This is a genomic window from Polymorphospora sp. NPDC050346, assembly GCF_040655695.1.
GTDB classification, from domain to species: domain Bacteria; phylum Actinomycetota; class Actinomycetes; order Mycobacteriales; family Micromonosporaceae; genus Polymorphospora; species Polymorphospora lycopeni.
The window spans coordinates 133,899-191,157 of the sequence record NZ_JBFAKM010000006.1; the positions used below are offsets into that span (position 1 = coordinate 133,899).

The following is a 57,259-nucleotide window of genomic DNA, read 5'->3' on the forward strand; positions in this document are numbered from 1 at the left end:
GCCAGCGGGCGCCCCCGGGCCCGGGGGGCCCGCCGGTCCCTCACTGCGCGGCCCGGCGGGGCGGGTGCCGGCGCGCCCGGCGGCCCCGGCGCCGGGTCAGCGGGCCGAGTGCTTGTCGGCGTAATTGGCCAGCCAGGCGACCTGGACCGGATCGAGCGAGGGGCGTACCCGTTTGCGGGCCGCGGCGACGTGCGCGGCGGTGACCGTCGACGCCTCCAGTGACTCGCGCATCGCCGCCAGCGCCGCCTCGCGGACCAGGGCCGCGCAGTCGGCGGCCGAGAACCCGTCGAGTTCGGTGCCGAGTTCGGCCAGGTCGACGTCGTCGGCGAGCGGCACCGTCCGGGCCGACGCCCGCAGGATCTCGGCCCGGGCGTCGGCGTCCGGCGGCGGGACGTACACCAGGCGTTCCAGCCGGCCGGGGCGCAGCAGGGCGGGGTCGATCAGGTCGGGCCGGTTGGTCGCCCCGATCACCACCACGTTGCGCAGGGCCTCGACCCCGTCGAGTTCGGTGAGCAGGGCGGCGACGACCCGGTCGGTGGTGCCGCCGTCGGTGGCCTGACCGCGTACGGGGGCCAGCGCGTCAACCTCGTCGAGGAAGACCAGCGTCGGGGCGGCCTCCCGGGCCCGGCGGAACAGTTCCCGGACGGCCCGCTCGCTCTCGCCGACCCACTTGGAGAGCACCTCGGCGCCCTTGACCGACAGCACGTTGGCCTTGCCGGTCCCGGCGAGCGCGGTCACCAGGAAGGTCTTGCCGCAGCCGGGCGGCCCGTAGAGGAGCACTCCGCGCGGCGGCCGGACACCGAGCCGGGCGAACGTGTCGGGATAGGTCAGCGGCCACAGCACCGACTCGGTGAGCGTCTCCTTGACCTCGACCATGTCGCCGACGTCGTCCAGCGTGACGGTCGCTATGTCCAGGGTGGACGAACCCATCGACGTCGGCCGGACCACCTCCAGGGCGGCCTCGAAGTCGGCCATCGCCACCGCCGGGGAGGGCGCCTCCTTCTGGCGCAGCGCCGCCCGCACGCCGGCCTCGCGGGCCAGCGCGGCCAGGTCGGCCGCGACGAACCCGGGCGTACGGCCGGCGACGTCGTCCAGCCGTACGTCGTCGGCGAGCGGCATGCCCCGGGTCAGTACGGTCAGCTGCTCGCGCCGCAGCGCGTTGTCCGGCAGCGCCACGGTGATCTGCACGGCGAGCAGGTCGGGGGAGCGCAGCCCGACGTCGACCGACTCCGGGTGACTGGTGGTGCAGACGACGGCCGCCCCGGCGGCGACCGTCTCGGCGAGAAGTTGCCGGAACACGGTCGCCAGCGGGCCGGGCTGGTCGCGGGGGACCAGCGCGTCCACGTCGGAGACCAGCAGCACCGCCGGGCCGCCGGAGCGGACCGAGGCGGCAGCCTCCCGCAGCCGACGGGCGGCGGCGTCGTTGGTCAGCGCGGCGATCTCGGGCGCCCACAACGCCACCAGCCGGGCGCCGACGGCGGCGCTCACGGCCCGTACGAGGGCGGTCTTGCCCGAACCGGCGGGGCCGCTGACCAGCACGCCGAGCGACACGGTGGTGCCGAGCCGGCCGAGCACCTCCCGGTGGTGGAACCCGAGGTCGAGCAGTTCGGTGAGTTCGTGCGCCTGGGCGCGCAGGCCGGGCAGGTCGTCGACGCTGGGCGCCTCGACCTCGTCGACGGCGGCCGGCGCCGGGGCACCGCCGCCGGTGGGCGTCGTGGCGTACGGCGAACCGCCGGTGCCCCGGCCGGCACCGGCCACCGGTCCGCCACCGGCGGCCAGCCGGCCCGCGGCCGCGGCGCCGGGCATGTTGCCGTGGGTGACCTGGCCGCCCTGCCAGCCGACGCTGGTGTCCATGGTGACCAGTGCGGCCTGCGCCGGCTCGGCGGCGGCGACGTTGAGCAGGGTGCTGGTCCAGGCGTACCCGACGGTGTTGGCCAGGCTGCGGCGGGCGGCCTCGACCAGGGCGCGGGCCGTGGCGTCGGGCAGCACGTCCTGGGGCAGCAGCGACACGTCGTCGCCCTCGGTGACGACCTTGCCGAGCAGGGCGAGGCGGAGCATCTCCGGGCTGACCGCGGCGACGATCTCCGGCGGGCCGGCGAGCGTCACCCGCCGGGCCGGCACGACCGGGGTGGGCGCGACGGTGACCTGGCCGCCGTCGCGCAGCCCGAGGTTGCCGAGGATGAGGTCGTCGGCGTAGAGCAGGGCGCGGCTGGCGGTGTGCTCGGCGCGGGCGGCGATCCCGGCGGTCACCCGGCGGCCGGACAGCCGCACCGGATCGCCCGGGTGCAGGCCGAGAGCGGTGAGCACCTCCGGGTGCAGGCGGACGATGCCGCGGCGGGCGTCGAGCGCGGCCGGCCGTAGGCTCGCGGTGAGGGTGAGGTCGTGATCCGCCACCCGCCGAGACTATCCGGCCCGGGGTGACCCCGGGCCGTACGGCGGCCGGTGTGCCGTACGGCCGGGTCGCCGCCCCGCCGTCCGGACGCGGCGGGATGGTGCCCGAACAGGCGCTGGTGCCCGACTGGCCGGGGGCTCACACTCGCGGAGGACTTTCGTGAGATCGCCGGGAGGCTCGAAGATGATGCAGCGTCGCGCGCTGGTGGCCCTGGCCGTCGTGGGCGGGCTGGCCCTCGCCGGGTGCACCGGCGACGACGAGCCGGGCCCGACGATCGGGTCGGCGGCGCCGGATGCCGCGGCGGGCCCGACCCGGCCGGCCGTCGACAGCGACATCAGCCCGAAGGGGATGGGGCCCTACCTGGTCGGCGTCAAGCTCGCCGACCTGCAGACCGCCGGCCTGGTCGGTGACACCGAGAAGGCCGAGGGCTGCCCCGACCTGGCCCTCGGCAAGGGGCTGCCGGACTACGCGGTGCCGGCGCTGGCCTTCGACGACGGCCAGTTGGTGCACCTGACCGTGAGCACCCCGGCGGTGCGTACGACCGAGGGTGGCCGGGTGGCGATGACCCGCGCCGAGGTCGAGGCCAACCACCCGGACGGCCGGCAGGTGGCCGGCCGGGCCGGGGCGTCCGGATGGCTGGTGACCGAGGACGCCAACGGCCTGCTCTTCCGGTTCGACGGCGAGAACCGGGTGGAGTCGATCGAGGCGGGCGACTCGGCGGCGCTCCAGCGGCGGTTCACCAGCGGCCGGGAGTGCTGACCGGCGCCGGTGAACCCGCCGGTCACCGTTCGTTCTCGTAGCCGTCCAGCAGCGACGGGTCGCTGCGGATGAGTTCGGCCAGCCGGGCGGCCGACCGGCCGGTCGCGGCGCTGTCGGCCGGTCCGGTCCACGGCTGCCCGGTGCCGGCCGGCCAGGCCGGTGGCGCGGCCGTCGCGGCGCCGGGTGCGTGCGTGGCCGCCGGCGCACGGACGTCCGTGGTGGCCGGCCCGACGGTGACGGTCACCTCGCCGGCGGTCCACTGCACGCGCAGCAGGGCGGCGGACGCGCCGGTGTGCACCGACAGGGTGACGGCCATGTCCGGGTGCCGGGAGACGACCTCCCGTACGGCCGCGGTCACCTCGTCCGCGGGCGTGGGCCCGGCGGGCGGCGGCGGCTCGGGGGCGGGCGGCGCTTCGGCCGCCAGCCGGCGCTTCAGTTCGTCGCGCCGCGCCAACCGGGCGAGCGCGTCGTCCAGTTCACCCCTCATCCGGTGTCACCTTTCTCGTCCGCGTCCCGACCACCTCGTCAGGACTTCCCTTCCTGGACCGCCCGGTCCAGGGCGCGGTCCAGGACAACCAGCAGAGCGTCGCGTACGGACAGCCGGTCCCGTGCGTCGAACGTCAGCAGCGGGACGTGGCGTCCGATCGCGAGCGCCCATCTCACCTGTTCGAGATCATGCGCCACGCGTCCGTCGAACGCGTTGACGGCCACCACGAACGGCAGCCGGGCGCGTTCGAAATAATCGACGGCCGGGTAGCAGTCGTCCAGCCGGGAGCTGTCGACGACCACCAGCGCCCCGAGCGCGCCGCGGACCAGGTCGTCCCACATGAAGCCGAAGCGGGCCTGACCCGGGGTGCCGAAGAGATAGAGCTTCAGGCTGTGGTCGATCGTGACGCAGCCGAAGTCCATGGCGACGGTGGTGGTCGTCTTCGCCGAGCGGCTGCCCGGATCGTCGACGCCGATGCCGGCCGAGGTCATCTCCGCCTCGGTGGTCAGCGGGTCGATCTCGGAGATCGCGCCGACGGTCGTGGTCTTGCCGACCCCGAACCCGCCCGCGATGATGATCTTGACTGGGATGGGTGGGCTGGCCCGGTGGCCGCCGGCCGGTGGTGCCGCCGTCCCGATCCGGGGTGTCGGCCGGTCGGCGGGTGTGCCGTGACGCGGCGGCCCGCCCGGCCGGGGCGCGGCCGGGTCGGCGTCGCCGGCCGCTTCGAGCCGCCCGGTCGAACCGTCCTGGATCGCCGGGCCGTAGCCGGTGGTGTGCCCACGTGGCGTGCCGTAGATGGTGGAGCCGGCCCGTGGCCGGTCAGGAGATCGCACGGAGTCCATGGATCACTCGCAGAATCGTCTCGGGATCGTATGGGTCCGCCACGTCGGCGGTGTGTACGTCGAGATGGCCGGCCGCGCTCAGGTCGCCGACCAGAACCCGGGTGACGCCCAGGTGCAGCCGCAGCCGGGCCGAGATCTCGGCGACCGACAGCGGCACGGCGCACAGGTCGACGATCGCCTGAAGCTCCGGGGCCAGACTCGCCAGCGGCGGGGCGGTCCAGGCCACCCCGCCGAGCCGGGCGGTCACCTGCGTCTCCAGGCCGATCGCCGGATCGGTGCTGTTCACCCGGCCGGCGGTCAGCACGAACGGGCGCAGCCCGCCCGGCACGACCGGGGCAGTCTCGGCCCGGCCGGTCGTGGCCTCCGGATCCGGCGCGGGTTCCGGTGCCGACCCGCGCAGGTACGGACGTACCCGGAAGGGCGGCTCCGGCACCTCGTCGCCGGCGGACGGGGTCATGACTGGACGGAGTTCTTCAGTTCGACGATCAGTCGCGGTGTCAGGGCGCTGCCGGCCCGGCTGGCGAAGAGGGTCATCTCGTACGCCACCGTGCCCAGGTTGGCCGACCGGTCGGCGATGACGCCGAGCACCGAGCCGCTGCTGATCGACGCGACCAGCAGGTAGCCGTCGGCCATGTCGACGATCACCCGGTTGAGCGGCCCCAGGGAGTACCAGCTCGCTGCCCCGCCGGCCAGGCTGGTCATGCCGGAGACGACGGCGGCCAGCCGCTCCGCGTTCGACCGGTCCTTGATCGCCGACATCGCCATCAGCAGGCCGTCGGACGACACCGCGATGGCCTCCAGCACCCCGGCGGTGGTCGACGTGAACGAGTCGAGTAGCCAGTTGAACGTCTTCGCCTCGGGACTCAGCTGTCCGGCCGTACCCGGCCGGGAATCCTGGCGTTCCACGCTCTCGTGGATGAAGGGGCTGCTCATCGTGGTGATCCCTCTTCGCTGCGGTGTTCTGAACTGACCTCACGCAGTGCGCGTTCCACGCCGGACTCGAACTGCGTGACGAGATGACGTACTTCTTCCGGGTCGAGCGGCCGGTGCGCCTGCGGGGCCCGGTGCCGGACCGCCACCGGCGGCAGGCGCAGGCTCGCCCCGGGGATCCGCTGGGTCAGGACGGTCGTACCCGGTCCCTGCTGCTGGGCCCGCCGTACGCCGGACTCGAACTCCTCGACCAGGGCCCGCACGGTCAGCGGGTCGGCCGGCGCGGGCGGTGCCGCGGGCGGGCCGCCGACCGAGATGGGCAGTTGCGCGCCGGGCACCCGCTGCCGCAGCACCTGACCGGCCGGGGTGGTGGCCGGTGGCCGGGCGGGCGGCTCGTCCGCCGTCGACGCCGCGGCGGACCGGCCGGCCACGGCGGGTGCCAGCCCGGTGAGCGGTGCGGGCCCGGCCGGCGGTGCGGGCCCGGCCGGCGATGCGGGCCCGGCCGGCGATGCGGGCCCGGCCGGCGATGCGGGCCCGGCCGGCGATGCGGGTTCGTCGACGGCGGGCACCGGGGCGGCGAACGCGTTCCACGGCTGCCCGGACTCCAGCGAACGGCTGGCCCGGGTCAGCGCGGCCGGGTCGAACAGCCCCGCGCCGGCCGGGACACGTCCGGCCCGGTCCGGCCGGCGGCTGGAGGTCCGGGCGGGCAGCCCGTCGGACGTCAGCGCGGGCGCCGCCGGCAGCGCGCCGGCCGGCCGCAGCTGTGCGGCGGGCAGCGCCCTGGCGCCCGCCGTGCCGGGGCGGGCCGCCACGACCAGCGGCGGTTCCGGCCGGGCGACGCGGGTCGGCACCGGACGGCCGGTCACCAGCAGCCGGGCGGCGACGTCGACGTCGGCCGTGACACCGCCGCCGGGGGTGGGGCTCAGCGCGACGCCCAGCCCGTGCCGGCGGGCCAGCCGGCCGACCACGAAGAGACCGAGGAGTTCGGTCGGCACCAGGTCGAGCCGTTCGCGCCGGGTGATCCGGGCGTTCTCCTCCGCCATCCGCTCCGGCGACATGCCGATCCCGTGGTCGATGACGGTGACCCGTACGCCGTCGTGGCGCGGTTGCGCGGTGACGCTGACCCGGGTGTGCGGGGGCGAGAACGACGTGGCGTTCTCCATCAGTTCGGCGAGTGCCAGCACGAGGTCGCCGATGGCACCGGGCGCCACCGTGATGTCCGGCGGCACCCGTACGTCGACCCGTGGGTAGTCCTCGATCTCGCCGAGCGCCAGCCGTACGACGTTCGCGAGCGGCAGCGGGGCGACGAACGCGTCGGCGCCGGTCGAGCCGGAGAGCACGACCAGGCTGCTGGCGCTGCGGCGCAGCCGGCTGGAGACGTGGTCGAGCCGGTAGAGGTGTTGCAGCCGGGTCGGGTCGGTCTCGTCGTGTTCGAGCCGGTCGATCAGCGCGATCTGCCGGCCGACCAGGTTCTGGGTACGCCGTCCGACGTGCCCGAACATCTGCGCCACGTTGCGCCGGCTGGCCACCTGCCGTTCGACCAGCCGGGTGGCGGTGCCCTGGACCCGCTCGAAGGCCCGCGCCAGGTCGCCGATCTCGTCGCGGGCGTCGACGTCGACGGGGTCGAGGCGCACCTGCTCCACGACCTCGCTCTCCTCGTCGGAGATCCGGACGAGTTCGGCCTCGGCGACCCGGGCGACGCGGTCGGCGGACTGGGTGAGCCGGGTCAGCGGTCGGGCCACCGCCCGGGCGACGGCGGTGCTGAGCAGCACCACCGCGGCGAGCACCAGCAGGGCGAGGGCGCCGATGCCGTACGCGAGGAGGAGTTCGGTCTGCTGGCGTGCGGTGACCTCGCCGAGCACGTCGGTGATGATCTTCTGTTCGACGAACTGGCCGAGGGTGATCAGCGACTCGACGGCCGGGAAGAGCGTGGCGAGTTCGAGGCCGGCGATGGCGCCCTGCGGGTCGGCGCCGAAGGTGTCGAGGAAGTCGGGGCTGGTCCGGGCCCCGGCCGCGACCTCGACCAGTTGGTACAGCTCGTTCTGCTCGGCGCTGGCGTAGAGGCCGAACCGGCCGATCGAGACCTGGAGGGCGGCCATGTTGGCGATGTAGGCCGTGATCGCGCCGGCGTTCTTCGTGCCGACCACGACCACGAGCCAGCTCGCGCCCGCGCTGATGCCCTCGTCGGCGCGCAGTACGGCGTCGAGCGCGACCACCTGCCGGCCCTCGTCGGCGGCGGTGTCGATTCCGTCGAGCAGCCGCAGCGAGTCGACGAGCCGCTGGTTGAGCGCCGAGTAGCCGGCCATGATCGCATCCGGGCTGGCGGTGCGGTCGAGCACGTTGGCGCGCAGGTCGGCGAGGTACTGGACCCCGTCGACCGCCTCGGCGACCCGTTCGGGTGGCGTGCCCTCGTAGTCCGCGGCCAGGTCGGCGACCCGGTCGCCGACCTGTGCCGTCTGCAGTAGCAGGCGGGACCGGTCGACGACGCCGAGCAGATACCCGATCGACAGCAGTCGTTCCCGCTGCAGATCCTGCACCAGGGTGCCGATGTGACCGGCGAGGCGCACCGAGCGGGCGGTGTCGGCGGCCCGGCCGGCCTGGGTCACCTGGTCGACGACCATCGGTACGGCGAGACCGGCGAGGCTGAGCAGCGGAATGATCAGCAGCAGGGCCAGCTTGCCCCGGATGCGCAGCCTACCGAGCAGCACCGCTGTGCTCCCACTGCTTCGGTGCCGGGGTGGTGTTGGCCGGGGTCGGGTGGCCGGGACCCGGGGGTTCCGGCGTGCCGCCGGGCCAGTGCCTCGCCACCGCACCCGCCCGGCCGGCGGGTGCCGGGTCGCCGGCCGCACCGGACGGCCCGGCACCGGGCGCGGGCGGGGCGGCGCTGCCGCGGCGGCGGCCGGCGGCGACCAGGAAGACCAGGAGCGGAGCGTGGCCGATCAGGAAGAGGGCCACGCCGGCCGCGACCGTCACCAGGCGGGCGGTGCCGAGGCCGTCGACACGGGCTTCGAGCAACTGGTCGATCTCGGTGAGCACGGTCGCCGACAGCGCCGCCGCGGCGGTGTGCACGACCACCCGGGCGGCGGCGACGGCCGCCGGGTCGGGCAGCGCGTCGTCGGTGGTCGGGTTGCCGGTGCCCAGGGTGGCGGCGGCGCCGAGCGCCTCCACCGCCTGCTGGTAGGCGTCGAGTTCGCCGAGCAGGTTGCCGCCGAGGGTGCCGCTGTCGGTGCTGTCGACCGCCAGCTGGAGGTTGGTGACCAGGTCGTGGGCGGGGTCGAGGACCTCGGCCCGGGCGTTGCTCAGCTCGCCCGCGGTGCGGACCAGTTCGGCCCGTGGCCGGGCGGGGGCGAGCACCGCCAGGTCGGCGAGCCGGCCGGCGGCGACGATCGACTCGGGCAACTCCTCGCCGGCGCTGTCCTGGAGTTGGTAGCTGTCCGGGTCGGGGTCGCGGACCAGACCGGAGGTGTCCCGAACCTTGGCGTACAGGGCGAGCAGCAGGTCGGTGGCCTCGGTGTACGCCGTGTACGTGGCCTCCGGGTAGGTGTGGCTCCGGTCGGACAGCGATTCGATCTTGGCTCGTACGCCGGCCCACCGTTCGTGGGTGCGCAGTTCGGTGCCGAGCCGGGCGTCGACCGTGCCGCCCTCGGCGACGGCCCGGTTGAGCGCGTCGCGGGGCACCGGCTGGCCGGCCACCGCGGCCGACTGGGCGTCGACGAGCGCGAGGGTGATCTGTCCGAGCGCCCGCAGGTATTCGACCCCGGCGCGTTCCCGTTCGGCGAACGCCGCCTTCTCGTCGGTCCCGCGCCACGCCTGTACGGAGAGGACGAGGGTGGGCACCAGCAGCGTCACCGCGAGTAGCAGGCGCGGGAGCAGTCCCGACATCCGCCGGTCGGGCGACCGCTCTGCTGGAAGTGTCATCGTCTTCCCCCCTCGGGCGACGTGAAAGGCGCAGGCGGGGGTACGTGTCGCACGATGTCGGTCCCGTCCGCCGGACCGGAAACCTAATGGACATCTGCGGCGGTGCAATCCACACCGAACAGCTATTTCTTGCCCACCGGCAAGTAACGTGCCGCTGCGTCGGAGTGCTGACTACGTTGCGTGCCAACGTTGGCGTGCCCTGCATCGATTGCAGTGATATGTGACTGAAGATCGGAATTCACGGGATGCTGCACTTGTCCTGCCCGTCCTTCGGGTATGTCCGGTCGAGTCACCGCCTGGGCCCGACGTTCGGAGCCTGGTCCGGGCCATACGGACGATCTCAGGTGGCGCTCAGGAACGGGGCCGTACGGTGTCCCCATGCCTTCACCGCTGTCGGCGCGGCTCCGTCGTGCCCTGCCGCGGATGACCCGGCGCCGGGTCGTCACCGCCACCGTGCTGATCGCCGTCCTCGCCGGCGCGATCGCCTGGGCGGTCTGGCCGGAACGGCGCGACTTCACCGCCACCGACAGCATGATCAGCGTCCGGTCCGGGCCGACCGGTGACGAGCCGGTGACCCTGGACACCCGGTACTACCTGCCCGACGGCGCCTCCGCCGACGCTCCGGTGCCGGCGGTGCTGCTCGCCCACGGCTTCGGCGGGACCAAGGACACCGTGCGCGCCGACGCCGAGGACCTGGCCGGGCTCGGGTACGCCGTACTGACCTTCACCGCCCGCGGGTTCGGCCGCAGCGGTGGCGAGATCCACCTCGACAGCCCCGACTACGAGGTGCGCGACGCGCAACGGCTCCTCGACTGGCTGGCCGCCCGGCCGGAGGTCCGTACGGACAGCCCCGGCGACCCACGGGTCGGGGTGGTCGGCGGCTCGTACGGCGGCGCCCTCGCCCTGCTGCTCGCCGCCCAGGACCCCCGCGTCGACGCGATCGTCCCGATGATCACCTGGAACGACCTGTCCCGTTCCTTCCTGCCCGAGTCGACCGGCCGGGAGCCGGTCGACGGGGTCTTCAAGAAGGGCTGGGCCGGCCTGTTCTTCGGCAGCGGCACCGGCGGCGGGCTCGGCGGCGCCGGGCTGCCCGGCGGTGCGGGACAGCCCGGTGGCCCGGCCACCGGACCCGGCTCCGACGACACCGGGGGCCTCCCCGCCGGGGTGCCGACCGCCGGCGGCGGGCTGGGCCCGGGCGCCCCGTTTGGCGACCCGTCCTGTGGCCGCTTCGCCCGCGACGTCTGCGCCGCCTACCAGCAGATCGCCACCACCGGCCGGGGTACGCCGGAGGCGGTGGAGTTGCTGCGCCGGTCCAGCCCGGCCACCGTGCTCGACCGGATCAAGGCGCCGACCCTGCTCATCCAGGGCGAGGCCGACACGCTCTTCCCGCTGGCCGAGGCAGACCTCAACGCGCGCGGCATCGCGGCCAACGGCACCCCGGTGCGGGTCGCCTGGTTCACCGGCGGCCACGACGGCGGCACCGGTCCGCAGACCGACCGCGACCGGCTCAAGTTCCTCACCGCGCAGTGGCTCGGCCACTACGTCAAGGGCGAGGGGGAGCCGCCGGCGGACAGCTTCACCTGGTCGCGGATCGCCGGCTTCGACGCCATGGACCGGGGACTGGTGGCGACCGGCTACAGCACCGCCGACTATCCCGGCGTCGGCGGCGCCACCACCTCCGCGGTGGCCGTCGCCGGGCCACCACAGGCCATCGCCAACCCGCCGGCCGGCAACCCGGCCGCGATCTCCTCCCTGCCGTTCGCCGGCGGCCTGTCGTCCGTACTCGGCGGGGTCGCCGGAGACCTGCCCGGACAGCACGCCCGGTTCGAGTCCGCGCCGCTCGACGAGGCGGTCGACGTGGTCGGCTCACCGACCGTGTCGGTCCGGGCGGCGTCCCCGACCGGCGAGGCGGTGCTCTTCGTCAAGCTCTACGACGTCGACCCGAAGGGTGCGGCCACCCTGCCCAGCGGCCTGGTCGCCCCGGTACGGCTCACCGGCCTGCCGGCCGACATCGGACAGGCGCAACCGGTGACCGTGACGCTGCCGGCGATCGTCCACCGGGTCGAGGCCGGCCACCACCTGCGGCTCGTGCTCGCCACCGCCGACCAGGCGTACACCACCCCGGTCGAGCCGACCGTCTACACCGTCGGCCTCGGCGCCGGCAGCACCGGCCCGGTGACGCTGCCGACCGTGACCGGCGAGCCGATCGCCACCTCGGAGCTGGTCTGGCGCTGGGTGCTCGCCGGCCTGCTCGCCGCGATCGTCGTCGGTCTCGTCGTGGTCGTGGCGGTGGTCCGGCACCGGCACCGCCGGCACGACACGTCGGTCGTCGCCGAACACGCCGACACCCCGCTCGTCGTACGCGACCTGCGCAAGGAGTACGCCGACTTCGTCGCCGTCGCCAAGGTCGGCTTCGAGGTACGACGCGGCCAGGTGGTCGGCCTGCTCGGGCCGAACGGCGCCGGCAAGACCACCACGCTACGGGTGCTGATGGGGCTGACCCAGCCGACCGCCGGCGAGATCTACGTCTTCGGCCACCGGCTGGTTCCCGGTTCGCCGGTGCTCTCCCGGATCGGGTCGCTGGTCGAGGGGCCGGGCTTCCTGCCCCACCTGAGCGGGCGCGACAACCTGAAGTCGTACTGGCGGGCCACCGGGCGGCCGTGGGCCGAGGCCCGGTTCGAGGAGGCGCTGGAGATCGCCGGCCTCGGGACCTCGGTCGACCGGCGGGTCCGCACCTACAGCCACGGCATGCGGCAGCGGCTGGCCATCGCCCAGGCCATGCTCGGCCTGCCCGAGCTGCTGGTGCTTGACGAACCGACCGACGGGCTCGACCCGCCGCAGATCGCCGAGATGCGCCGGGTGCTCAAGCGGTACGCCACCGACGGCCGGGCCGTGCTGGTCTCCAGCCACCTGCTGGCCGAGGTCGAGCAGACCTGCACCCACGCGATCGTGGTCAACAAGGGCGCGGTCGTGGCGGCGGGGCCGGTCGCCGACATCGTGGGCGAGTCGCCGATGGTGCAGCTCGACGTCAGCGACGCCGGTGCCGCCCGGGCCGTGCTCGACGGGCTGGAGGGCGTGCGTACGGTCGGCGGCGACGGCAACGGCGGCCTGGTGGTCGACATCGACGGCACCGCCCGCAGCGAGGTGGTCGCCGAACTCGTCCGGGCCGGGGTGGGGGTGGACCGGGTGGTGCCCCGGCGCCGCCTGGAGGACGCCTTCCTCGCCCTGGTCGGGGAGAACTCTCGGGGAAGCGGGGACCGGTGATGGCAGACGTCGAGCAGGCGGAGCGGCCGGCGGCCGACGGTTCCGGAGCCGCCCCCGGCTACCGGCCGCGCGCCACCCTCCCGATGGCCGCGGAGTTCCGGCGCCAGGCGTCCCGCCGGCGTACGCAGCTCGCGCTCGGGTTCATGGTGCTGCTGCCGCTGATCATCCTGATCGCGTTCCAGTTCGAGAGCGGTGACGACGACAACGGCGGCGGCGAGTTCGCCAGCCTGATCGAGTTCGCGACCGCGAACGGTCTCAACTTCACCCTCTTCACGCTCTTCGTGTCGGCCTCGTTCCTGCTGGTCGTGGTGGTCGCGCTCTTCTGCGGCGACACGGTGGCCAGCGAGGCGAGCTGGGGCAGCCTGCGCTACCTGCTGGCGATCCCGGTGCCGAGGTCGCGGCTGCTGGCGGTGAAGCTGGTGGTCGCGCTCGCCTACTCCGCGCTGGCCCTGCTCCTGCTCGCCGGCACCGCCCTGCTGATCGGCACCCTGCGCTACGGCTGGGGGCCGTTGCAGAGCGCGGTCGCCGCCGAGATCCCGGCCGGTGAGGGCCTGTTGCGGCTGCTCGGCATCCTCGGCTACCTGGCCGTGGTGCTGCTGGTGGTGGCCGGGCTGGCGTTCCTGCTCTCGGTGACGACCGACGCGGCGCTGGGTGCGGTCGGCGGGGCGGTGCTGCTGTGGATCCTGTCGAGCATCCTCGACCAGATCACCGCGCTGGGCGTGCTGCGTGACTTCCTGCCGACCCACTACAGCAGCGCCTGGCTCGGGCTGCTGTCGACGCCGGTGCAGACCGACGACATCGTCCGTGGCTCGATCTCCGCGATCAGCTACGCCACCATCTTCTGGGGGCTGGCCTTCTGGCGCTTCACCCGCAAGGACGTCGTCTCCTGAGACCCGCGCGACGGGGGCGGGCGGGCCGGTACGGGGCCGCCCGGCCCACGTCAAGATCCCGAGGTGTGGCTCACAACCTGGGAATCAGCGGTGGTCAACCGCGATCACGCCCGTAGACTCGGGTGCACAACTGAATACCTCATCCAGAGGGGCTGAGGGATACGGCCCGTTGACGCCCCGGCAACCACCCCGCACGACCGACTCATCGCCGAGTCGCGGGGGGCAGGTGCCAAATCCGTCCCCGCCGCGCGGTGCGGTGCAGGGGAAAGATGAGAGGACCCTCAGATGACGTCGATCATCGACGAAACCGCTGGCGCCGCCACCTCTACCTCCAGCCCGGCCCGGTCCCTGGTCTGTCGCGGCTGCGGTGCCGGATACCCGCTGGCCGCCCAGCACGCCTGCTTCGCCTGTTTCGGCCCGCTGGAGGTCGCCTACGACCAGGCCGCGCTGGCCCGGGTCACCCGGGCCGACATCGAGGCCGGCCCGAACAACATGTGGCGGTACGCCGCCCTGCTGCCGGCCGGCCAGGACCCGGCCACCCGGGTGACGCTCGACCCCGGCATGACCCCGCTGGTCGCCGCCCCCGGCCTCGCCGCCGAGCTGGGCATCAGCGCACCGCTGTGGGTCAAGGACGACAGCGGCAACCCGACCCACTCGTTCAAGGACCGGGTGGTGTCGGTGGCCCTGACCGCCGCCCGCGAACTCGGCTTCACCCGCTTCGCCTGCGCCTCCACCGGCAACCTCGCCAACTCGGTCGCCGCGCACGCCGCCCGCGCCGGCGTACCGTCGATCGTCTTCATCCCCGGTGACCTGGAGCCAGGCAAGATCATCACAACCGCCGTGTACGGCGGCGACCTGGTCGCCATCGACGGGTCGTACGACGACGTCAACCGGCTCTGTGGCGAACTGGTCGAGACCGACGAGTTCGAGGACACCGCCTTCGTCAACGTCAACGTCCGGCCCTACTACGCCGAGGGCTCCAAGACCCTCGGCTACGAGGTGGCCGAGCAGCTCGGCTGGCGCATCCCGGCCCAGGTGGTCATCCCGATGGCCAGCGGCGAACTGCTCACCAAGGTCGACAAGGCGTTCAGCGAACTGGTCGAGATCGGGCTCGTCGAGGCGCCGGCCGGCGGCTGGCGGGTCTTCGGCGCCCAGTCGACCGGCTGCAACCCGATCGCCACCGCCCTGCACGCCGGCACCGACACGATCAGCCCGGTCAAGCCGACCGGCATCGCCAAGTCGCTCAACATCGGCGACCCGGCCGCCGGGGCGTACGCGATCGAGGCGGTACGGCGTACCGGCGGCTGGATGGACCACGCCGACGACGACGAGATCCGCGACGGGATCCGGCTGCTGGCCCGCACGACCGGCGTCTTCGCCGAGACGGCCGGCGGCACCACGGTGGCCGTGCTGAAGAAGCTGGTCGACAGCGGCCGGCTCGACCCCGCGGCGGAGACGGTCGTCTACAACACCGGCGAGGGTCTCAAGACCCTCGACGCGATCGCCGGGCTGGTCGGCCCGACGCACCGGGTCAAGCCGTCGCTGCGGGCGGCCCGGGAGGCCGGCCTGCTCGGCTGAGCGCCCGCTGTCAGGCCGGTCACCCGCCGGGGTGACCGGCCTGCGCGGCCGGTAACCGGGGTTTTGCCGTCCGTGGAGAAAACCTGGCCCGACAGACTTGACGACCGCCTCGCGAAGACGCAAGATGCTCCGTGCGGGAGGGCGTAGCGCCGTAGACTTTTGAAGCTCTAACGACCCAGCGCCGGAGGCGTTGTGCGCACGTCCTCCCGACCAAAGAAGAAATTCGGTCGCGGGCACCCCGACCAGGCGGCACTCTCGGTCCCATGGACATCGCCGTCACCGCCTTCACCCCCGCCGACAGCGCCGCCGTGGAGCGAGCCTTCGAAATCCAGACGGCGGTCGTCACCGCCGACATCCCGGGTTTTCCGACACCCGTTCAACGCGACTTCTACGTCGGGATGAAACATCCGCGGACCGGGTACACCTTCGAGCGCTATCTCGCGCACGTCGACGGCAACCCGGTCGGCTATCTCGAGATGACGATGCCGCAGCTCGACAACACCGACAACGTCACGGTCGAGTTGCAGGTGCTGCCCGACTACCGGCGGCGTGGGGTGGGCCGGGCCCTGCATGCCCGGGCCGTCGAGCGGGCCCGGGCGCTCGGCCGTAAGCGGCTGATGACCATGGCCGTCGCCACGCTGCCCGGCGGCCCGGTGCGCGACGAGGCCGGCAACCGGTTCGCCGCCGCGATGGGCGCCGAGTCGGTGCTCGTCGAGGTGCGCCGGCGGCTCGACGTGACCTCGGTCGACCAGCCCCGGCTGGACGCGATGCTGACCGAGGCGTGGAAACACGCCGACGGCTACGAGCCCGTCCGCTGGGTGGGGGCCACCCCGGAGGACCTCATCGACGACGTCGCCTACCTCGACGGTCGGCTGGTCGAGGACGCGCCGATGGGCGACCTGGAATGGGAGCCGGAGAAGGTCGACGCGGACCGGATCCGCAAGGTGGACCAGAACCACGAGTTGCGTGGCCGGCGCATGTACCACTCCGGTCTGCGGCACGTGGCGAGCGGTCGGCTGGCGGCCTGGACCGAGATCACGCTCGCCGACGGCAACGAGTGGCACGCCTTCCAGCAGATCACCATCGTTGAGCCGGCCCACCGGGGCCACCGGCTCGGCACCATCGTCAAGATCGACAATCTGCGTCAGGTCCTGGCGAACGAACCCGACCTGAAGGTCATCGACACCTGGAACGCGGCGGCCAACGACCACATGATCTCGATCAACGAGGCGATCGGGTTCCGCGCCGTCGACACCTGGAACAACTGGCAGCAGGCGGTCTGACCCGGCCATCCACCGGCGGGTACGGGTGCACGCGTACCCGCCGGTCAGCGCGGCGGGCGGCGGGTGAACGTCGTGTGGACCCGGACCGCCCACGGCCGCAGCGGCAACTCCCGGTAGCCGCCCGCCGAAAGCCCGGCCCGCCGCTCGAAGACGTTGCGGCAGCCGTACGAACCGGTCAGCGTGTACGACCATCCGCACGCCACCAGGTAGGCCGGCAGGAACAACGGGCCGAGCAGCGCGTACTGCCCGACGTGCCGGACCTCGTGCGCGAACAGTTCGGCCCGGCGCGGATCGAGCAGCCACCCGGCCGGCCGCCGCGTCACGACCACCGACCCGACCGTGAAGCACGGCTGCGCCGGCACCGGCAGCCGGTAGCCGCCGGCGACGAACACCCCGTCCGGCCCGCGCTCGCGGGTGGCCCCGCCCAGCGCGGCCACCACCAGCCCGGCCAGCGTCGAGCCGTTCAGCCAGTTGACGGCCGTACGCAACGACGACCAGCGCCCGCCCATGACAAGAGGATGCGCCGGAATCACGCCCTACGACACCCACGGTCGGCTACGGCATGATGGCTGACATGACGGAGACCCCGCATCCCATGTACACCGCGCACGCCGACACCCTCGCCCGCGCGCTCACCGCGATCGCCGAGCGCGGCTACTGGTCGGCCTATCCCGAGTCACCCAGCCCCCGGGTGTACGGCGAGAACGCCGCCGCGCAGGGTGAGGCGGCGTTCCGGGCCCTGCTCGGCAACCGGTACCCGCTCGACCAGCCCGGCACCGTCGACTGGGTGGCCACCGAGGCCAGCCCGTTCGGTGTCGACCTCGGCGTCAGCTATCCGCACGGCGACGTCGACACTCTGGTCGCCGCCGCGCGGGCCGCGCTGCCGGCCTGGCGCGACGCCGGAGCGCAGACCCGGGTCGGCGTCTGTGCCGAGATCCTCGCCCGGCTGCACGCCAACGTCTTCGAACTCGCCAACGCGGTCCAGTTCACCAGCGGCCAGGCGTTCGTGATGGCGTTCCAGGCCGGCGGCGCGCACGCCCTCGACCGTGCCCTCGAAGCGCTCGCCTACGCGTACGCCGAGATGACCCGGCACCCGGGCACCGCGGAGTGGGAGAAGCCCGCCGGCAAGGGCGACCCGCTGCGGATGAGCAAGACCTTCCACGTCGTACCCCGCGGGGTGGCGCTGGTCATCGGCTGCAACACCTTCCCGACCTGGAACTCGTACCCCGGGCTCTTCGCCTCGCTGGCCACCGGCAACCCGGTGATCGTCAAGCCGCACCCGGGCGCGGTGCTGCCGCTGGCCATCACCGTCCGGATCGCCCGCGAGGTGCTCGCCGAGGCCGGCTTCGACCCCAACCTGGTGCTGCTCGCCGTCGAGGCCCCCGGCGAGAGGATCGCGTCCACGCTGGCGCTGCGCCCGGAGGTCCGGATCGTCGACTTCACCGGCTCCACCGAGTACGGCGACTGGCTGGAGGCCAACGCCCGGCAGGCGACCGTCTACACCGAGAAGGCCGGCGTCAACACCGTCGTGGTCGACTCGACCGACGACTTCGCCGGGCTGTGCCGCAACCTCGGGTTCTCGCTGACCCTCTACAGCGGACAGATGTGCACCACCCCGCAGAACATCCTGGTGCCGGCCGGCGGCATCAGCACCGACCAGGGCCACAAGACCTTCGACGAGGTCGCCGCCGGGATCGCCGGAGCGGTCGGCAAGCTCACCGCCGACCCGGCCCGCGCCGTCGAGTTCACCGGCGCCATCGTCAACGCCGGGGTGCTGGCCCGGCTCGCCGAGGTCAGCGGTGACGTCGTACTGGAGTCGCGGACGGTCGACCACCCGACGCACCCCGACGCGGTGGTCCGTACGCCGACGATCGTGAAGCTGCCGGCCGACGCCGTCGACACGTACGGCCGGGAGTGGTTCGGGCCGATCTCGTTCGTCATCGCCACCGACTCGACCGCGCAGAGCCTCGACATCTTCCGCGAGACGGTCGGCCGCAACGGCGCGCTGACGGCGGCGGTCTACTCGTCCGACGAGAAGGTGCTCGACGCGGCCGAGGAGGCGGCGGTGGAGGCCGGCGTGCACCTGTCGTGCAACCTGACCGGTCAGGTCTTCGTCAACCAGTCCGCGGCGTTCTCCGACTTCCACGCCAGCGGGGCCAACCCGGCGGCGAACGCGGCCCTCACCGACGGGGCGTACGTCGCCGGCCGGTTCCGCATCGTCCAGTCGCGCCGCCACCTCCCCGCCTGACACCTCTCGTGATCCCCGTGATCAGGGACCAGGACGCGCGTGTCGTCGGCGTGCCGAGGCGCGTACTCCCTGATCACGGGGATCATGGGCGGACGCCTAGGCGGAGCGGCGCATCTGCAGTTCGGTGAGCACCGGGATGGTCGGGTGCGGCACCCGAACCCCGGTGTCGACGAAGCCCAGCCGCTCGTACGCGCGTACCGCCCGGTCGTTGCCGACCACGACCTCGAGCATCAACTCGGGCCGGCCGGCCATCCGCGACCACCGCGCGACGCTGTCCAGCAGCGCCCCCAGTACCCCGCTGCCCCGGTGTTCCGGCGTGACGTAGACCGCGTAGACGACGGTGAGGGTCGGCTCGTCCGGCGAGACGACGCCGCCGGCGTGCGCCACGAAACGCCCGTCCACCTCGGCGACGAACTGGGCGACGTCGTCGCCGGCCGAGACCCGGGCGACCCGGGCGGCGAACTCGGCGTGCGGCCGCGCCGCCGCCTCGGCCAGCGTCTCCAGGAAGGCCAGGGGCGTGTCGGCCAGCATCTCGAGCCGCATCGCCCGCATCCGCGCCGTGTCGGACGGGCGGAGCCGGCGTACGGCGGTCGGTGGGGCGGTCACGTCGGTCATGGTGGCATGCTCGGCGCCGGTACGGCCCGGCGGCAACCCGATTCGCCCCGGTCAGGGCGCGTTGGGGGGCGGGGCCGCCCGGACCCGCCCGACCAGCAGTTGCCCGCCGACGTCGCGGCACAGTCCGGTGCCGTACTCGAAACCCAGCCGGCCGGGATAGCGGGCGAGGGCGGCCACGACCCAGTCCGGGCCGATCGCGAGGCAGGCGATGTGCCACAGGCCGTCCTCGTCGCGCAGCAGCCAGCCGTTCTTGATCGCGACCTGCGGGGCGAGGTCGGCGGGCAGCGCGGCCCGGATCCCGAAGTCACCCACCCCGCGTACCCGCCGCATCTCGTCGAGCAGCCACGGCGTCCACCGGTCGCCGGCCGCGCGGCCGTCGGCGAGGCAGAGCCCGATCCGTACGGTGTCCCGCGCCGAGACGACCGTGTTGCTCCAGGCGTCGTGGTAGGGCGCCGAGTCGGTCAGCCCACAGGTCTCCACCAGCCGCTCGATCGACCGGCGGCGCCCGAGGACCGCGAAGAGGTCCTGTGCCGCCGCGTTGTCGCTGTCGCGGATCATCCGGGTCAGCGCGTCCAGCCGGGCCTCCGTCGGGGTCTCGCCGGGCGGTATCCGCCGCAGGTAGTCGGCGGCGAGCCAGGCTTTCACCATCGACATCGTGTCGCTTGGCGCGGTGTGGTTGGCGGACCCGGTGATCCGGCCGGAGCGGCGGTCGAGGAAGGCCCAGGACAGGAACCCTTCGACGGGCACCCGCACCGCGTCCGGGGACGGCGGGCCGGGGTCGGGGGTGGCGGTCGCGCCGGCCGCGGGTTCGTCGCCCGCGGCGGGGTCCGGGCCGCGTACGAGGGCGGCCGGGGCGGGGTCGGCCGCACCGTGCCGGATCACCTCGTGGACCACCTCCGCCCCGATGAGCCCGGCGGCGAGCAGGAGTACGACGAACAGGTGGTACCGCCGGCGCCGCCGGTGCCGACGTAGCCGGTGACGTGCCATCGGTTGGCTGGTTTCGGGGTGACCCACGTTGGTTAAACGAGCAACCCATTCCAGCGACGCCGTCGTGCATAAGATCGCATTCACCGTGTCCTTTTTGGGGTAGTGCACGGCAGAGATACCTCGTGTAGCGTGCGATTTCGGCCGCCATGTTCGACGGGACCGACATGGATCACGATTCCAGGTCCTCTCCGGGCGTACGTCCCGGGCCGGGAGGAGTGAAAGGCCAGGCAGCATCGAAGTGAGGAAGTGCACCGTGGCACAGGGCACCGTGAAGTGGTTCAACAGCGAAAAGGGCTACGGCTTCATCGCGGTCGACGGGGGGCAGGACGTGTTCGTCCACTTCTCGGCGATCCAGATGGACGGCTACAAGGCACTTGACGACGGGCAGCGGGTGGAGTTCGAGATCGCCCAAGGTCAAAAGGGGCCGCAGGCCGAAAAAGTGCACCTCATCGCCTGACGGCAGAGATCGACCAAGGCGACCGGGAGGGGCCTCGGAAGAAACGTTCGGCGCCGGTTCTCCACAGCAGAGGGCCGGCGTCTTCGTTGTTCCCGAGGACGTCCTTTTCCTAACCGCTTCCCGGTGGGCAGGCACATGACGTGCCTCAATCGGTGTACGGCTCTCCGGCAGCTCCGGCTCGCCGGTTCGTTCTCGGCTTCCGGTGCCGGTCCCTCGAATGAGGGAGCCCTGTCCCTTGAATAGGGGAAAACATCCGACGTTCGCCGCCCGGGCGGGGTTTCCGGGCCCTGATCTGCGGGATCCGGGACGGGCTGTCGTCGCGCCGGGGTGTCGCGACGCCCGCTCCCGAGATCGATCGTTGAGTGTCTATCTGTCGCGGGCTGCCTGGTCGGCCTCGCGCGACGTGTGACGGGGCTGTCGCGGGCGGTCCCGGAAAAGCTCAACGAGCTTGCACTCGGCAGGGGGGAGTGCTAAACAGGTCATTGGCACTCGCGGACCGTGAGTGCCAATGGTCGGGGCGGTGGGGCCACCGGTGCGGACCCGGGAGACGGGGCTGTGGCGATGGCCGGTCGTCGCGGGCTATCCGGCCCGGCCAACGGACGTCACTGTCGCCAGGTAGTGACGTCCGAGGCTGCGTAGTCAGGCGGCACACCCGGGCCAACCGGCCCAGGTGGCCGTGAGTGTCCAGGAGGACAACGCCGTATGGCCAAGATCATTGCGTTCGACGAGGAGGCGCGCCGCGGCCTCGAGCGGGGCATGAACACCCTCGCCGACGCCGTAAAGGTGACGCTCGGCCCCAAGGGCCGCAACGTCGTGCTCGAGAAGAAGTGGGGCGCCCCCACCATCACCAACGATGGTGTGAGCATCGCCAAGGAGATCGAGCTCGAGGACCCGTACGAGAAGATCGGCGCCGAGCTGGTCAAGGAGGTCGCGAAGAAGACCGACGACGTGGCCGGCGACGGCACGACGACGGCGACCGTCCTGGCCCAGGCGCTGGTCCGCGAGGGCCTGCGTAACGTCGCGGCCGGCGCGAACCCGATCGCCCTCAAGCGGGGCATCGAGTCCGCGGTCGCCGCCGTGGCGGAGGAGCTGGCCAAGCTCGCCAAGGACGTCGAGACCAAGGAGCAGATCGCCTCCACCGCGTCGATCTCCGCCGGTGACAACACCGTCGGCGAGATCATCGCCGAGGCGATGGACAAGGTCGGCAAGGAAGGCGTCATCACCGTCGAGGAGAGCAACACCTTCGGGCTCGAGCTCGAGCTCACCGAGGGTATGCGCTTCGACAAGGGCTACATCTCGCCCTACTTCTGGACCGACCCGGAGCGTATGGAGGCCGTCCTCGACGACCCGTACATCCTGATCGTCGACGGCAAGATCTCGGCGGTGAAGGACCTGCTCCCGATCCTCGAGAAGATCATGCAGTCGGGCAAGCCGCTGCTGATCATCGCCGAGGACATCGAGGGCGAGGCCCTGGCCACCCTGATCGTCAACAAGGTGCGCGGCACCTTCAAGTCCGTCGCCGTCAAGGCCCCGGGCTTCGGCGACCGCCGCAAGGCGATGCTGAACGACATCGCGATCCTGACCGGTGGTCGGGTCATCAGCGAAGAGGTCGGCCTCAAGCTCGACGCCGTCACCATCGACCTGCTGGGCCACGCCCGCAAGGTGCAGGTGACCAAGGACGAGACCACCATCGTCGACGGTGCCGGTGACGCCGACCAGATCCAGGGCCGGGTCAACCAGATCCGCGCCGAGATCGAGAAGAGCGACTCCGACTACGACCGCGAGAAGCTGCAGGAGCGGCTGGCCAAGCTGGCCGGTGGCGTTGCGGTGATCAAGGTCGGCGCGGCCACCGAGGTCGAGCTGAAGGAGCGCAAGCACCGCATCGAGGACGCGGTCCGCAACGCGAAGGCCGCCGTCGAAGAGGGCATCGTCCCCGGTGGTGGCGTCGCGCTGGTCCAGGCCGGCAAGACCGCCTTCGACAAGCTGGACCTCGTCGGCGACGAGGCGACCGGTGCGCAGATCGTCAAGGTCGCGCTGGACGCCCCGCTGCGCCAGATCGCGGTCAACGCCGGCCTCGAGGGCGGCGTCGTGGTCGAGCGGGTCCGCAACATCGAGGCCGGCCACGGCCTCAACGCGGCCAGCGGCGAATACGTCGACCTGCTCAAGGCCGGCATCATCGACCCGGCCAAGGTGACCCGGTCGGCGCTGCAGAACGCCGCCTCGATCGCGGCGCTGTTCCTCACCACCGAGGCCGTGGTGGCGGACAAGCCGGAGAAGACCCCGGCCCCGGCGGGCGCGCCGGGCGGCGGGGAGATGGACTTCTGAGTCCGGACTCCACGTGACGAAGGGCGGGCCGCTCGCGCGGCCCGCCCTTCGGCGTCTGCGGCACCCGGCCGCTGACGGCGCCTAGCGCCGCTGGTTGCGTTGCTTCTGGCGCCGGGACGTGGGTTCCGGCGCCATCTGTCGGGGCGCGTCGACCAGCGCCAGCGGCTCGTCCGCCGGCGGATCGTCGTACTCCGCCAGTTCGGCCAGGTCACCGAAGTCGAGCCGGTCGACGGGCAGGTCCGGGGACCGGTCCGCCATCCGCGCCGAGGCCGGAACGTGGAGATCGTCCGTCGGGTCGTCGTCCTTGGTCATGACCTCCTCCTTCCCGGTCACCGTAAGGCGCGGCGGCCGGTGGCCGGGGACGAACGGCGCTACACCCGATACCTCCCATTTCGCTGGTCAGGTAGGGGGCGCGCCGTACGGCGACCGTCAGAGCTGCTTGCGGAAGAGGAAGAAGACCCGTTCGATCCAGGCCCCGGCGCTGCCGGCGTAGAACGGCACCGGGCCGACCCAGCCGATCTGGACCCGATCGTGTCCGGCCGCCCGCTGGTCGCGCAGGCAGCGGCGCAGCAGCACACCGCCGATGCCGAGCCCCTGCGTGTCCGGCGCGGTCCCCATCGGGCCGAACCAGGACGGCCGCGACGACCCGTACGCGGCGAAGCCGAGCAGTTCGCCGCTGTCGCGTACGGCGAGATGGCAGCCGCCGTCCGGGCGGTCGACCGAGTGGGCGAGTTCGCCGCCCCACGACCCGCCGAAGGTGGCCCGGGCGAAGGCGACCAGCGCCGGCACGTCGTCCTCGGTCGCCCGCCGTACCCGGATCCCGCGCTCGGCGAGGCGGGCCTCGGCCGGCCCGGTGTCCCGCAGCGCCGGCGAGCCGTCGTAGGACAGGTCGGCGGTCATGTTCCAGGCCGTCCGGTCCTGCTCGTAGCCGAGCGCCATCGCCGCGCAGATCGCCGGCGTGTACCGTACGTCGATTCCCGGCCAGGCGTAGTACGGCGGGTTGCCGGCCAGCAGGACCTCACCGGCGCCCAGTCCGGCGAGCGCGCCCTCGACCCGTGACAGCAGGGTGCGGCCGATGCCCCGGCGGCGGTCGGCGGGGTGGACCGCGATCAGGTCGACGTGGCCGACGGCGGGGTCGCGGTGGGCGATGGAGCCGAGCACGACGCCGACCGGTTCGCCGCCGGCGACCGCGACGAACCCGACGAGCTGCCGGCGGCCGTCCGTCCAGGTCGCGTCGCCGGGGGCGGTGGTCTCGCGGAGCCGGGTGACGATCTCGTTCGCCTCGGCCGAGTCCTCCGGCAGATCGAGCGCTTCGCCACAGAGTGCCACCACCTGGGGCAGATCGGTATCGGTCAGTTCGGCGACGGAGAACTCGAGATCCACGAGCGCCGAACCTACCGTGTCTGGCGGGCCCGCTCCACCGCGGCGTACGCGTCGACCAGACCGGCACCCTCGACGTTGGCGAGCTGCCCGCAGTCGCCCTCGCGCTGGCTCGCCGTCGGGGGCACGACCCCGGTGGCGGTGTCCAGCATGATCTGCCGGGTGGTGGCCAGGTCACCGATCAGGGCCGGGTTCGCCGACCACATCAGCGCCGCCACGCCGGCGACCTGCGGGGTGGCCATCGACGTGCCGGAGTTGCTGGTGTAGCCACCGCCGGGCATCGCCGACAGCACGTCGGCGCCCGGCGCCACCAGGTCGGGTTTCGCCGAACCGTCCGGGGCGGGGCCACGGCTGGAGAACTCGGTCACCCCGCGGTTCTTGTTCACCGCGCCGACGGTCAGCACGTCGGCGTACGGCGCGGGCGGATCGTCGATCGAGCCGCAGAACGGGCCGGTGTTGCCGGCGGCGGCGACGAAGAGGATGCCGGCGGCGGCGAAGGCGGCCGTCGCCTCCGCCAGGGCCGCGGTGTCGCACCCCTCCAGCGCCGGGCAGCCCCAGGAGTTGGTGAGGATGTGCGGCGCGCGGTCCGGCCGGCCGTCGGTGAACGGGTCGCCGCCGGCCGCGAACGGCGCCAGCATGAACTGCAGGCAGTCGAGGTAGCGGGCCGGGTTGCCCAGGTTGCGGTCGAGGTTGACGCAGCCGACCCACTGGGCGCCGGGGGCGACGCCGATGTTGTCGTGCCCGACGGCCGAACCGGCGGTGTGGGTGCCGTGCCCGCCCCGGTCGGTCGGGGTGCGGGTGTCGTTCCAGGGGTCGTACCAGGAGTCGTCGCCACCACGGAAGCCCGCGGCCAGCGCCGGGTGGCTGCCGTCCACACCGGAGTCGGACGAGCCGACGACGATGCCGGCCCCGTCGGTGTCCAGCTGCGACCAGACCCGGTCGGCACCGATCATCGTCAGGTGCCACGGCGGGGCCTGCGGTGCGGGCTCGGAGCCCCGGCCGGGTGGCGGCGCCGCCGGCAGCGGCCGGATCTCCTGGCTGAGCAGCACCCGGTCGACGTCGGCACGGCGCGAAAGCCAGGCCCGCACCGCCGGCCCGCCGTCCACCTCGATCGCGTTGACCAGGTAGTACGGCCGGTGCCACAGGCGGAACCGGTCGAGTTCCCGGCGCAGGTCACCCTGCGACCGGGTGGCGGTGTCGACGAGCCTCCGGTGCACCTCGCGCACCTTCGCGTCCCGCCCGGCCTGGCCGGGCCCGCCGGTGATGCCGGTCAGGTCGGCCTGCTCCTTCATCACCACGAAGAGGCGCTCGCCGTGCAGGCCCGGTTGGCCGAGGCCGACGTGGACGGCCGCGCCGGCGAGCACGACCGCGGTGGCGGTGACCACGCCGACCCACCGGTGCGGGGTCGCGGCGCGGGTACGGCCGAACGCGACCGCGTACGCGATCCCGACGACGAGCGCGAGAGCGGCCGAACTGCCGGCGGCCACCATGGTCCAGAACGGCACGTCCCGGTCGATCAGGACCAGCGAGATCTCCTCGGGGTCGACCAGGGCCAGTGGTCCGAGGACGGCGACGGCGACCAGCCAGCCGACCGGCGGACGGGGGCCGGCGTCGTCCGCCGGTCCGTAGCCGGCGGTCCCGCGCTCCGGCGTCGCCGCGACGGGACGCAGCGCGGCGAGGGCGAACCCGGTCGCCGGCAGCAGGAACAGGGCGGCGAGCTGGCTGCCGCTGTGCCCGACGGCGGCCCCGACCAGCAGCAGCGTCACACCGGCCACCAGCCCGCCCAGCAGGACCGGCCGTACGCCCCGGCCGGTCGGCCCACCGTACGTGGACCAGAAGCCGGCGTCGAGGATCGCGGCGGCCAGCCAGCCGGTCGCGGCGGCGGCGGTGACGGCGAGCAGCGTCTCGGTGAGCCCGCCGAGCGCCCCGACCCAGAGCCAGGGCAGCAGTACGGCGGCTCCGGCGGCGACCGCGAGCAGCACCGCCACCCCGGTCGGCCGTGATCGGCGTACCCGGCCCCGCGTGCTCCGGATCGCGACGGCGAGCAGGACCGCGCCGACGGTCAGCAGGGCCAGGTAGAGCTCGTTCTGCGCCTGCGGTACGGCCCGCAGCAGGCCGAGTACGGCCAGGACGATCGCGCCGCACAGCCAGGCCCGGCCGGCGGCCCGGACCGCCGCCGAGCGGGGTACGACCGCCAGCGGCGCCGCCACCGCGGAGATCAGTGCCGCGTCGACAAGGCTGGTCAGCGGCCACACCCAGACCGGTGCGGTCAGGCCGGCGACGATCGCCACCTGGTCGACCAGCCACCCGCTCACCTGCGCGACGGTGGTGATGCCGACCGCCCACAGCCCCACCGCGACCGCCGCGACGACCGCCCCGATCCCCGGGCCGGGCGGCGGGGGCGGTGGCGGGTACCCGGGCACCCATCCGGTCGACGGCGGTTCTCCAGAAGGCGGCGGACCCGGCTGCATGCCCAGACAGTACGTTGTCGCTGCATGCGGTTAACGTGGACACGTGCGTGACCCAGCCGTGTCCCGATACGCCGCCGGCCAACTGTCCGCGTCCCGCCGGGCGGCCGACCTGCGCCGCCTGCGCGGCGAGCGATTCGACGTGCTCGTCATCGGGGGTGGTGTCACCGGTGTCGGTGCCGCTCTCGACGCCGCGTCGCGCGGGCTCAAGGTGGCGCTGGTCGAAGCCCGTGACTACGCCGCCGGCACCTCCAGCCGGTCCAGCAAGCTGATCCACGGCGGCCTGCGCTATCTCGAACAGTTGGAGTTCGGGCTCGTGCACGAGGCCCTGACCGAGCGCGGGCTGCTCGCCACCCGGCTCGCCCCGCACCTCGTCCGGCCGGTGCCGATCCTCGTGCCGCTGCCGTCCGGTGCCGGCCCGCGCGCCCTGCCCGGCCGGGCCTTCCGGCGCGCCTACTACGGCCTCGGCGTGGCGGCGTACGACGCCTTCGCCGGGGCTTTCGGCGGCGGGCGCGGCATGCCGCTGCACCGCCACCTGTCCCGCGAGGGCGCCCGCCGGATCTTCCCGAGCCTGCGCGCCGACGCGATCGGTGGCGCGATCCGCTACTACGACGGCCAGATGGACGACGCCCGCCTGGTGGTCAACCTGGCCCGCACCGCGGCCAGCCTGGGCGCCGCCGTGGTGACCAGCGCGCGGGCGGTCGCCCTGGTGCGGCAGGCCCGCGAGGTCACCGGGGTCCGGGTCCGTGACATGGAGGCGCCCGCCGGGTCGCCCGACGCCGAGTTCGAGGTACGGGCCCGCACCGTCGTCGCCGCCACCGGGGTCTGGACCGACGACATGTCCCGGATGCTCGGCGACGTGGGTTTGCGGCCCAGCTTCCGGGTACGCGCCTCGAAGGGTGTGCACCTCGTCGTGCCCCGCTCGGCGATCACCGGCGACGCCGGTCTGATCCTGCGTACCGCGACCTCGGTGCTCTTCGTCCTGCCCTGGGGCGGCCACTGGATCATCGGTACGACCGACACCGACTGGCAGCTCGACCGGGCCCATCCGGCGGCGTCGGCCAGCGACATCGACTATCTGCTCGACCAGGTCAACACGGTGCTGGACCGGCCGCTGACGACCGCCGACATCGAGGGCGTCTACGCCGGGCTGCGCCCGCTGCTGTCCGGCGAGGCCGAGTCGACGTCGAAGCTGTCCCGCGAGCACGCGGTCATCGAGCCGATGCTCGGCCTGCTGCTGGTCGCCGGCGGCAAATACACCACCTACCGGGTGATGGCGCAGGACGTGGTCGACCGGGCTGCCCGCCGGCTCGGCGGCGCCCGCCCGTCACGCACCGCCGACCTGCCGCTGCTCGGCGCCGACGGCTACGCCGCGATGTGGCGCGACCGCGCCGACCTCGCCCGCCGGCACGGGATGCCGGGCGGTGTCGTCGAGCACCTGCTGGAGCGCTACGGCACCCTGACCACGCACCTGCTCGCCCTGATCCAGGCCGATCCGCTGCTGGCGACACCGCTGGCCGGGGCACCCGAATACCTGGCGGCCGAGGTGGCCTACGCCGCCCATGCCGAGGGTGCGCTGCACCTGGACGACGTGCTGACCAGGCGCACCCGGATCTCGTTCGAGACCCCGCACCGGGGCAGCGAGTCGGCCGAGCAGGCCGCCGAGATCATGGGCAAGGTGCTGGGCTGGGACGCGACCGTACGGGCCCGTGAGGTCGAGCACTACCTGGCCCGGGTCGAGGCGGAGCGGCAGTCGCAGCGGATGCCCGACGACGCGACCGCCGACGCGGCGCGGATGGGGGCACCCGACGTACGCGGCTTCGCCGCCGACCGGGGCATCGACCTGACCCCGCCTCCGGAGGCCCGCCTCCTGCCCGGCTGACCGCCGGCCGAGACGTATCGGCTGCCCGCCAGGCGAGGCGCATCGGCTGCCCGTCGGGCGAGGCACCGGTTGACCGCCGGCCGAGGCGTATCGGCTCGGCCGCGTCGAGGCCGGGAAAGCGAGCTTGACCCCGCCGTAGCGTCATGGTTTTTGCTCGGACCATGAAGCGGATAACCGTCACCTTCCTGGCCAGCGACTTCCTGTCGCTGTTCGGCAACGCGATCGCGGGCGTGGCCCTGCCGCTGATCGTGTTGCAGACGACCGGCAGCGTCCTGGGGGCCGGGATCGTCGCGGCGGCCACCGCGATCCCGGCGATGCTCGGCGGTCTGCTGACCGGTGTGGTGATCGACCGGATCAACCGGCGTACGGCCTCGATCGCCACCGACCTGATCTCGGCCGGTGCGGTGGCCGCGCTGCCGGTCGTCGACCTGCTGGTCGGCCTCGAACTGGGCTGGTTCATCCTGTTCGGGATCCTCGGGTCGTTCGGGGACGTACCCGGGATGACCGCGCGGGAGGCGCTGCTGCCGGCGATCGTGCGGCACGGCGGGATCGCCGCGGAGCGGCTGATCGGCGTACGGGAGAGCCTGGGTGCCCTGGCGATCCTGGTCGGACCGGCGGCGGCCGGCGGCCTGATGCTCCTGTTCGACGGCTCGACGGTGCTGTGGATCACGGCGGCGACGTCCCTCGGCGCGGCGCTGGTGACCCTGACCCTGCCGCGCCGGGTCGGTGAACTCGAAGCCGCCCCGGTCCCGGCCCCAGCCGCCGCCGGCGCCGGGAGCGCGGCAGACGGCGCCGGGAGCGCGGCAGACGGCGCCGGGAGCGCGGCAGACGGCACCGGGAGCGCAGCTGCCGGCATCGGGAGCGCGGCCACGGCGGAGCCGGGTGGTGGCGACGTGGGGGTGGGGCTGCGACCTGAGCCGGTCACCGGCTGGGCGCAGTTGCGGGAGGGCTGGCGCCTGCTCTTCCGGGGCAGCCCGTTCCTGCTGGCGGTGACCCTGCTCAACCTGGTGCTGGCGACCGTACTCGCCGCCCTGCAGGGCCTGGTCCTGCCGGTGCACTTCACCCTGCTCGACCAGCCGGGCCGGCTCGGCCTGGTGCTCAGCTCGATCGCGCTCGGCACCCTGGTCGGCGGTGCCGCCTACGCGGTCGCCGGCAGCCGGGGACCGCGCCGAGTGTGGCTGGTGGCCGGTTTCGCCGCGAGCGTGGTCGGGATCGCGGTCATCGGCGCGCTGCCGGCCGCCGGCCTCGTGTTCGCCGGCGCCTTCGTGGTCGGCGGATCGATGGGAATGCTCAGCGGACTGCTCGGCGTGCTCATGCTGGAGCGGATCCCGGACCGGATGCGGGGCCGGATCCTCGGGACCCAGAACGCGATCCTGACCGGCGCGGCCCCGCTCGGCATCGTGCTGGCGGCGGTCGCCGTCGAGTACGCCGGACTCGGCGTGACCGCGGTCGCCCTCGCGGCCGTGTGGGCGGTCGCGGCCGTGGCCGCCGTGAGCAGCCGGGCGCTGCGTAACCTGGACGGGGTGCGGGAGAGCGTGTGAACAGCGGCGAGGTGGCCCGGCTGGCCGGCGTGTCCGTACGCACGCTGCGCCACTACCACCAGATCGGGGTCCTGCCCGAACCGCCCCGGGCGGCGAACGGCTACCGGCGGTACCGGGCCGGCGACCTTGTCCGGCTGCTGCGGATCAAGCGCCTCGCGGCGCTGGGCATCCCGCTCGAGCGGATGCCGCAGCTGCTCGACGGCACCGGCCAGGATCCGCCGGAGCTGCTGGACCAGCTCGACCGCGAGCTCGCCGCGCAGATCGAGCGGCTGACCCGGCAGCGGGAGGTTATCGCGCGGATCCGGGCGGAGGGCACCGCCCCGGACATCCCACCCGAACTCGGCCGGTTCTTCGCCGTGTTCGGCGCCGCCGCCACCGACATCTCGCCCGAGCTGACCGCGGCCGACCGCGACCAGTCGATCCTGCTCGCCCACCTGGTCGGCGACCAGGCCATGCCGCAACTCGGCGAGTTCTACGACCTGATGGCCTCCGAGGAGTACGCGCCGCGGGTCGTCGAGTTCGCCCGCCGGTTCGGCGATCTCGGCCCGGAGACCGGGGCGGACGAGCTCGACGCGCTGGTCGAGCAGTTCGTCGAGCTCTTCGGGCCGGCGGTGACCGCGGTGAGCGGTTCGGACGTGCTGCCGACGATCGACGAGAAGCGGGTGAAGCTCCTCGACGATCTGCGCGACGACCAGCTCAACGACGGCCAGCGGACCTTCCTCGCCCGGGTGCAGGCGCGTTTCGCCTAGAGGACCTTGCCCGGGTTCAGCAGTCCGGCCGGGTCCAGCGCCGCCTTGATCGCCTGGTGGACGCGTACGCCCACCGGCCCGATCTCCTTCGCCAGCCACTCCCGCTTCAGCAGGCCCACGCCGTGCTCGCCGGTGCAGGTGCCGCCCAGCCCCAGCCCCAGCTCCATGATCGCGTCGAAGGCGAGCCGGCCGCGTTCGAGGCTCGTCGGGTCGGCCCGGTCGACCACGATGTTCGGGTGCATGTTGCCGTCGCCGGCGTGCCCGACGACGCCGATCGGCACCTGGTACTCGGCGGCGACCTTCTCCACCCCGTCGAGCAGCGACGCCAGCGAGCCGCGGGGCACCGCGACGTCGTCGATGATCAGGCCGCCCCGGCCGCCGGGATAGGTGTCGGCGGCGAACTTCTCCATCGCCGCGTGCGCCAGCCGCCGGGCCTGCAACAGCGCCGCCGCCTCGGTCGCGTCGGTCGCCTGGTAGACCTCGCTCGCCCCGGCCGCCTCGCACACGGCCGCGATCCGGGCCAGGTCGGCGCCGGCCCGCTCGCCGGTGTCGGCCGCCGCGAGGAGCAGGGCCTTCGCCTCGGTCGGCAACCCCATCGACCGGTACGCCTCGATGGCGCCCAGGTGGGTCTGGTCGAGCAGTTCCAGCAGGCTCGGGGTGAGCCCTTCGGACGCGATGGCCGCCACGGCGGCGCCGGCGGCGGCCGTCGACGGGAACACGCCCACCAGGGTCAGCGACTGCTCGGCGGCCGGGCGCAGCGCCACGGTGATCTCGGTGATCACCCCGAGGGTGCCCTCGGAGCCGACGAAGAGCTTGGTCAGGTCGTACCCGGCGACGCCCTTCGCGGTGCGCCGACCGGTGCGCAGCACCTCGCCGGAGGCGAGCACCACCTCCAGGCCGATGACGTACTCGCTGGTCACGCCGTACTTGACGCAGCACATGCCGCCCGCGTTGGTGGCGACGTTGCCGCCGATCGTCGACGACTCCCATGACCCCGGGTCCGGCGGGTAGCGCAGCCCCTGCGCGGCGACCGCCCCGGCCAGCGCCGAGTTGACCACCCCGGGCTGCACCACGGCGATCCGGGCCACCGGGTCGATCTCCCGGATCTCGGTCATCGCGGTGGTGCTGAGCACCACGCAGCCGTCGACGGCGTTCGCGGCGCCGGCCAGCCCGGTCCGCGCCCCCTGCGGTACGACCGGCACCCCGTGCGTGGCGGCGACCCGTACGACGGCGGCGACCTCGGCGGTGGTGCGGGGCCGTACGACGACCGCCGGGAGACCGTACGCGCACAGGTCCGCCTCGTCGCGCTGGTAGCTCACGAGCAGATCGGGGTCGGTCACCACCGCCCGGTCGGGGAGCACGGCGCGCAGGTCACTCAGCAGGTCGGTCATGACTGGCCAGGGTATCGGCCGGTTACCTTGGTGACCATGGTCTACGTGGACCCACCTGCCTGGCCCGCCGACGGGCGGCTGTGGTCGCATCTGGTCAGCGACGTGTCGTACGCCGAACTGCACGCCTTCGCGGCGGGCATCGGCCTGCCCCGGCGGGCGTTCGACCGCGATCACTACGACGTGCCGGAGGAACGGTTCGCCACGGTGGTGGGGCACGGCGCCCGGGTGGTGTCGAGCCGGGAGATCGTCATCGTGCTGCGCCGTTCGGGGCTCCGGCTGCCCAAGCACCTGGCCGGGGCCCGCCGCCAATAGCCGATCCGGCCGCTGCCGCTCGGTCGGCCGTCGCTCGGTCGGCCGTCGCTCGGTTGGCCGTCACTCAGCCCGTCACGGCCAGGGCGGCGAGTTCGCGGCCGAGGTTGGCCCGGGCCGGCGCCTCCCAGTCCCGCGCGAGGACCGGCAGCCGGTAGAGGGCCGGCAGGTCCAGCAGGTGCCGCAGAACGGCTCCCCGGCCGGCCCGGAAGAGTTCGTCGGGCACGTGGGCGTACTCGCGGCGGACGGCGGCGGCGTAGCGGTCGTAGTCGGCGGCCGGCCGGGCGAGTACGGCCAGGTCGGCGTCGCAGAGCAGGGCCCCGTCCCGGTCGTCCGGGGTGGCGCCGTGCCCGGCGGTGAGCAGGACCAGCCGGGCCACCTCGGCGACCGCGTCCGGTGGCACGCCGAGCCCGGTCAGGGTCGCCGTGGCGAGTGCCGCGCTGGCCCGCTCGTTGGCGTCGCCGGCCGCACGCGGGTCGTAGACGGCGTCGTGGAACCAGACGGCGAGGCGTACGAGGTCGGGCCGGTCGGCGTGGTCGGCCTGCCCGTCGACCACCACGAGCACGGCGGCGAGATGGTCGACGGTGTGGTAGTGCCGCTGCGGCTCACCCCACCGGTCGAGCAGGTCGCGGCCGGCGGCGGCGATCGCGGCCGTACCGGTCGCGCCGGCCGCCGTGGCGGCGGCCGACCAGCGGGCGCTCAGTTCGGTCACCGGACCAGTCTGCCGCAGCCGGGCCGGCGCGGTCGTGGCCGGATCCGGGGCGGCCGGTCCACCCATGAACCGGAATCCGTCGGGTATGCCGGCGCATGGCCGCGGACCGGGACAGCACCGAGAGTTCGCCGGCCGCCGGCATGGCACAGCGGTGGCGTGAACGGCGCGAGCGGTTCGACGCCACCTTCCGGGAACGGACCATCAAGGTACGCGCCAACGCCGGGCTGGCGATCCAGGCAGGTGTCGCCGGTGGCCTCGCCTGGTTCGTGGCCGCCCACATCCTGGGCAATCCGGCGCCCTTCTTCGCCCCGATCGCGGCGGTGGTGACCCTGGCCTCGTCCGTCGGGCAGCGCCTCAAACGGACCATCGAGCTGATCATCGGGGTGGCGCTGGGCATCGCGGTCGGCGACGCCATCATCCTGGTGATCGGCACCGGGGCGTGGCAGATCGCCGTGGTGGTGACGCTGGCGATCATCGCGTCGATCTACGTCGGCGGCGGCCCGTCGCTGTTCAACCAGGCCGCGGCTTCGGCCGTGCTGGTCGCCACCCTGAGTCCGCCGGAGGGCGGGATCTACTTCACCCGGTTCTTCGACGCGCTCGTCGGTGGCGTGGTCGCCCTGATCGTCATGACGCTGCTGATCCCGCTCAACCCGCTGCGGGTGGTCGACCGGGCCGTCGACCCGGCGCTCGACACCATGGCCGACGCGCTCAGCGACACCGGCGGCGCCCTGGCCCGCCGGGACGCGGCCCTCGCCGACGCCGCACTGGAGCGGCTGCGCAAGGCGGAGGGCGAGGTACGGACGCTGGAGAGCGCCATCGAGGCCGGCCGGGAGACGGCCGCACTGGCGCCGCTGCGCTGGCACAAGCGGGGCGTGTTGACCAGGTACGTGGACAGTTCCAAGTACATCAGCCGGGCGCTGCGGGACAGTCGGGCACTGGTCCGCCGGGCGGTGACCCAGATCCAGGACGGCGAGCCGGTGCCACCATCCCTGCCCGACGCGGTGTGTGACCTCGGCGAGGCGGCCCGGCTGCTCTACAGCGAGTTGGGGGCCGGGGTGGAGCCGCAGGCGGCCCGGGACCGCGCGGTGCGGGCGGTGATCGGTGCCGCCGGGGCGTACTCGGCGGGGGTCGGCCTGTCCGGCAGCACCGTCGTGGCCCAGGTCCGGTCGATCGCCAGCGACCTGATCGCCGCGACCGGGGTGGACATGGCCGAGGCCAACCGGATGGTCCGGCGGGCCGTCGGCCACACCCCCGGTTGACCTCACCGCCCGGCGAGCGCGGCCAGGAGGCGGTCGACGTGCTCGACCGTGCTGCCCAGCCCGATGCTCGCCCGCAGCGCCGTCGCCGGCGGGTTCCGCCAGCCGCGCCGGGCGGCGGCCTCCGTGATCAGCCGCCGGGTCAGCGGGTGCGCGCAGAACAGGCCGTCCCGTACGCCGATCCCGTGTGCCGTCGCCAGCTCCGCCGCGACCGTCGCCGATTCCCGGCCGGCGACCACGAACGACACGATCCCGACCCGGGGCTCGGCCGCGTCGAAGAGCCGCAGCTCCTCGACGCCGGGGAGCGCGGCGAGACCGGCCCGCAGCCGGGCCAGCAGCGCCTGTTCGTCGTCGTGCAGCGCGCCGCGGTCGGCCGCGCCGAGCGCGGCGCAGACCGCCCCGAGCGCGACCGCGCCGAGCAGGTTCGGGGTGCCCGCCTCGTGCCGGGCCGGGCCGGTCGCCCAGCGCACCTGGTGCGTCGCCGGGCCGACGTAGGCGCTGGCCCCGCCGCCGGCCAGGTACGGCGGGGCGGCGTCCAGCCAGTCGCCGTGCCCGACCAGCACACCGGTGCCGAACGGCGCGTAGAGCTTGTGGCCGGAGACGGCGACGTAGTCGACGTCGAGCGCGGCGATGTCGACCGGGGCGTGCGGGGCGAGCTGGGCCGCGTCGAGTGCGATGCGGGCGCCGTGCCGGTGCGCGACCCGGGCCAGAGCGGCGACCGGCCACCGTTCCCCGGTGACGTTGCCGGCCCCGGTCACCGCCACCAGCACCGGCCGGCCCGGATCGGTGCCCCGGCGCAGCTCGCGCAGAGCGGCGTCGAGCGCCCGTACGGCCGCGTCGGGCGACGCCGGCACCGGCAGCCGCACCGCTCCGGACGGCCAGGGCAGCAGGTTGGCGTGGTGCTCGCTGGCGAAGGTGACGACGGTGCTCGCCGCCGGCAGCGCGTGGGCGAGCAGGTTGAGCGCGTCGGTGGTGTTGCGGGTGAAGATCACATGGTCGTCGGCGCGGGCGCCGAGGAAGTCGGCGACCTCCTCGCGGGCCCGCTCGTAGGCGAGGGTGCAGCGTCGCGACAGCTGGCCGGCGCCGCGGTGCACGCTTGCGTACCAGGGCAGCAGTTCGGTCACCGCGTCGGCGGCGGCCGACGCGCAGGGTGCGGTGGCCGCGTAGTCGAGGTTGATCTGACCGGGCACGCCGAGCACGTCGAGCGGCCGCGTGGCCGGACGTCCCGGGCCGGTCCACGGCAGCGGCTCGGCGGCCCACGGCAGGGTCGCCACGGGGGTGGGGGTCGTGTTCATCGGCCAGCCTCCGGCGATCAGGGACCCCGGGTGTGGCGGAAGGGTGGGGCCCGCGCTTGCCCGGCACCTGGTGGCGACGGGCCCGGTCTTCACCCAGGGCACCCCACCGCGAACCTCGACGAGGGTTGCCGGCCAGCAAGCTGGGGCTTCGGCCCGCACCACAGCGGGGCGGACCGTTGGTCGCTGGCACTCGTGACCTGCACCGGAGCATAACCGCAACACGGGTGACCCGGCGAGTGGTCTTCAACTCGATACGCTGGCGGGCATGGCCGAACTTCCGCCCGGCGGGCAACCACCCGCGTCGCCCGTACCCCCCGGCCCGGTTCCGGGGGACGGGCAGCCCGCCGCGCCACCGGTGGACCGGGAGCCGCCCGGACCCGTCGCCCCGCCGGCGCCGTCGTCGGCACCGCCGGGCGCCGGCCCGCATCCGGCGGCGGCCGTCGTGCCGGGCGTGCCTGGGGTGGCCGTCGAGCCGGGGATGGCCGCCGTGCCGGGCGTACCGGCGGCGGCGGGCGTGCCCGGGGCGGGCTGGCCGTCGGGTCCGGTGCCGGACCCGGCCGGCAAGGCGCGCCGCTGGCGGGTCGGCTGGCGGCGTGGCCTGATCATGGCGGCGACCATCCTGGTGATCGCCGGCAGCGCGATCGCGATGCTGTTGACGCTCGGGCAGAACCTGGGCGTCGAGGCGCTGGTCATCGGTCTGGTGGCGGCGATCCTGCCGGTACCGGTCCTGGTGGTGTGCTTCCTGTGGCTCGACCGCTACGAGCCCGAGCCGATGAAATACCTGGTCTTCTGCTTCGCCTGGGGCGCGGCGGTGTCGACGTACGCGTCGTTGAACGTGAACACCTGGGCGGCCGGGGTGTTCGAGCGCAACGACCTGCCCGACTCGCTGACCGCGGTGCTGGTCGCCCCGTTCATCGAGGAACTGACCAAGACGCTCGGCCCGATCCTGCTGCTGATCGTGCGGCGCCGGGAGTTTTCCGGCATCACCGACGGTATCGTCTACTGTGGAATGTCGGCGATCGGCTTCGCCATGGTGGAGAACATCCTCTACCTGGGCGGCCACGGCTACGCCAGTGGCGCCGAGCAGTACGGCCGCGCCACCGGCGCGCAGATGCTCTTCACCATCTTCATCGTCCGGGTGCTGCTCACCGCGTTCGCCCACCCGCTGTTCACCGCGATGGCCGGCATCGGCCTCGGTATCGCCGCCCGCTCCAGCGACCGGCGGATCCGGGTGCTGGCCCCGTTCGCCGGCCTGCTGCTGGCGATGATGCTGCACGGCGCCTGGAACCTGATGCCGTCGCTCGCCGTCGCCACCGGGCAGAACCTGATCCTGCTCTACGGCTACATCGGCCTGATGGTGCCGATCTTCTTCGGCATGGTCGGGCTGGCCGTGTGGCTGCGCGGCTGGGAGGGCCGGCTGACCGAACGCACCCTGCCGCACTACGTACGGGCCGGCTGGCTCTCACCGCCCGAGGTCGCGTCGCTGGGCAGCCTGGGTCGCCGGCACTCGGCCCGCCGGTGGGCCCGGCGGGTGGCCGGCGAGGCCGGACTCAAGGCGATGCGCGGCTACCAGTTCTCCGCGACCCAGTTGGCCCTCCTGCGCGACGGCATGCTGCGCGGCCTCGACGCCAAGCCCGCCGACCGGGCCGGCGCCGTGCGGGAGGAGGCCGAGCTGCTGGCGGCGATCGTCCGCTACCGGCAGGTCTTCACCGGACGCGACCCGCAGGCGCCCGACGCGCGCTGGGACGGCGAGCGCTATCACATCGCGTTCCCGGACGGGGTGCGACGCGTGGTCGACGCCCCCGACCAGCCGGTCGTGCCGATCCCGGTGGTACTCACGCCGCCACCCCCGCCGCCCGTCCCGGTCCACCCCGGCGCGTACGGCCCACCGGGTGCGTACGGCCCACCCGGCGCATACGGCCCACCCGGCGGCTACGGCCCGCCGGGCGGCTACCCGCCACCGGGTCCGTACGGTCCGCCGCCGGGCGGCTACCCGCCACCGGGCTGGCGGTGACCGTCCCCGCTCAGAGGTAGAGGCCGGTGGAGTCGGTGTCGACCCGTTCGGCCGCGACCGCGTGCAGGTCGCGCTCGCGCAGCAGGACGTAGGCCCGGCCGTGCAGTTCGACCTCGGCGCGGTCCTCGGGGTCGAAGAGCACCCGGTCGCCGGTGACGATGGACCGCACGTGCGGGCCGACGCCGACCGCCTTGGCCCAGGACAGTCGCTTGCCCATGGAGGCGGTCGCCGGGATGACGATGCCGGCGGTGGACCGTCGTTCGCCGTCACTGCCCTCGAGTTGCACCAACACGCGGTCGTGCAGGAGACGGATCGGCAGGCCGGGGTCGTAGTTGGATTCGGCGCTCACGACGGAACCGTACCCCGCCTCGCAACCGGACCCGGCGGCGGTTGAGACACCCCGGCCGGGGGCAACATACGCCGGACTCGGGACCCCGGTGAGCGCTGCTCAGTGCGAACACCCGCTAACGTGGGGTGGCCGAGCGTGAGGAGGTGCTCTTGAACCGCTTCGAGCAGGTACGGGCGAAGATCCGTCGGGCCTACGAAAAGGGCGAGGCATCGGTGCGCGCGAGGAGCCGCTCCCGGCCCGAACCCGAGCCGGCGCCGGCTCTGGTCGAGCCGCCGCCGAACGGGGGATTCGACTCTCCGCCGCCGGAGGTCCACCAGTCCACTTCGAGTCGTGACGACGCCGACGTACCGCACGGCCTGCGGATCGCCGCCGCCTGGTCGTGGCGGCTGATCGTCATCGGCGCGATCGGCTGGGCGATGCTGAAGGTGATCGGCACCGTACGGATCGTCATCATCCCGCTGCTCATCGCGCTGCTGCTGTCGGCGCTGCTCGCCCCGGCCGTCGGCTGGCTGTTGCGGGCCCGGTTTCCCCGCTCGCTGGCCACCGGCCTGGTGCTGGTCGGCGGGCTGGCCGCGGTGGTCGGCACGCTGACCATGGTGGTCAACGAGTTCGTGGCCGGTGTGCCGGAGTTGAGCCGTAACGCGACCAAGGGTGTGCAGCAGATCCAGGACTGGCTGAAGACCGGCCCGTTGCACATGTCGGACAACCAGTTCAGCCGCTACATCGAGCAGGGGCAGCGCTGGATCGACGAGAACACCCAGGCCCTCACCAGCGGCGCCCTGTCCACCGCGACCACCCTCTTCGAGGTGCTCACCGGCGCGGTGCTGGTGCTCTTCGCGACCTTCTTCTTCCTGCGCGACGGCCGCCGGATCTGGCGGTTCCTGGTCCGGCTGCTGCCGGTCGCCGCCCGGTGGCGGGTCGACGACGCGGGGCAGGCGTCCTGGTCGACGCTCGTGTCCTACGTCCGGGCGACCGTGCTGGTGGCCTTCATCGACGCCGTCGGCATCGGCATCTTCCTGGTCATCTTCGACGTGCCGTTCGCCCTTCCGCTGGCCGCGCTGGTCTTCCTCGGGGCGTTCATCCCGATCGTCGGCGCCACCCTGTCCGGCGCGGTCGCCGTGCTGGTGGCACTGGTCGACAGTGGCTGGGTCACCGCGCTGATCATCCTGGGCGCCGTGATCGGTGTGCAGCAGGTCGAGGGGCACATCCTCCAGCCGCTGATCATGGGACGGGCGGTGGCCATCCACCCACTCGCGGTGATCATCGCCATCGCGGCGGGAAGCGTGCTCGCCGGCATCGTCGGCATGCTGGTGGCCGTGCCGCTGATCGCGGTGCTCAACACCGCCGTACGCCGGCTGGCCGGCCGGCGTACGCCGGAGGTGCCGCCCGACGCGGTCGTGGTGGCGTCGAAGACACCCTGACCCGCCGACGCACCGACCGGCACCGGCCCGGTCAGGTGCGGGAGAGTCGTTCCAGCGCCCCCTGCGCGATGTCGGGACGGGTCGTGTACCAGAACGGTGGCAGCGAGCGACGCAGGAACGCCCCGTAGCCCCGGGCGGTCTCCAGCCTGGAGTCCAGCACGGCCACGACGCCCTTGTCGCCCGTCGACCTGATCAGCCGACCGACGCCCTGCGCGAGCCGGATCGCGGCGACCGGCACGCTCACCGAGGCGAAGCCGGAGCCGCCGGTCGCGTCGACCGCCGCCGCCCGGGCCGCCGCCAGCGGCTCGTCCGGGCGCGGGAAGGGCAGCCGGTCGATCACCACGAGCTGGCAGGCGTCGCCCGGCACGTCCACGCCCTGCCACAGCGACATCACGCCGAACAGGCAGCTCGCCCGGTCCTCGCGGAACCGGCGGACCAGCAGCGGCAGCGCCTCCTCGCCCTGGAGCAGCACCGGCAGGTCGGTGCGGGCCCGCAGCAACTCCGCCGCCTGGGTGGCGGCCCGCCGCGACGAGAAGAGCCCGAGGGTACGGCCACCGAGTGCGCCGACCAGCCGGAGCAGCTCCTCGCCGGCCGCCTCGGGCAGGCCGGAGGCGGCCGGCCGGGGCAGGTGCGCGGCGACGTAGAGGATGCCCTGGCGGGGGTAGTCGAAGGGGGAGTCGACGTCGAGCGACCGCCACGGCGGGGAGTCCGTGTCCTTCTCGGCGTCGCCCGGCCGGCCGTCACCGACCCTGGCCGGGGCGGGTTTGCCGTTACCCGGCCCGGCACCGTCGGGCTGGTCGACGGCGGCGCCCGGAGCCAGCCCGAGCGCCCGGGCGATGGTGTCGAACCGGCCGCCGAGGGTGAGGGTGGCCGAGGTCGCCACGACCGTGCGTTCGTCGTAGAGGTTGACAGCCAGGGTGCCGGCGACCGACAGCGGTGCGACGACCAGCGCCCGCCGGCCGCTCTGGGCACCCTCGGGCTTCTCCACCCAGGCCACGTCGTGGTCGGCCTCCTCCAGCAGGCGCTGGGTGGTCTTGGACAGCTCGTCGAGCACCGACTTCGACTGCTGCTTGCGTACGGGGTCCGGGTCGTCGGACTTGACGTCGCCGATCCGGTCCAGCGCGGACCGGGTCGCCGAGTCGAGCAGGGTGCACGCCTCCCGCAGCGGCGGCGGCAGCCCGGCGGTGAGTCGGCCGGCCGGCACCTCGGCGAGCCCGACGGCGAGCGCGTCACCCGCTTCGACCAGCGTCTCGGCGATCTCCGGGGGCAGCAGCGGGCGGGACTGCCGGGCGGCCCGCTCGACCGCCTCGGCGGTCAGCTCGGCCTGCGCCGCGGACGAGACCCGGTCGGCCAGTTCGTGTGCCTCGTCGATGATCAGGAGCTTGTGCGGCGGCACGATGTGCCGGCCGGCGAGCATGTCGACGGCGAGCAGGCTGTGGTTGGTCACCACGATGTCGGCCTCCCGCGCCCGGACCCGGGACGCCTCGGCGAAGCACTCGTCGCCGTACGGGCAGCGGGTCGCGCCGACGCACTCCCGGGCCGGCATCGAGACCTGCCGCCAGGCGGTGTCGTCGACTCCGGGGTCCAGCTCGTCGCGGTCACCGGTCTCGCTGGTCAGCGCCCAGTCGCGGACCCGTTGGATCTGCTTGCCGAGCCGGCCGGCCTCGCCGAGCCAGCCGGTGCTGTTGCCGCCGGACCCCGGCGAGTCGAAGAGGGTGTCCGGCGCGTCCTCTGTGGAGTGGTCGAGTTTGGCCATGCACACGTAGTGGTGGCGGCCCTTCAGCACGGCGTACGTCGGCCGGCGGCCGAGCACCGGCTCGACGGCGTCGGCGAGCCGGGGCAGGTCGTGCTCGACGAGTTGGGACTGGAGGGCGAGGGTGGCCGTGGAGACCACGACCGGCCCGTCCACGGTGAGCGCCGGGGCGAGGTAGGCCAGCGACTTCCCGGTGCCGGTGCCGGCCTGCACGAGCAGGTGCTCGCGGGAACCGATCGCGTCGTCGATCGCCGACGCCATCTGCTGCTGGCCGGGGCGGGCCGCGCCGCCGGGCACCGCACCGACGGCGGCCGTGAGCAGGTCGTCGGTGCTCACCCTTCCGCGTCGACGTCGGGTGCCGGGAGTGCCGGTGGCGGCGGTTCTGGCTGCGGAGGTGGGCGCGGCGGTCACCGTGCGACCGTACCGGTAGCGGCCGACACGGCCGCGCCGATCCGGGTCACGCCCCGCCGTGCCCGGCATACCGGTTGTTCATTTCCTGACAATGTGAGAAGTGTTCATGGGCCGGCATTCGTTGTGACCTATCAGTTAGGGTGCGGTCATGCCGAGCGATGTTGTGCGGGTCGTTTATCGCAAATACGACGGTTCCGCCCATCGTGACTACCCCGCCCGGCGCCTCGCCGAGGACGACCTCGGCACCTGGCTCGGCGTCACCGCCGGCACCCCGTCCGTCTACCATGGCCGGCCGTCGGTCGAGCAGATCCCGTTCGTCCTCTTGGTCCCGCACGCCGCCTGGTGGACCGGGATGTTCAACCCGGAGCCGCGCACCAGCGAGGTCTACTGTGACATCGCCACGCCGGCCCGCTGGGAGGGCGACACCGTCCACATCATCGACCTCGATCTCGACGTGGTGCGCCGGCGGGCGACGGGTGCGGTGGAGCTGCGCGACGAAGACGAGTTCGCCGATCACGGTGCCCGGTTCGGCTACCCGGAGGACCTGATCACCGAGGCCCGGGCTGCGGCGGCGTGGCTGTTCCTCGCGCTCGGCGACGGCACCGAGCCGTTCGCGACCGCCTACCGCAAGTGGTTGGCCCTGGTCGTCTGAGCCGGCCGCCACCGCCGTACGGCATCCTCCGGACCCGTCGACTGGCGAGCCGGCTGTCGCCGGGCGGCTCCCGCTCGGCATGATCGCCTGGTGGGCCCGTGGGCGGCCCGGTGCGAGACGCGAGTGAGGTGGCGACGTGAGCGAGATGCGGGATCTGTTACGGGTCGGCGGACCCGGACCGGTGGATCTCAATGCGATCCGGCCGAGGTCCACACCCGGACTGCCGACCGGTGACGTGGTCGGGCCGGTGCCCAAGGCATGGGGGCGGGCCCAGGTCGCGCAGATCGGCCGGGAACTCGCCGAGGAGCAGGAGAAGCTGGCGGCGCTGGCGAAGACCGAGCCGGATTTCGACCGCCGCGTCCTGCTGGTGTTGCAGGCGATGGACTGCGGTGGCAAGGACGGCACGATCAAGCGGGTGGCGGGCGCGATGAACCCGCTCGGCCTGCACATCCGGTCGTTCGGGGCGCCGACCGCGGAGGAGTTGTCGCACGATTTCCTCTGGCGGATCCGGCGCGCGCTGCCGGCCCCGGGCTATCTCGGGGTGTTCAATCGGTCACACTACGAGGACGTGCTCATCGCGCGGGTCGACGAACTGGTGCCGGAGAGCGTCTGGCGGGCCCGCTACGACCAGATCAACGAGTTCGAGGCGGAACTCGTCGACAGCGGCTTCACGCTCGTGAAGGTGATGTTGCATATCTCACCCGAAGAGCAGCGGGAACGGCTGATGGAGCGGCTGACCGATCCGCACAAGCACTGGAAGTACCACCCGAGTGACGTCGAGGCCCGTCGCCGGTGGGCCGACTACCAGGCCGCGTACGCCGAGGCGCTGGCGTATTGCAGCACCGACCGGACGCCGTGGTACGTCGTACCGGCCGACCGTAAGTGGTACCGCGACTGGGCGGTGGCGAACCTGCTCCGCGAGACCTTCGCCGACCTCGGGCTGTCCTACCCGGCGGCGACTTTCGACGTCGAGCGGGAGCGGCGGCGGCTGGAGGAACAGGTCATTCCGTCACTCTGACGAAGGTAAACGGAGGGTGAACTGGGCACTAATGGCGCATGACCAGGGGTGGGCGCTCAGCAGGCGCGATTCGGGGTTCCCTAGCATTCCCCGAGGATCCCGGGGAACCGTCCCCGAGGCCGCATCCCCGTCGATCAGGAGCAACGAGGTCCGCGCTGTGAAGTTTTCCTTCCGCCCCACCGAGGGCGCCTTCTACGAGCTCTTCACCAGGGCGGCGGAGAACCTGGTACGGGGCACCGAACTGCTCAACGAGCTGGCCCTGCCGGACGTCGACGTCCAGTCGGTCAGCGAGCGGCTGACCGAGGTCGAGCACGACAGCGACCAGATCACCCACCAGCTCTACAAGAAGATCAACTCCGCGTTCATCACGCCGTTCGACCGCGAGGACATCTACCAGCTCGGCTCGCAGCTCGACGACGTCATGGACCACCTCGAGGCGGTCGGCAACCTGCTCTACCTCTACGGGCTGACCAAGTTGCCGTCGCTGCCCCGGGAGATGCACGAGCTGGTCGACGTGCTGGACCAGCAGGCCAAGCTGACCGCCGAGGCGATGCCCCGGCTGCGGTCGATGAAGGACCTCGAGGACTACTGGATCGAGTGCAACCGGCTGGAGAACGAGGGTGACCGCGCCTACCGGATGCTGCTCGTCCGGCTCTTCTCCGGCGAGTACGACGCGCTGACCGTGCTGAAGATGAAGGAGGTCGCCGACGAGCTGGAAGCCGCCTGCGACGCCTTCGAGCACGTGGCGAACACAGTCGAGACCATCGCGGTCAAGGAGTCCTAGGCCTTGTCCCCCGAGCTCATCGCAGTTCTGGCCGTCATCCTGGTCGCCCTGGTCTTCGACTACACCAACGGCTTCCACGACGCGGCAAACGCCATCGCCACCAGCATCTCGACCCGGGCGCTGACCCCCGGCGTCGCGCTGGGCATGGCCGCCATCGGCAACTTCATCGGCGCCCACTTCGGCGCCGAGGTGGCCAAGACCGTCGGTAGCGGGCTGGTCAACCTGCCCACCGGCAAGGCGAGCCTCGCCATCGTCTTCGCCGGGGTGGTCGGCGCGATCACCTGGAACCTCATCACCTGGTACTTCGGCCTGCCCTCGTCGTCGTCGCACGCGCTCATCGGCGGCGTCGTCGGCGCGACCCTGGTCGCCGCCGGCGAGGTCCTGTGGAGCGGCATCCTGTCCGACGTCGTGGTGCCGATGATCCTGTCGCCGGTGGTCGGCTTCGTGCTCGGCTACCTGGTGATGCTGCTGGTCCTGTGGACCTTCCGCAACGGGCACCCGGGCAAGCTGAACCGCGGTTTCCGGTGGGCGCAGACGGCCTCGGCCGCGGCGATGTCGGTCGGCCACGGCATGCAGGACGCCGCCAAGACGATCGGCATCATCGTGCTGGCCCTGTACGTCGGCGGTTACCAGAGCGACGCGGAGACCATTCCGGAGTGGGCGTTCTGGACCTCGGCGACCGTGCTGGCGCTGGGCACCTACGCGGGCGGCTGGCGGATCATCCGTACCCTCGGTCGCAAGATCATCGACCTGCGCCCGCCGGAGGGTTTCGCCGCCGAGACCGTCGCCAGCGGCGTGCTCTACTTCAACGCCCTGGTGCTCGGCGCGCCGATCTCCACCACGCACACGATCACCTCGGCGATCATGGGCGTCGGGGCGACCAAGCGGCTGTCGGCGGTCCGGTGGGGGGTGGCCGGCAACATCGTCGGCGCCTGGATCCTCACCTTCCCCGCCGCCGGCTCCATGGCCGCCCTGTTCTACCTGATCGTCCGCCCGCTGTTCTAGCCACACCCGTCCCCGCGATCTTGCACTCCTCGCCCGTCAAAGGCGACAAAAGGGGGAGACAAGTGCAAGATCGCGGGGCGTGGGGTCAGGTGTACGAGACGCCGATCTGCGCGCGGACCGTGTCGAGCAGCGACATCACGTCCAGGGTCGCGGCGTGCGGCACCAGCGGACTCTCCCGCAGCCCCGCCCGCAGGCACCGCTGCACCTCGGCCGCCTCGTACTGGTAGCCGCCACCGGTCTGCTCGGTCACCACGGTCTCCGCCTCCGCACCCGCCCGCAGCAGAGTGAACCCGCCCGGCCGGAAGAACGGCGAGGGCAGTTCGATCCGCCCCAGGGTGCCGGTCACCGAGGCGGTGGTCGGCGTGCCGCCCACCAGCCCGCAGGTCAGCGTCGCCACCACCCCCGACTCGTAACCCAGCACGATCCCGGTGTTCTCGTCGACGCCCTCCGGCCCGATCTTCGCCCAGGCGCGTACCTGGTCGGGGCGGCCGAGCAGCAGGTAGGCCAGGCTCACCGGATAGACGCCGAGGTCGAGCAGGGCACCACCGCCGAGCTCCCGGGCCCGCAGCCGGTGCTCGGGCGGGAACGGCCCGGCCAGCCCGAAATCAGCCCGTACGGTGGTCACCTCGCCGATCGCCCCGTCGGCGATCAGCTCCAGCACCCGCAGGATCGTCGGGTTGCAGCGCATCCACATCGCTTCCATCAGGAACAGGTCGCGGGCCCGCGCCGCCTCGATCAGTTCGGTCGTGGTGGCCAGGTCGAGCGTGAACGGCTTCTCGCACAGCACCGCCCGGCCGGCGTCGAGGCAGATCATGGTGGCCAGGTGGTGCGCGGAGTGCGGGGTGGCGACGTACACCACGTCGACGTCGCCGTCGGCGGCCAACTCCTTCCAGGTCCCGTACGCGCGCGGGATGCCGTACCGGTCGGCGAACGCCTGGGCGCTCGGCAACGACCGGGAGCCGACCGCCACCACCTCGGCGTCCGGCAGCAAACCAAGGTCTTCGACGAACCTGCCGGCGATGTGGCCGGTGGCGAGGATGCCCCAACGAGTCATGCCCGCACGCTAGTCGAGGCCGGCCCGGCCGCCGAGAGCGAGATCGTCCCGTCCCGGCCCGGCGAGGGCCCGGTGGCGGGCCGGCTCCCGGCCGCCGGCATAGGCTGGCCGGGTGACATCGACCGACCCCCAGCCCCCGGTGCCGGAGGCACCCGCCCCCCAACTCCCGGTGCCGGAGGCACTCAACTCCCAGCCCCCGGTGCCGGCACCCGATCTCCACTTCCCGGTGCCGGAGGACCTGCTCGCCCGCGCCACCCGGTTCTACCGCGCCGAGGAGCGGCCGGTGCCGCCCCGGGTCGCGGCCACCGTCGTGCTGCTGCGGCCGGCCGACGCCGGCGGCTTCGAGGCGTACGTCATCCGGCGCCTCGCCGCGATGGCGTTCGGCGGCATGCACGCCTTTCCGGGCGGGGGCGTCGACCCGACCGACTCCGAGGGGCAGCTCGACTGGGCCGGGCCGGACACGGGGGAGTGGGGGCGCCGGCTGGGGCTCTCCGACGGGCCGGCCCAGGCGGTGGTGTGCGCGGCCGTACGCGAGGTGTTCGAGGAGGCCGGGGTGCTGCTCGCCGGCCCCGGCGGTGACACCGTCGTCGGCGACGTCAGCGGTGACGACTGGGAGGCGGCCCGCCGGGCCCTGGTGGCCCGCGAACTCGGGTTCGCCGACCTGCTCCGCGAGCGCCGGCTGACGCTGCGCTCGGACCTGCTGGTCCCGTGGAGCCGCTGGATCACGCCGGAGTTCGAACCCCGCCGCTTCGACACGTACTTCTTCGTGGCCCTGCTGCCGCGGGGGCAGCGGACGCGGGACGTGTCCGGGGAGGCCGACCACACAATGTGGATCAAGCCGGCCGAGGCGGTCGCCCGGGCCGAGGCGGGTGGGTTCGCGATGCTGCCGCCGACGCTGGTGACCCTGCGCGAGGTGGCCGCGTGCGCGGACATCCCGGCGGTGCTGGCCGCGGCGGCCGACCGCGACGCCGGCCGGATCATCATGCCGAAGCTGGAGGTCATGCCGGATGGCGAGGTCCGGTTCGTCCTGTCCTAGTCCCGTACGTAGTTGACGTCGACGGTCCAGCGGGCGAAACCGAGCCGGCCGTACAGCGCGATGGCGCCGGTGTTCGACTCGTCGACGTACAGCATCGCCTCGCCCAGGCCGCGCTCGCGCAGATGACGTAGCCCGGCCAGGGTCAGCGCGGTCCCCAGACCGGTGCCGTGGGCGGCCGGGTCGACGCCGAGGACGTACACCTCGCCGATCGGCTCGGCACCCCGGCCACCGTCGTGCACCTTGGTCCAGTGGAAGCCGAGGATCCGGCCGGTCGGGCCGTCGGTCGCCAGCAGGAAGCCGGTCGGGTCGAACCACGGTTCGGCGATCCGGGCCCGCAGGTCGTCCAGGGTCCAGCGGCCCTGTTCCGGATGCTTCGCGAAGGCCCGGTTGTTGACCGCGAGCCAGGGCTCGTCGTCCTCGCCGGGCCGGAACGGGCGCAGCGTCACGCCGTCGGCCAGCCGCGGCTCCGGGATCGGCTCGGCCAGCGACCGGCGCTGGGAGAACAGCACCCGGTCGCGGCGGAAACCCAGCCGCAGCGCCAGGGCGCCGGCCGACGGATGGTCGCCGTGCGCCCACACCCGGAGGGGGCCCACCGGCCCCGCCGTGCCGATCACGGCGAGCACCAGTTCGCGGCCGAGACCCTGCCGGCGTCGCATCGGGTGTACGACCAGTTCGGCGGCGGCACCGTCGGTCGCGCCGGACGCGTCGACGTACGCGTATCCGGTGAGTTCGCCCGCGGTGTCCCGGATCGTCAGGTGCGCCGCCGGGGTGTCCGACCCGTGCCGGATCCGTAGCACGACCTGTTCCGACAGCGGCTGGGCGCCGTCGGCGCGGTCGGCGGTCGCGGCCAGCGCCAGCACCTCGGCGGTCCCCGCCGGATCGAGCCGCTCGGCGGACTGGACGAGGGGGCGTTCGGTGCTCACCCCGTCACGGTATCCGGCGCCGCCGCCGGACACCGGCGACGGTGCGCCGCCGTACACCGCGGGGGGTCAGATCTGGCCCGGGTGCAGCGGCAGTTCGAGCCCGAAGCGGGGCGGCTGGTCGATCCCGGCCGGCAGTGCCTCGAGCAGGAAGCGGCGGCCCACGTTGGGCAGGATCGACCGCAGCGCGTTGACGGTGCCCTGCCGGTTGCCGCCCGCGTCGTGCAGCAGCACGATCGCACCGGGGTGGGCGCCCGCGTTCACCGTCGCCGCGATGCTGCCCGCACCGGGCACCGTCCAGTCCTGTGGGTCGACCGTCCAGTGCAGGGAGGTCATGCCCATCTCCCGGGCCACCGCGACCGCGCCCGGTGTCCAGTTGCCGCCGGGGTGGCGGAAGTAGGAGATCTTCTCGCCGGGGACGGCGGCCAGGATGGCCTCGTTCGTCCGGCGCAGGTCGTTCTCGATCACCGTCCGGCCCCGCGCCCCGAGGGCGAAGTCGTGGTTCCACGAGTGGTTGCACAGGGTGTGCCCGTCGGCCACGATGGCGCGTACCAGGTGCGGGTAGCGACGGGCGTTCTCGCCGACCAGACAGAAGGTGGCCCGGACCTCGTACCGCCGCAGCAGTGCCAGGGCCTGCGGGGTGTAGTTCGGGTCGGGCCCGTCGTCGAAGGTGAGGGCGACGTACGACATGCCGGTCGTCATCCGGCTGCCGAACGGCCCGTTCCGGTCCTCCGGCAGCGGCGGCCGGTTGGGCCCGGTGATCGGCTGCGCCATCGGCTCGGAGTTGCGGCGGGCCCGCTCCTGGGCGGCCGGCTTGGTGACCGGGGTGGCGGTCGCGGAGGCGCTGGGGCTGGCGGCGGTCGAGGCCGGTGCGACGTACGGGTCGACGGCCAGCCCGAGCGAGTAGGCGCCGGTCAGGATCGCCGCCACGGCCAGGACGGCGGGTACGACCGCTCGCCCGCGCAGCCAGGCGAGTACGGCGTCCCGCCGCTTCACTGGCGCCTCGTCGTTCACCTGGCCCACAACCGCCTCCTCTGTACCGATTCCGGCAACCAGAGTAAGTACGACTTAGAGCGCTAAAAGCGTGTTTAAAGCAAATCGGCCACACGGCGGCCGGAGGGGCACACAAAGCCGAGCGCCACCCGGAAAACCGGGTGGCGCTCGTCGGATATCCCGCCGCACGGCGACGGAACCGGTATAGGGGTGCGGATCAGACCGGCAGCGGCGCGGGCTCCGAATCCGGCAGCGACCGCGACGGGGGTACGACGAACTTGTAGCCGACCTGGCGGACCGTGCCGATCATCGACTCGTATTCGGAGCCGAGCTTGGCCCGCAACCGCCGGACGTGCACGTCGACGGTGCGGGTGCCGCCGAAGTAGTCGTAGCCCCAGACCTCGCGCAGCAACTGGTCGCGGGTGAAGACCCGGCCGGGGTGCTGGGCGAGGAACTTCAGCAGCTCGAACTCCTTGTAGGTGAGGTCGAGCGGCCGGCCCTTGAGCTTGGCGGCGTAGGTGTCGGGGTCGATGTTGAGCTCACCGGCGCGGATCGATCCACCGGCGCCGGCGGTCGCGTTGCTGAGCCGTCCGACCGCGAGCCGCAGCCGGGCCTCGACCTCGGCCGGCCCGGCACTGGCCAGGATGACGTCGTCGACACCCCAGTCGGCGGTGAGCGCGATGAGCCCGGCCTCGGTGACGACCGCGATCAGCGGCACCCCGAGACCGGTGGCGTGCAGCATCCGGCAGGTGGCCCGCGCCTCGCTCAGCTCGGACCGGGCGTCGACCATGACGGCGTCCGGGCTGGGGGCGGACACCAGTGTGCGTACGTCTCGTGGTGCGGTGCGTACCGCGTGCGGAAGCAGGTCGAGCGCGGGCAGTACGGCGGATGGTTCGCCGGCCCGTGCGGTCACCAGCAGCAGGATCTCCACACTTCACCTCCGTCCTCGCGGCCGCTGGCCGCGCGGTGACCGGCGGCTGTCGAGCTGGTCGCGCCGCGTCGTGGGCGGTCAGCTGTCGTTGCCGCGGAGTTGCCGGTCCCGGCGTCGCTGACGGGGCGGGTAAGGGCCGAGCTTAACCGATCCATGGCCCGAAAACGGCGGGTGCCGGTCCGATCATCTGTGTGTTCGGCCATAACGGATGAGGCGTTGTCCGGGGGTGTCCGCGTGATCCGTGCGTCATTTCCGGCGTCTGCAAGGATCGGAGGGTGTATCCCTCCACGCCGCCCGCGGCCGGCCGCGACGCCTGGTCCGACGACCCACCCCCCGGCGCGGCCGGTCCGCCGCACGGACCGGGTCGGCGCGGCTATCCGGCCGATCCGGGACCCGCGGCGCGCGAGGGGGACCCCGGCCACGAGCCCGACGACGACGCCGAGTTCGAGGACGAGATCGAGATCGTGCCGGTACGCCGCCGGCTGTCGGCCGCGATCGCCGGCTTCGCCGTGCTGGTCGGGGTCGGCCTGATCCTCGGCGCGCAGACGTCCGGCCCGGGCGCCCGGATCCCGTTCGCGGTCGTCGTCTTCGGCGTACAGGTGCTCTTCGTCCTGGCCTGGACCATGGCGACCCGGCCACCGGCGCTGCCCTGGGTCGCCGGGGTGGCCGTCGCCGTCGCCGCCGCCGCCGACCTGCTCGCGGTCACCCGGCAGGAGGCCGGCCTTTCGCCGCTGCTCCTCGTGGCGATCGGCGGTGCCGTCCTGGCCGTCCTCGGCCAGCTGGTCCGCCGGGCCGACCGGGCCCGGCTGACCGAGTCGGTCGGCGCCACCCTGCTGGTCACCTTCGGGGTGATGGCGCTGGGCACGCTGCTGGTCCTCAGCCGGGTTCCGGCCGGCACCCAGGCCATCTTCGTCGTGGCGACGGCGGCCGCGGTGGCGCTCCTCGTGGCCCGGGTGACCGACGCCGTGTTCCTCTGGCCACGGCTGGCCCCCCAGGTGCCGCGCGGCGCTGCCGGCGTCGTCGCCGGCGCGATGTGCGGCACCCTGGCGAGCGCGGTCCTCGGCAGCTACCTCGTGTCTTTCACCCCGGCGAGCGGGGCGGTGATCGGGCTGGTCGCCGCCGGTGCCGCCGTACTGACCGATCTCGGGGCCGGCTACGCCGAGGCGGGACGGCAGATGGCCGGCGATCCGCCGACCCTCTGGCTGGCCCGGCACCTCCAGGGACCGCTGGGCGGATTCGCGCTGGCCGCCCCGGTCGCGTACGCCATGACGGTGCTCTACCTCTGATCCGCCCCGGCCGACCACGGCGACGGATCACGGCGCCGACTCGCGCGATAGTGCCATCCGCGCGGCGGCGAGCGTGCCGGCGCCGCGATCCGGGTACAGAATCAGCCCGGCGCGCGGGAATCGTCGGCACCGCGGCCGGCCGCCCCCAGCGGGGTGGCGTACAGCGGAAGACGGGCCGGCCGCCCCAGCGGGGCGGCGTACAGCGGAAGACGGCCGGCCGCCCCACCGGGGCGGCGTACAGCGGAAGACAGGAGGCGGGCGTGGCAGACAGCTATCCGACGCGGGAGGTCCGGCCGCGCCGCCGGGGCCGGCGGCTGCTCATCGTGGCGGTGATCCTGCTCCTGGTGCTGGCCGGCCTGCTCGTCGTCGCCGACCGGGCCGCCGTCGGCTTCGCCGAGCGGACGATCGCACAACAGGTGAGCACCGAGGTCAGCCGGCAGAATCTCCAGGCGTCGCAGCCGGAGGTGTCGGTCGGCGGTTTCCCGTTCCTCACCCAGGTCGCCGCCGGCCGGTACGAGTCGATCTCGATCCTGCTGCGCGACGTCGAGGGATCGGTGCAGGGCCGCACGGTGAGCATGCCCGAACTGGACGTCAACGCCCGGGACGTCACCGCCTCGATCGAGACCCTCCGGTCCGGTCAGGGTGACGTACGGGCCCGCACGGTCGAGGGCACCGGCACCATCTCATACGCCAGCGTCGCCGCGCTGATCCAGCGGCCCGGCGTGACGCTCGCCGAGGAGGGCGGGCAGCTGGCGGTGAGCGCCCCGCTGGAGGTCCTGGGGCAGCAGTTCACCGTCCACGGCACGGCCGACCTGGCCATCAACGAGGGACAGGTGCAGGTCCGTTTCGAGAACCTGACCGCCGAGGGGCTGCCCGACGTGCCGGCCGCCCAGGCGCTGGTCAACGCGTACGCCCGGCAGATCTCGATCGACGTGCCGTTGCCGGCGCTGCCGTTCGAACTCGCCGTGCAGGAGGTACGCCCGCTGCCGGAGGGCCTGGCGGTGACCGCGACGGCCCAAGACGTGCCGCTCAACTCCACCGTGTGACGGCGGTTCCCGCATGCTGGTCGACCTACCAGCCGTGGTAACACGGCTGGTAGGCTGCCTGGTCATGGGGACGTTCCTCACCAAACGGCGCGCGGTCGACCTGTGCCGCGTGGCCACCTGCCTGTGTCGCCCCGTCATCTGACGGCGGGGCTGCCTCCCTCTGCGTACCCTCTGGTCTGAACGCTCGGCAGCGGCGCCGTCGCACAAACCCGTGATCCGCCCTAACTGGGTCCCGCGCGTGGTGCGACCGAACGATCCCGTGATCATCAACGCGCTGGCTCACCACCTCCATCGTCACAAGGAGTGATCTGATGAGTCGCGACACCGCACTCGTTTCGGCCGACTGGGCCGAGAAGAACCTCGGCGCCCCGGGCGTCGTCTTCGTCGAGGTCGACGAGGACACCACCGCGTACGACGGCGGCCACCTCGCCGGCGCGATCAAGCTCGACTGGAAGACGGACCTCCAGGACCCGGTACGCCGGGACTTCGTCAACAAGGAGCAGTTCGAGGCGCTGCTGTCCGAGCGTGGCGTGTCCAACGACGACGTCGTCGTGCTCTACGGCGGTAACAACAACTGGTTCGCCGCCTACGCCTACTGGTACTTCAAGCTCTACGGGCACGGCGACGTCAAGCTCATCGACGGTGGCCGCAAGAAGTGGGAACTCGACGCCCGTCCGCTGGTGAAGGACGCCGTCTCCCGCCCGGCGACGCAGTACGTCGCCCAGGACCCCGACCTGTCCATCCGGGCGTTCCGGGACGAGGTCGTGGCCGCCATCGGCACCCAGAACCTGGTCGACGTGCGCTCGCCCGACGAGTTCGCCGGCCGGCTGCTCGCCCCGGCGCACCTCCCGCAGGAGCAGGCCCAGCGGGCCGGCCACATCCCGACCGCGGTCAACGTCCCGTGGTCCAAGTCGGCCAACGAGGACGGCACCTTCAAGTCCGACGACGAGCTGCGCGCCCTCTACGCCGACGCGGGTCTCGAGGACGACAAGGACACCATCGCCTACTGCCGCATCGGCGAGCGCTCCTCGCACACCTGGTTCGTGCTCAAGGAGCTGCTCGGCCACCAGAACGTGAAGAACTACGACGGTTCGTGGACCGAGTACGGCTCGCTCATCGGTGTGCCGGTCGTCCTCGGCGACGAGCCCGGGAAGGCCTGACGACGATGACCGCACCCACATCAACCGGCTGCGCCGCGCCGGACCAGGCGGCTCCGTTGCCCGCATCGGTCGACCTCACCCGCGAGACCGTCATCACCGGCGTGGTCAAGACCGCCGACGGTGAGGCGGTGGCCGGCGCCTACGTCCGGCTGCTCGACTCGACCGGCGAGTTCACCGCCGAGGTGGTCACCTCGCCGGCCGGCCAGTTCCGGTTCTTCGCCGCCCCCGGCACCTGGACGCTGCGGGCGCTGTCCCGGCACGGCAACGGTGACGCGACGGTCACCGCCGCGCAGGGCGTCAACGAGGTCGGCGTCAGCGTGGGCTGACCCGGCATAGGACGACCGAAGGGGGAGCCGGTGACCGGCTCCCCCTTCGTCATGTCCGGACCATCCGGGCCGGGACCGGCCCGCGGGTGGTTTCACACCACCCGACGGACCGGCCCCGGGACCGGATCAGATCCCGCCGAGGCGGGGCGCGCAGGGGCTCGACGGCGCGAGCGTGAAGTCGCTCGTCGCCACGAAGCCCGGCTGCACCTGGATCCGTACGGCCTGCGGGATCCAGCCGTCCTTGGCCACGATCACCTCGTAGCGCCCACGCGGGATCCAGTACGCGTACGTACCGTTGCCGCCCGAGGTCAGCGTGTAGCCGACGCCCGGCGTGTTGAGCGAGTTGAGGCGGACGGTCGCCGCGACGCCGACCCTGACCCCGGCACAGGTCTCACCGATCACGGTGCCCTGCACCTTGCCCCAGCTGGTCGGCGGCGAGACGTTCATCTCGACGCTGATCGCCGGGACCGGGTAGGAGGTGTCGGAGACGATGCCCAGCTCGGCCGTGTAGGTGCCCGGCTGCTCGACCCCGGCCGCCGCGGTGGCGGTCAGGGTGACCTTCACCTTCTTCGACTCGCCCGGGGCCAGCGTGAACTCCGTCGGGTCGGTCGACAGCCACGACACGTCGCCGGCGGCGTCGCACAGGTCGAGCCCGCCGAGCATTTCGGAGTCCGCCGAGCCGACGAACGACGACGGCGAACCACCGATCTTGTACGCGCCGCAGGCGGCGGCACCCCGGTAGCGGGCGAACTGGGCGTTCGGCAGGTTGAGCCATTCCGCCGCCACCGGGTCGTACGCGATCGTCCGGTTGGTGACCGTGGTGGAGGCGGCGGTGACGCCACCGGCCAGCACCAGCAGGCCACCGGCGGAGGTGCCCTGCGCACCCCACAGGTCGATCGGCATGTCCGGCAGCGGGCTCCACTGGTCGGCACCCGGGTCGTAGGAGTACGCGTCGGTGAACTCCGACGCCCCGGCGCCGCCGGCGCAGTAGACCTGGCCACCGATGCCGCCGCAGGACATCCACGCGACCGCGAGCGGGTAGTCGGCACCGGTGCCGAACGCGCCCGCGGCGGGGTCGAAGATGACCGTGTCGTTGGAGTCGGTGCAGGCGCTGTCGGCGCAGCCACCCACCAGGATGACCTTGCCGTCGACGACCGCCGTACCGGCCGCCGACCGCGGTGCCGGGTTGGTCACGCCGGCCAGCGTGCTCCACGTACCGGCCGCCGGGTCGAAGACGTCGACCGTGGCGACCGGCGTGCCGCCCGGCCCCCAACCACCGATGACGTAGAGCTTGCCGCCGACGGCCGCCGCCGACGGCTTGGCGCGGGCGTTCGGCATGTCCGGCAGCGCCGTCCAGGCGTTGGTCTCCGGGTCGTAGACCCAGGCCTTGCGCTCGATGCCGCTGCCGCTACCGCCGCCGACCGTGTAGACCTTGCCGTCCAGCGTCGCGGCGGCGTTGTCGAAGACGGCCGCCGGGTAGTTCGCGATGCGGGTCCAGGCCTCGTCGACCGCCGGAGCGGCGGCCCCGGTCACCCCGGGCGCCGGGTAGACGGTGCCGGTGGCGGCCTTGCTGATGCCCTTCATCTGGTGCTCGGCGAGTACCGCACCCTGGCGGCCGAGCAGTTCGAACGCGCCGGTCCGCTCGACGAACCCGACGGTCGCCGGGGCGCCACCGGTGTTCTTGACCGTGACCGTGGTGGTGCGGGTGCTGCCGTACGGCTGGTGCGACTCGATCGACGTCGGGCTGACCGTGAGCCGGCCCGACGGCAGGGCGAAGTCGCTCCGTACGGTGCCGTTGGCGGCCACGTTGACGTTCTTCGTGACCGGCTGGTACGGCGACCGGGTGGCGGTGAACGGGTGCGATCCGGTCAGGCTGGAGAACAGCCAGTAGAAGCCGTCACCGATGTTCGGGTCGTCCGGCGTCGCCGCCGAGACCGCCTTGTCCAGCGGCTCGTCGCCACTGGTCACGGTCGCGCCGTTGACCGCCGCGCCGGTGTTGGCGTCGGTGACGAAGCCGACGACCAGGCCACCCGGCTCGGGGGAGCAGGTGCGGTTGACGACCTTGACGTCGTCGACCTGCCACCACCAGGCCCAGGTGCCCTTGTAACGGAACCGGATGAGGGCCTCTTCCGCACCCGCTGCCGGGGCCAGCGAGATCTCCTCGATGGTCGGCCCACGCCGGCTGGTGGTCTGGTGCCAGACGTTGACCCAGGTGGTCCCACCGTCGATCGAGACGTCGACGTCGGCGGTGTTGGTGCTGCCGACGGCCCGGAAGTCGCTGTTGAAGCGCAGGTACGGGCCGGTGGCGTCGGACAGGTCGATCGGCGGCGAGATCAGGTCGGTGTCCTGGGTGTTGCCGCTGCCCAACCGGTCACTGTCGATGATGGCGAAGTTACCGGTGCCACCGGTCAGGTTGCCCCGCAAGCCCGGGTCGTTGAAGACCCAGCCGCCGCTCGCGGTGCGGTTGACCACCGACCAGCCGGCCGGGGTGGTGGTGGCGTCGAAGCTCTCGCTCGCCAGTGGCGTGCCGAACGAGGCCGAGTAGCCGGCCGCCGTGCAGGCGGGGTCGACCTGGACGGCGAAGTCCACGGTCTGCGCCGCCGAGCCGACCGTCACGTCCCGGACGACCGTCTGGTAGCCGGGGTACTGCACGGTGGTGGTGAACCGGTAGTCGGTGTCGCCGGCCACGGTGAACGAGTACTGGCCGGTTGCCGGGTTGGTGAAGACGGGGCCACCGGGGCGGCCGGCAACCTCGATCTTCGCGTAGAGCGGGTAGCCCTTGCCGGAGCCGTCGGTGACCTTGCCGCTGACCGTGACGACCGGCGCGGCGGTGAGGGTGAAGTCGCGGGTCACCGCGCCGCCCTCGGTCACCGTGACGGTGGCGGTCTGGCTGCCGTAGCCGTACGCGGAGGCGGTCACCTCGTGGTCGCCGGCCGGCAGGTTGAGCGCGTACCGGCCGTCGGGGCCGGTGACGGTGCTGCGGGTGCCGGAGACGACGTTCGCGCCGACGACCGGGTTTCCGGCCGAGGTGACGCTGCCGCTGACCCGGCCGACCGGACCGCGCGGGGCGGCGGTGACCGCCTGGTACGCGTTCAGCCGGCCCTCGCCGAAGGTGTTGTTGTTGTCGGCGGTGCCGCCACAG

Annotated in this window: 48 protein-coding genes and 2 riboswitches (1 of these 50 running past the window's edge); of the genes, 25 read left to right on the forward strand and 23 right to left on the reverse strand. The window is 73.2% G+C overall.

Translation table 11 applies throughout. The annotated features are described in order from the left end of the window. Positions 1-96: 96 nt before the first annotated feature. Entirely contained in the window at positions 97-2,394 is a 2,298-nt protein-coding gene (locus AB0I42_RS08635; RefSeq protein ID WP_357535451.1) for an AAA family ATPase, read from the reverse strand. Positions 2,395-2,575: 181 nt separating this feature from the next. On the opposite strand from AB0I42_RS08635, the gene AB0I42_RS08640 reads away from it, so the two are divergent. Continuing rightward, the gene (locus tag AB0I42_RS08640; protein ID WP_357535452.1) at positions 2,576-3,151 is read left to right on the forward strand and encodes a hypothetical protein; all 576 of its coding nucleotides are present in this window, start codon (positions 2,576-2,578) and stop codon (positions 3,149-3,151) included. Positions 3,152-3,173: 22 nt separating this feature from the next. Here the strand turns inward: AB0I42_RS08640 and AB0I42_RS08645 are convergent, their stop codons facing one another. The 6 genes from AB0I42_RS08645 to AB0I42_RS08670 all read right to left on the reverse strand — a co-directional run bounded on the left by AB0I42_RS08645 (position 3,174) and on the right by AB0I42_RS08670 (position 9,328). After that, a complete protein-coding gene (locus tag AB0I42_RS08645; RefSeq protein ID WP_357535454.1) occupies positions 3,174-3,638 on the reverse strand; it encodes a hypothetical protein in 465 nt (154 codons plus the stop codon). 38 nt (positions 3,639-3,676) lie between these two features. Beyond that, positions 3,677-4,276, reverse strand: coding sequence for an ATP/GTP-binding protein (locus AB0I42_RS08650; RefSeq protein ID WP_357535676.1), 600 nt, complete (start codon positions 4,274-4,276; stop codon positions 3,677-3,679). A 181-nt stretch (positions 4,277-4,457) separates the two neighbouring features. Further along, positions 4,458-4,937: a DUF742 domain-containing protein gene (locus AB0I42_RS08655; RefSeq protein ID WP_357535456.1), complete on the reverse strand. Its 480-nt coding sequence runs from the start codon at positions 4,935-4,937 to the stop codon at positions 4,458-4,460. After that, on the reverse strand, positions 4,934-5,413 hold the full coding sequence (locus tag AB0I42_RS08660; protein ID WP_357535458.1) for a roadblock/LC7 domain-containing protein: 480 nt from the start codon (positions 5,411-5,413) through the stop codon (positions 4,934-4,936). The genes AB0I42_RS08655 and AB0I42_RS08660 overlap by 4 nt, the downstream gene beginning before the upstream one ends. Further along, positions 5,410-8,118, reverse strand: a complete 2,709-nt coding sequence (locus AB0I42_RS08665) for a nitrate- and nitrite sensing domain-containing protein (RefSeq protein WP_357535460.1) — start codon at positions 8,116-8,118, stop codon at positions 5,410-5,412. Before AB0I42_RS08665 ends, AB0I42_RS08660 begins: the two co-directional genes overlap by 4 nt. Next, positions 8,105-9,328: a hypothetical protein gene (locus AB0I42_RS08670; RefSeq protein ID WP_357535462.1), complete on the reverse strand. Its 1,224-nt coding sequence runs from the start codon at positions 9,326-9,328 to the stop codon at positions 8,105-8,107. Before AB0I42_RS08670 ends, AB0I42_RS08665 begins: the two co-directional genes overlap by 14 nt. 378 nt (positions 9,329-9,706) lie before the next feature. Here AB0I42_RS08670 and AB0I42_RS08675 point away from each other — a divergent pair, with 378 nt between their 5' ends. The 4 genes from AB0I42_RS08675 to AB0I42_RS08690 all read left to right on the forward strand — a co-directional run bounded on the left by AB0I42_RS08675 (position 9,707) and on the right by AB0I42_RS08690 (position 16,343). Further along, positions 9,707-12,592 carry an alpha/beta fold hydrolase gene (locus AB0I42_RS08675; protein ID WP_357535464.1) on the forward strand — a complete coding sequence of 962 codons (2,886 nt, stop codon included), beginning with the start codon at positions 9,707-9,709 and terminating at the stop codon, positions 12,590-12,592. Beyond that, on the forward strand, positions 12,592-13,482 hold the full coding sequence (locus tag AB0I42_RS08680) for an ABC transporter permease subunit (RefSeq protein WP_357535466.1): 891 nt from the start codon (positions 12,592-12,594) through the stop codon (positions 13,480-13,482). The genes AB0I42_RS08675 and AB0I42_RS08680 overlap by 1 nt, the downstream gene beginning before the upstream one ends. A 136-nt stretch (positions 13,483-13,618) precedes the next feature. Continuing rightward, positions 13,619-13,758: riboswitch (SAM riboswitch) on the forward strand. A gap of 9 nt (positions 13,759-13,767) precedes the next feature. Continuing rightward, positions 13,768-15,060 carry a threonine synthase gene (gene thrC, locus AB0I42_RS08685; protein WP_357535467.1) on the forward strand — a complete coding sequence of 431 codons (1,293 nt, stop codon included), beginning with the start codon at positions 13,768-13,770 and terminating at the stop codon, positions 15,058-15,060. A 263-nt stretch (positions 15,061-15,323) separates the two neighbouring features. After that, positions 15,324-16,343, forward strand: coding sequence for a GNAT family N-acetyltransferase (locus AB0I42_RS08690; RefSeq protein WP_357535469.1), 1,020 nt, complete (start codon positions 15,324-15,326; stop codon positions 16,341-16,343). A gap of 44 nt (positions 16,344-16,387) precedes the next feature. Here AB0I42_RS08690 and AB0I42_RS08695 read toward each other — a convergent pair whose 3' ends face one another. Beyond that, the gene (locus AB0I42_RS08695; protein WP_357535470.1) at positions 16,388-16,852 is read right to left on the reverse strand and encodes a hypothetical protein; all 465 of its coding nucleotides are present in this window, start codon (positions 16,850-16,852) and stop codon (positions 16,388-16,390) included. A 65-nt stretch (positions 16,853-16,917) separates the two neighbouring features. Here AB0I42_RS08695 and paaN point away from each other — a divergent pair, with 65 nt between their 5' ends. Beyond that, the gene (gene paaN, locus AB0I42_RS08700; protein ID WP_357535472.1) at positions 16,918-18,591 is read left to right on the forward strand and encodes a phenylacetic acid degradation protein PaaN; all 1,674 of its coding nucleotides are present in this window, start codon (positions 16,918-16,920) and stop codon (positions 18,589-18,591) included. Positions 18,592-18,687: 96 nt separating this feature from the next. Here the strand turns inward: paaN and AB0I42_RS08705 are convergent, their stop codons facing one another. Then, positions 18,688-19,206 carry a GNAT family N-acetyltransferase gene (locus AB0I42_RS08705; protein WP_357535475.1) on the reverse strand — a complete coding sequence of 173 codons (519 nt, stop codon included), beginning with the start codon at positions 19,204-19,206 and terminating at the stop codon, positions 18,688-18,690. 51 nt (positions 19,207-19,257) lie between these two features. After that, positions 19,258-20,193, reverse strand: a complete 936-nt coding sequence (locus tag AB0I42_RS08710) for a serine hydrolase (protein WP_357535476.1) — start codon at positions 20,191-20,193, stop codon at positions 19,258-19,260. A 253-nt stretch (positions 20,194-20,446) separates the two neighbouring features. Between AB0I42_RS08710 and AB0I42_RS08715 the strand changes: the two genes are divergently transcribed. Continuing rightward, positions 20,447-20,650 (forward strand): cold-shock protein, encoded by a 204-nt coding sequence (locus AB0I42_RS08715; protein WP_357535477.1) that lies wholly within the window; start codon positions 20,447-20,449, stop codon positions 20,648-20,650. 702 nt (positions 20,651-21,352) lie between these two features. Then, positions 21,353-22,975: a chaperonin GroEL gene (gene groL / locus AB0I42_RS08720; protein WP_357535479.1), complete on the forward strand. Its 1,623-nt coding sequence runs from the start codon at positions 21,353-21,355 to the stop codon at positions 22,973-22,975. Between the two features lie 81 nt (positions 22,976-23,056). On the opposite strand, the gene AB0I42_RS08725 is transcribed toward groL, so the two are convergent. The 3 genes from AB0I42_RS08725 to AB0I42_RS08735 form a co-directional block, all read right to left on the reverse strand. After that, on the reverse strand, positions 23,057-23,287 hold the full coding sequence (locus tag AB0I42_RS08725) for a hypothetical protein (protein WP_357535699.1): 231 nt from the start codon (positions 23,285-23,287) through the stop codon (positions 23,057-23,059). A 117-nt stretch (positions 23,288-23,404) separates the two neighbouring features. Continuing rightward, complete coding sequence (locus AB0I42_RS08730; RefSeq protein ID WP_357535481.1) at positions 23,405-24,358, reverse strand: GNAT family N-acetyltransferase; 954 nt, start codon at positions 24,356-24,358, stop codon at positions 23,405-23,407. Positions 24,359-24,369: 11 nt separating this feature from the next. Continuing rightward, positions 24,370-26,826, reverse strand: a complete 2,457-nt coding sequence (locus AB0I42_RS08735) for a S8 family serine peptidase (RefSeq protein WP_357535483.1) — start codon at positions 26,824-26,826, stop codon at positions 24,370-24,372. Between the two features lie 58 nt (positions 26,827-26,884). Between AB0I42_RS08735 and AB0I42_RS08740 the strand changes: the two genes are divergently transcribed. From AB0I42_RS08740 to AB0I42_RS08750, 3 genes are all read left to right on the forward strand, one after another. Then, positions 26,885-28,705 carry a glycerol-3-phosphate dehydrogenase/oxidase gene (locus AB0I42_RS08740; protein ID WP_357535678.1) on the forward strand — a complete coding sequence of 607 codons (1,821 nt, stop codon included), beginning with the start codon at positions 26,885-26,887 and terminating at the stop codon, positions 28,703-28,705. 161 nt (positions 28,706-28,866) lie between these two features. Beyond that, positions 28,867-30,246 carry an MFS transporter gene (locus AB0I42_RS08745; RefSeq protein WP_357535485.1) on the forward strand — a complete coding sequence of 460 codons (1,380 nt, stop codon included), beginning with the start codon at positions 28,867-28,869 and terminating at the stop codon, positions 30,244-30,246. Continuing rightward, positions 30,243-30,995 (forward strand): MerR family transcriptional regulator, encoded by a 753-nt coding sequence (locus AB0I42_RS08750; protein ID WP_357535487.1) that lies wholly within the window; start codon positions 30,243-30,245, stop codon positions 30,993-30,995. Before AB0I42_RS08745 ends, AB0I42_RS08750 begins: the two co-directional genes overlap by 4 nt. Here the strand turns inward: AB0I42_RS08750 and AB0I42_RS08755 are convergent. Next, positions 30,992-32,386, reverse strand: coding sequence for an FAD-linked oxidase C-terminal domain-containing protein (locus tag AB0I42_RS08755; RefSeq protein ID WP_357535488.1), 1,395 nt, complete (start codon positions 32,384-32,386; stop codon positions 30,992-30,994). The two genes, AB0I42_RS08750 and AB0I42_RS08755, sit on opposite strands and share 4 nt — an antisense overlap. Before the next feature lie 36 nt (positions 32,387-32,422). Here AB0I42_RS08755 and AB0I42_RS08760 point away from each other — a divergent pair, with 36 nt between their 5' ends. Beyond that, positions 32,423-32,698 (forward strand): DUF4031 domain-containing protein, encoded by a 276-nt coding sequence (locus AB0I42_RS08760; RefSeq protein WP_357535490.1) that lies wholly within the window; start codon positions 32,423-32,425, stop codon positions 32,696-32,698. Between the two features lie 64 nt (positions 32,699-32,762). On the opposite strand, the gene AB0I42_RS08765 is transcribed toward AB0I42_RS08760, so the two are convergent. Further along, entirely contained in the window at positions 32,763-33,407 is a 645-nt protein-coding gene (locus AB0I42_RS08765; RefSeq protein ID WP_357535492.1) for a metal-dependent phosphohydrolase, read from the reverse strand. A gap of 95 nt (positions 33,408-33,502) precedes the next feature. Here AB0I42_RS08765 and AB0I42_RS08770 point away from each other — a divergent pair, with 95 nt between their 5' ends. Continuing rightward, positions 33,503-34,666, forward strand: a complete 1,164-nt coding sequence (locus AB0I42_RS08770) for an FUSC family protein (protein ID WP_357535494.1) — start codon at positions 33,503-33,505, stop codon at positions 34,664-34,666. 2 nt (positions 34,667-34,668) lie between these two features. Here the strand turns inward: AB0I42_RS08770 and AB0I42_RS08775 are convergent, their stop codons facing one another. After that, complete coding sequence (locus AB0I42_RS08775) at positions 34,669-35,958, reverse strand: aminotransferase class V-fold PLP-dependent enzyme (protein WP_357535495.1); 1,290 nt, start codon at positions 35,956-35,958, stop codon at positions 34,669-34,671. Positions 35,959-36,005: 47 nt separating this feature from the next. Beyond that, positions 36,006-36,156: riboswitch (SAM riboswitch) on the reverse strand. 67 nt (positions 36,157-36,223) lie between these two features. On the opposite strand from AB0I42_RS08775, the gene AB0I42_RS08780 reads away from it, so the two are divergent. After that, complete coding sequence (locus AB0I42_RS08780; RefSeq protein ID WP_357535497.1) at positions 36,224-37,972, forward strand: PrsW family intramembrane metalloprotease; 1,749 nt, start codon at positions 36,224-36,226, stop codon at positions 37,970-37,972. A 10-nt stretch (positions 37,973-37,982) separates the two neighbouring features. Here AB0I42_RS08780 and AB0I42_RS08785 read toward each other — a convergent pair whose 3' ends face one another. Next, positions 37,983-38,321 carry a co-chaperone GroES gene (locus AB0I42_RS08785; RefSeq protein WP_357535499.1) on the reverse strand — a complete coding sequence of 113 codons (339 nt, stop codon included), beginning with the start codon at positions 38,319-38,321 and terminating at the stop codon, positions 37,983-37,985. 125 nt (positions 38,322-38,446) lie between these two features. Here AB0I42_RS08785 and AB0I42_RS08790 point away from each other — a divergent pair, with 125 nt between their 5' ends. Then, positions 38,447-39,742: an AI-2E family transporter gene (locus AB0I42_RS08790; RefSeq protein WP_357535501.1), complete on the forward strand. Its 1,296-nt coding sequence runs from the start codon at positions 38,447-38,449 to the stop codon at positions 39,740-39,742. 31 nt (positions 39,743-39,773) lie between these two features. Here the strand turns inward: AB0I42_RS08790 and AB0I42_RS08795 are convergent, their stop codons facing one another. Beyond that, positions 39,774-41,975, reverse strand: coding sequence for an ATP-dependent DNA helicase (locus tag AB0I42_RS08795; protein WP_357535503.1), 2,202 nt, complete (start codon positions 41,973-41,975; stop codon positions 39,774-39,776). Positions 41,976-42,054: 79 nt separating this feature from the next. Between AB0I42_RS08795 and AB0I42_RS08800 the strand changes: the two genes are divergently transcribed. The 4 genes from AB0I42_RS08800 (at position 42,055) to AB0I42_RS08815 (ending at position 45,365) form a co-directional block, all read left to right on the forward strand. After that, complete coding sequence (locus tag AB0I42_RS08800; protein WP_357535505.1) at positions 42,055-42,558, forward strand: DUF402 domain-containing protein; 504 nt, start codon at positions 42,055-42,057, stop codon at positions 42,556-42,558. 145 nt (positions 42,559-42,703) lie between these two features. After that, on the forward strand, positions 42,704-43,576 hold the full coding sequence (locus AB0I42_RS08805; protein ID WP_357535679.1) for a PPK2 family polyphosphate kinase: 873 nt from the start codon (positions 42,704-42,706) through the stop codon (positions 43,574-43,576). A gap of 157 nt (positions 43,577-43,733) precedes the next feature. After that, positions 43,734-44,360, forward strand: a complete 627-nt coding sequence (locus AB0I42_RS08810; RefSeq protein ID WP_357535507.1) for a DUF47 family protein — start codon at positions 43,734-43,736, stop codon at positions 44,358-44,360. Between the two features lie 3 nt (positions 44,361-44,363). Beyond that, positions 44,364-45,365, forward strand: coding sequence for an inorganic phosphate transporter (locus AB0I42_RS08815; RefSeq protein ID WP_357535509.1), 1,002 nt, complete (start codon positions 44,364-44,366; stop codon positions 45,363-45,365). Between the two features lie 85 nt (positions 45,366-45,450). Here the strand turns inward: AB0I42_RS08815 and AB0I42_RS08820 are convergent, their stop codons facing one another. Continuing rightward, the gene (locus AB0I42_RS08820) at positions 45,451-46,419 is read right to left on the reverse strand and encodes a Gfo/Idh/MocA family oxidoreductase (protein WP_357535511.1); all 969 of its coding nucleotides are present in this window, start codon (positions 46,417-46,419) and stop codon (positions 45,451-45,453) included. Between the two features lie 238 nt (positions 46,420-46,657). Here AB0I42_RS08820 and AB0I42_RS08825 point away from each other — a divergent pair, with 238 nt between their 5' ends. Continuing rightward, a complete protein-coding gene (locus AB0I42_RS08825; protein WP_357535681.1) occupies positions 46,658-47,455 on the forward strand; it encodes an NUDIX hydrolase in 798 nt (265 codons plus the stop codon). Here the strand turns inward: AB0I42_RS08825 and mshD are convergent. The 3 genes from mshD to AB0I42_RS08840 form a co-directional block, all read right to left on the reverse strand. Then, positions 47,452-48,378 (reverse strand): mycothiol synthase, encoded by a 927-nt coding sequence (gene mshD / locus AB0I42_RS08830; protein ID WP_357535512.1) that lies wholly within the window; start codon positions 48,376-48,378, stop codon positions 47,452-47,454. The genes AB0I42_RS08825 and mshD overlap by 4 nt on opposite strands. 66 nt (positions 48,379-48,444) lie before the next feature. Continuing rightward, complete coding sequence (locus tag AB0I42_RS08835) at positions 48,445-49,398, reverse strand: polysaccharide deacetylase family protein (protein WP_357535514.1); 954 nt, start codon at positions 49,396-49,398, stop codon at positions 48,445-48,447. Between the two features lie 187 nt (positions 49,399-49,585). After that, on the reverse strand, positions 49,586-50,299 hold the full coding sequence (locus AB0I42_RS08840) for a response regulator transcription factor (RefSeq protein WP_212825987.1): 714 nt from the start codon (positions 50,297-50,299) through the stop codon (positions 49,586-49,588). Positions 50,300-50,574: 275 nt separating this feature from the next. Between AB0I42_RS08840 and AB0I42_RS08845 the strand changes: the two genes are divergently transcribed. From AB0I42_RS08845 to AB0I42_RS08865, 5 genes are all read left to right on the forward strand, one after another. Further along, entirely contained in the window at positions 50,575-51,585 is a 1,011-nt protein-coding gene (locus tag AB0I42_RS08845; RefSeq protein WP_357535516.1) for a hypothetical protein, read from the forward strand. A gap of 260 nt (positions 51,586-51,845) precedes the next feature. Beyond that, entirely contained in the window at positions 51,846-52,631 is a 786-nt protein-coding gene (locus AB0I42_RS08850; protein WP_357535518.1) for a DUF2993 domain-containing protein, read from the forward strand. A gap of 64 nt (positions 52,632-52,695) precedes the next feature. Then, entirely contained in the window at positions 52,696-52,773 is a 78-nt protein-coding gene (locus AB0I42_RS08855) for an Ms5788A family Cys-rich leader peptide (RefSeq protein ID WP_331716730.1), read from the forward strand. Positions 52,774-52,942: 169 nt separating this feature from the next. After that, positions 52,943-53,791 carry a sulfurtransferase gene (locus tag AB0I42_RS08860; RefSeq protein ID WP_357535519.1) on the forward strand — a complete coding sequence of 283 codons (849 nt, stop codon included), beginning with the start codon at positions 52,943-52,945 and terminating at the stop codon, positions 53,789-53,791. After that, a complete protein-coding gene (locus AB0I42_RS08865; protein ID WP_357535683.1) occupies positions 53,788-54,117 on the forward strand; it encodes a DUF1416 domain-containing protein in 330 nt (109 codons plus the stop codon). Before AB0I42_RS08860 ends, AB0I42_RS08865 begins: the two co-directional genes overlap by 4 nt. A gap of 126 nt (positions 54,118-54,243) precedes the next feature. Here the strand turns inward: AB0I42_RS08865 and AB0I42_RS08870 are convergent, their stop codons facing one another. Further along, positions 54,244-57,259, reverse strand: the 3' portion of a protein-coding gene (locus AB0I42_RS08870; protein WP_357535685.1) for a S8 family serine peptidase. 1,364 nt of this gene lie beyond the right edge of the window; the window shows 3,016 of its 4,380 coding nt (coding positions 1,365-4,380); its start codon lies beyond the right edge, outside the window; its stop codon occupies positions 54,244-54,246.

Excerpts from the sequence above, each read along its gene's own strand:
- AB0I42_RS08820 (WP_357535511.1), bottom strand. The coding sequence starts at position 46,419 with ATGACTCGTTGGGGCATCCTCGCCACCGGCCACATCGCCGGCAGGTTC.
- groL (WP_357535479.1), top strand. The coding sequence starts at position 21,353 with ATGGCCAAGATCATTGCGTTCGACGAGGAGGCGCGCCGCGGCCTCGAG.
- paaN (WP_357535472.1), top strand. The coding sequence starts at position 16,918 with ATGACGGAGACCCCGCATCCCATGTACACCGCGCACGCCGACACCCTC.
- AB0I42_RS08760 (WP_357535490.1), top strand. The coding sequence starts at position 32,423 with ATGGTCTACGTGGACCCACCTGCCTGGCCCGCCGACGGGCGGCTGTGG.
- AB0I42_RS08795 (WP_357535503.1), bottom strand. The coding sequence starts at position 41,975 with ATGCCGGGCACGGCGGGGCGTGACCCGGATCGGCGCGGCCGTGTCGGC.
- AB0I42_RS08755 (WP_357535488.1), bottom strand. The coding sequence starts at position 32,386 with ATGACCGACCTGCTGAGTGACCTGCGCGCCGTGCTCCCCGACCGGGCG.
- AB0I42_RS08855 (WP_331716730.1), top strand. The coding sequence starts at position 52,696 with ATGGGGACGTTCCTCACCAAACGGCGCGCGGTCGACCTGTGCCGCGTG.
- AB0I42_RS08780 (WP_357535497.1), top strand. The coding sequence starts at position 36,224 with ATGGCCGAACTTCCGCCCGGCGGGCAACCACCCGCGTCGCCCGTACCC.
- AB0I42_RS08645 (WP_357535454.1), bottom strand. The coding sequence starts at position 3,638 with ATGAGGGGTGAACTGGACGACGCGCTCGCCCGGTTGGCGCGGCGCGAC.
- AB0I42_RS08710 (WP_357535476.1), bottom strand. The coding sequence starts at position 20,193 with ATGGCACGTCACCGGCTACGTCGGCACCGGCGGCGCCGGCGGTACCAC.
- AB0I42_RS08805 (WP_357535679.1), top strand. The coding sequence starts at position 42,704 with ATGCGGGATCTGTTACGGGTCGGCGGACCCGGACCGGTGGATCTCAAT.
- AB0I42_RS08640 (WP_357535452.1), top strand. The coding sequence starts at position 2,576 with ATGATGCAGCGTCGCGCGCTGGTGGCCCTGGCCGTCGTGGGCGGGCTG.
- AB0I42_RS08655 (WP_357535456.1), bottom strand. The coding sequence starts at position 4,937 with ATGACCCCGTCCGCCGGCGACGAGGTGCCGGAGCCGCCCTTCCGGGTA.
- AB0I42_RS08670 (WP_357535462.1), bottom strand. The coding sequence starts at position 9,328 with ATGACACTTCCAGCAGAGCGGTCGCCCGACCGGCGGATGTCGGGACTG.
- AB0I42_RS08690 (WP_357535469.1), top strand. The coding sequence starts at position 15,324 with ATGGACATCGCCGTCACCGCCTTCACCCCCGCCGACAGCGCCGCCGTG.
- AB0I42_RS08675 (WP_357535464.1), top strand. The coding sequence starts at position 9,707 with ATGCCTTCACCGCTGTCGGCGCGGCTCCGTCGTGCCCTGCCGCGGATG.
- AB0I42_RS08725 (WP_357535699.1), bottom strand. The coding sequence starts at position 23,287 with ATGACCAAGGACGACGACCCGACGGACGATCTCCACGTTCCGGCCTCG.
- AB0I42_RS08705 (WP_357535475.1), bottom strand. The coding sequence starts at position 19,206 with ATGACCGACGTGACCGCCCCACCGACCGCCGTACGCCGGCTCCGCCCG.
- AB0I42_RS08660 (WP_357535458.1), bottom strand. The coding sequence starts at position 5,413 with ATGAGCAGCCCCTTCATCCACGAGAGCGTGGAACGCCAGGATTCCCGG.
- AB0I42_RS08800 (WP_357535505.1), top strand. The coding sequence starts at position 42,055 with ATGCCGAGCGATGTTGTGCGGGTCGTTTATCGCAAATACGACGGTTCC.
- AB0I42_RS08745 (WP_357535485.1), top strand. The coding sequence starts at position 28,867 with ATGAAGCGGATAACCGTCACCTTCCTGGCCAGCGACTTCCTGTCGCTG.
- AB0I42_RS08735 (WP_357535483.1), bottom strand. The coding sequence starts at position 26,826 with ATGCAGCCGGGTCCGCCGCCTTCTGGAGAACCGCCGTCGACCGGATGG.
- AB0I42_RS08695 (WP_357535470.1), bottom strand. The coding sequence starts at position 16,852 with ATGGGCGGGCGCTGGTCGTCGTTGCGTACGGCCGTCAACTGGCTGAAC.
- thrC (WP_357535467.1), top strand. The coding sequence starts at position 13,768 with ATGACGTCGATCATCGACGAAACCGCTGGCGCCGCCACCTCTACCTCC.
- AB0I42_RS08860 (WP_357535519.1), top strand. The coding sequence starts at position 52,943 with ATGAGTCGCGACACCGCACTCGTTTCGGCCGACTGGGCCGAGAAGAAC.
- AB0I42_RS08770 (WP_357535494.1), top strand. The coding sequence starts at position 33,503 with ATGGCCGCGGACCGGGACAGCACCGAGAGTTCGCCGGCCGCCGGCATG.
- AB0I42_RS08775 (WP_357535495.1), bottom strand. The coding sequence starts at position 35,958 with ATGAACACGACCCCCACCCCCGTGGCGACCCTGCCGTGGGCCGCCGAG.
- AB0I42_RS08680 (WP_357535466.1), top strand. The coding sequence starts at position 12,592 with ATGGCAGACGTCGAGCAGGCGGAGCGGCCGGCGGCCGACGGTTCCGGA.